This window comes from Rhabdothermincola sediminis (assembly GCF_014805525.1).
Classification (GTDB): Bacteria; Actinomycetota; Acidimicrobiia; order Acidimicrobiales; family Acidimicrobilacustridaceae; genus Rhabdothermincola; species Rhabdothermincola sediminis.
The window spans coordinates 57,035-112,287 of record NZ_JACFSZ010000003.1 but is presented as its reverse complement, the minus strand read 5'-3'; the positions used below and the strand labels follow the sequence as shown (position 1 = coordinate 112,287).

The window sequence follows — 55,253 nt, the reverse complement described above, 5'->3', positions numbered from 1 at the left end:
CCCACCCCGACGCCGAACAGCAGCCGCCCACCCGAGAGCACGTCGAGGGTGGCCACCTCCTTGGCCAGCACGAGCGGGTTGCGCTGGTTGGCGATCACGATCCCCGTGCCGAGCTTCAAGGTGGTGGTGTGGGCGGCCACGTACGCCAGCCACACGAGCGGGTCCGGGATGTCGGTGTGCTCACCGCCGGGCATCCGGCCGCTCTTGTCGTAGGGGTACTCGGATTGGTAGCCGACCGGTACGACGACGTGCTCGACGGTCCAGATCGAGTCGAACCCGGCCTGCTCCGCGGCTTGCGCGATGGCCGCCGCACCCTCAGGCGTGGCGAAGGGCCCGGTGTTGGCGAACATCACCCCGAACTTCATGGGTGCAGCGTAGGCCGTCGGGCTGCACCGGCCGCCCGGCGGCCGCGGTGTGCAGCGAGCGGGCGGGCGGATCACCTCGAGACCGGCACCGGCGCACCGCTGCCAGACCGAGTCCGGGTCGGCGGTGATCACCTACAGGGACTGCTCCCCGGGCTCCCCCGGGCGGAGGCTGTACACGTTGTCGGGGTCGTAGGTGCCGACCTGGACCACCCCTCCTTCCGGCCAGCGGAGCTGGCTGTGCACCACGCTGCGGCCGTCGGGGCGGCGGGCTGCGAGAGGATCCACCGATGACCGAACCGATCGGCGAGAGTGGCCCGCCGGCTCCCGTCGCGCGGATCGGCTGGTTCGGCCAGACCAGTGGCGCCGGCTGCCACCGCCCGGGCGTACAGCCCGTCGAGATCGGCGACGGTCACCTCCAGCGTGACGGCGGTGCTTCCGAGGCTCGCGGGCGCTCGCACGCCCATCCCGGGGAGTTCGCCGGGCGGGCGTGGGGCAGGCGGTCGGCCCCGGCACCAACAGGCGGAAGCAATGGCACCGTGGCTGATGCGGTCCGGTGGCGCTCACCACCCGTCCGATCGTTCGAGCGCCGTGAAGCCCTACGCCCTCACGGCGAGATCCACTCCGGCGGGAGGGGTGCGGCTCCGGTCAGCCGCCGAGGATCCCCCGGACGAAGGTCTCGTCCTGCTCGCCGACGGCCTGCTTGTTGGCGAGGTCTTCCATCCACTCCTTGCCCGCGTCGAACTGCGCCTCGTCGACCATCCGCTTGGGAATGGCCTTCATGACGTAGTCGTCGGGCATCGGGGGCGGCGGGGCGGGCCGGCGGGCCAGGGCTGCGTCGATGATCGGGGCGAGGCGTGCGGCCTTCTCGGCGCTGAGCCGCTCGTCGCGCTCGGCGAACTCGGGGAGGACGTCCCGCCCGAACAGCTCGATGCTCTCCATGATGTGCTCGTGGCGGTTGCGACCCGCCTGCAGCACGAAGATCACCTGGTCCACGCCGGCTTCCTCGTACCGGCGGAGGAAGTCGCGGATCTGATCGGGGGTCCCGACCGCCCCCCGCAGACCGGTGGTGTCGCCTGCCGCCACCTTGGCCCCGAGCGTCTCCTGTTTCTGGGCCAGCGCCGCTTCGGGGGAGTAGCCGTGCGCGTGGCGCCGCTCCTGGAACTCCTCCCACACGTTGGTCCTGCCCGGGACGTGTTCGCCGAAGACGTAGAAGTGGGCGAGGGAGTAGCCGAAGAAGTTGCCGCCCTCGAGCCCTCGGGCGATGGCGGTCTCCTCGTCGGGATGGCACATCATCGGGGTGACGCACGCGATGGCCGGGTTGACGGTCAGCCCGACGGGCACGCAGCGTTCGGCCAGCGTGGCCTCGTAGTCGCTCACCCAGTGCTTGGCGTCCTCAGGGTCGATGAAGGCGAAGGCCAGCGCACCCATCCCCTTCTCGGCGGCGAGCAGGATCGTGTCTCGCCGGGAGCACGCCAGCCAGAGCGGGGGATGTGGCTTCTGTACCGGCTTGGGGACCACGTTGCGCGGCGGCATCGAGACGTACCTGCCCTCCACCCCGGCGAACGGCATCTCGGTCATGCAGCGGATGGCGACCTCGAGGCCTTCGAGCCACTGGTCGCGCTTCTCGTCATAGGCGATGCCGAACCCGCCCAGCTCGGCTTCCGACGACGACTCGCCGGAGCCGAAGTCGACCCGTCCGTTGGAAACCAGGTCCAAGGTGGCCACCCGCTCGGCGGTGCGGGCGGGGTGGTTGTAGTAAGGCGCGGTCTGGATGATGCCGTGCCCCAAGCGGATCCGCGACGTGCGCTGGCTGGCCGCGGCGAGGAAGACCTCCGGGGCGCTCGAGTGCGAGTACTCCTCCAGGAAGTGGTGCTCGACCTCCCAGACGTAGTCGAAGCCCACCCGGTCCGCGAGCTCGACTTGGTCGAGAGCGTCCTGGATGAGCTGGCGCTCGGCGTCCTCCGCCCAGGGTCGGGGTAGCTGGTGCTCGTAGAACAGGCCGAACTTCACGCGACCGGCTCCTCGATGTCGATCACCGTGCCGTCGGGCAGCCGCCGTACCGTCCCCAGTGAGAGCATCTCGTCGAGCAGGTCCGCCGCGTCGGGACGGCCGGCGAGGGCGTGCTCGATCTCGTTCATGGTGATTCGCAGGTTGTCGGCACGCCGCAGCAGCAGGGAGTCCTGGAGTGCCTTGTCCCACAGCAACCCGATCATCTCCTCGCCCGCGTAGCGGTTGCCCCGCTGGCCGATCCAGGTGCGGTCACGCATCTCCGAGAGGGCGGTGCGCAGGTACGACACGTGGGGCGTCTCGTCGGCTCGGATGTAGGACACCAGCCGTGCTGCTTCGCCGTCCCCGGCCACCAGGTCGGTGTCGGCGAGCACGCTCTCCGCCCAGCGGAAGGTGTGGAACGCCGCGATCTCGATGAACAGCAGGTTGATCATCCGACCGACCAGGAACTCGAGCGTGGGGTCGATCTCCTCGGGGAGCACCCGGGCGACGTCGACCAGCGGCGCCGGCTTGCCGGGGCCGCCCCTGATGCCCATCCGCTCGAGCATGAGCTCGGTCTCGTCGGCGGTGACCGGGTTCTCGAAGGCGATGTCGCGGGCCACGAACCACATCACGTCGTGGCCGGCCTCCTCCTCGAAGCCGGCTTCGTCGCGGGCGTGGGCCTCGATGAGACCGCGGTCGAGGTGAGCGATCGCGGTGCCGCTGATGTCCTCCTCGAACAGTGGTCGCATGTCGGGTACCGGCACCAGCCGCAGCATCCCGCCGAATCCCTCGACGGTGCCGATGCGGGTGAGGGTGGCGATGATCGGCTCGGGCGCCCCCCGCCGGATCAGCAGCTTCGACTGCTCGACGTTGGGGAAGTGCTCGGGCCACGAGTCGATCGGCACGTCGAGCACCGGGGTGCCGAACTGCTCCGCGCGCTGGTGCTCCCAGGCCTCGATGGCCGGCCCTCGGAGGCGGGTACGGGGTGAGACGTACCGGCCCTCGTCGTCGAAGCCGCCGTGGCAGCGAACCCCACCGGCGACGAGCGGCTCCGCGTAGTCATGCGAGAGCAGGAGCTCGGACTCCGTGTACTCCACCTGTGCCGTGGTCATGGTTCGCTCCCCCCTGGGCCATCGGCATCGGGCGCCAGCGGCAATGCCAGCCGGCGCGACCGGGGATCGTCCCGGTACCTCAACTGTATACTCGTCTGTATACACCGGGCAAGATGGAAGCTGTGTGACATGGGCGACCGAGGCCAGGCCCGTCAACTCCTCCCGAAGCCCGAGCGTCAGGCGTCGATCCTGCGGGCGGCGGCGACGGCCTTCGCCAGAGGGGGCTTCGCCGACACCTCGATGGATGACGTGGCCGCCGAGGCGGGGGTGAGCCGCATCATCGTCTACCGGCACTTCGCCTCGAAGGAGGAGCTGTACCGGGCGGTGCTCGATCGGGTGAGCGATCGGCTGCGGGAGGAGTTCCTGGCCGGGGTGCAGGCCGCCGACCCGGAGGGGTTCACCACCCGGGCCCTGCTCACCGTGGCCCGCGAGGACCCCGACGGCTTCCGGCTCCTGGTGGTGCACGCCGCACGCGAGCCGCGGTTCGCGAGTGTGGCGGCCGAGCTGCGCGAGCAGGCGGTGCAGGCTGCCGACGAGCTGATCGGCAACACGATCCGCGACCCCGCCCTGCGCGGTTGGATCACCCACACCATCGTCGCCTACCTCTACGACAGCGTGCTGGCCTGGCTCGATCACGGCGACGAGGCCTACGACGGTGAGTTCCTCCGCCGGGCCACCGCCGGCCTCGTGGCGATGTACGGGGCGATGGTCCGGTAGCCGGCGAGGGTGCCGGTCAGCTCTGGAGGGGCAGCAGCCGTTCGGCCAGCCAGCCCAGCTCGTCGTGCCAGTCGGCGGGCTCCACGACGGGCAGCACGACGAACTTGGACGCCCCGATCTGCACGAACCGCTCGAGGTGCTCGGGCAGCTCGGCGCGCTCGGGGATCAGCTCCTCGGGGTTCGCCCCGGGTCGCCGCTGGCGCACGAAACGGGCCACGAGCTCGGGCAGCGGGCCGCGGCGATAGGCGACGAGCGCCCCGAAGTGCTCGGGGTCGACGGCCCGGCCATGGGCCGCGGCGTGCTCGGTGATGGCGGCGATGCCGGCCTGCACCTCCTCCACGGTGCAGAACGACGGCAGCCACCCGTCGCCGAGGCGGCCGACCCGCCGCAGCTCTGACGGAGCGATGCCTCCCATCCAAAGGTCGATCGGGTCCTGGATCGGTCGGGGGCGGACCGACACCCCCTCGCACGGATAGAACACGCCGTCGTGGTTGACGACCTCCTCGGTCCACAGCCGGCGCAGGAGCGGTAGCGCCTCGTCGAAGCGCCGGGCCCGCTCCTCCCGGCGGACCCCGAAGGCGGCCTGCTCGGTCGGCTCCGCCACCCCGAGCCCGAACGCCGGCAGCAGCCGACCGCCGGAGAGGCGATCCAAGCTGGCCAGCTCCTTGGCCAGCACCACGGGGTTGCGCCCGGGCACCACCAGGACACTCGTGCCCAGCTTCAGCCTGGTGCTGCGGCCCGCGGCGAACGCCAGCCCGGCGATCGGGTCGGGACCCTCGCCGGAGATCCGCTCGCTCAGCCACAGCGAGTCGAACCCGAGGCGCTCCAGCTCGTCCACCACCAGCCCGAACCGCTCGGCGTCGTTCGCCACGGTCCGGGTGCCAAGGCCGAAGCCGATGCGCACCTTCATCACCGGCGACCGTACCGGCTGCGGTCGCGCCCGTCCTAGGCTGCCCGGCCATGGCCGAGGTGCGGGTCGACGAGCTGTTCCGGCTCGACGGGCGTGTGGCCGTCGTGACCGGGGCGTCGAGCGGTCTCGGCGCCCGGTTCGCGCGGGTGCTCCACGCTGCTGGCGCGTCGGTCGTGCTCGCGGCTCGGCGCCGCGCCCGCATCGAGGATCTCGCGGCCGAGCTCCGGGGGGCGGTCGCGGTGCCGACGGACGTCAGCCGTCCGGCTGACCGCGAACGGTTGATGGCATGCACCATCGAGACCTTCGGGCGGGTCGACGTGCTCGTGAACAACGCGGGGATCGGCGCGCCGGTGCCGGCGGAGGACGAACCGGTCGAGCAGTTCGCGCAGGTCATGGACGTGAACGTCACCGCGGTGTTCGCCCTCAGCCAGCTCGCCGGCCGGCAGATGATCGAGCAGGGTCACGGCTCGATCGTCAACATCACGTCCATCCTCGGCCTCGTCGCTTCCGCACCCATCAAGCAGGCGAGCTACGCGGCCTCGAAGGGCGCGGTGGTGAACCTGACCCGGGAGCTCGCCGTGCAGTGGGCGCGGCGAGGGGTACGGGTGAACGCCATCGCGCCGGGATGGTTCCTGAGCGAGATGACGGCCGAGATGTTCACTGACGACGCGTCGATGGCGTACCTCCGTCGCAACGCGCCGATGGCCCGTGGCGGCGCGGAGCACGAGCTGGACGGGGCACTCCTGTATCTCGCCAGCGAGGCGTCCTCCTACGTGACCGGCCAGGTGCTGGTGGTCGACGGCGGGTGGACGGCCCGCTGATCGGGGCCCGGGCGAAGACCGGCGCTGAACACCGCTCGCTAGGCTCCTGCCTCCATGTCGATGGCGCGCCGGATGCACCTGTCGATGGTCGTGCTCGCCGCCCTGGTGGTGGTCGGCGTCGCCTGTGCCGACCCACCCGAACCACAGACCAACCCGCCCGAGCAGGCCGAGCAGCCCGCGGCGAGCGGCCCCCGGAACGGCGGTCGGCTGGTGATGGCCGTCGAGAGCGACCCCGGCGACCTGCGCCCCACGGCGGGTCCGTGGGATTCGAGCGCCCTGCAGGTGGGCCGGGCGGTGTTCGACCGGTTGGCCGACTACAGCGACACCTACCAGCTCGAGCCGGCACTGGCCGAGTCCTTCACCCCCAACGTGGACTTCACCGAGTGGGCCATCACCCTGCGAGCGGATCTCGTCTTCCACGACGGCACACCGCTGGATGCCGAAGCGCTGCGGGCCAACCTCGAGGCGCAGCGGACCAGTCCGGCGGCGGAAGCGCTGCTGCGACCGGTGCGAGCGGTGTTCGTCACCGGACCGCGGACCGTCAACGTGCGGCTCCGCGCTCCGTGGTCCACGTTCCCTCACGTGCTGACCACCCAGGTGGGCTTCGTCGCGTCGCCGGCGAGCCTGATGGCGGTCGACGGTGGGGCCCGGCCCGTGGGCAGCGGTCCGTTCCGGGTGCGCGCCCGGGGCACGGACGGGTCGTTCGTGCTCGGCAAGAGCCCCACCTACTGGAGGGACGGTCTACCCCGCCTCGACGAGATCGTTGTGCGGGTGTTCCCCGAGGGTGCCGCTCGGGTCCGGGCGGTGGAGGAGGGCAAGGTGGATGTCGCCCTCGTCGACGATCCGGTGCTGCTGGCACTCGCATCGGCGCGCCGTGCCGCGCGCCGGACGCAGGTCCTCGCCGACCTCGAAGGCGAGGCCCCGAAGCTCACCGTGGTGCTGAACGCCGGCCGGATGCCCTTCAGCGACTTCAGCGCCCGCCAGGCGCTGGGCTACGCCACGGATCGAGCCGAGATCGTCGGCGACGGGGACCGAGGCTTCGTCAAGTGGGCGAGGGGGCCGGTGGTCGACACCTCTCTGTGGTACAACGACCCGCCGGTCCTGCCCCACAGCCTGGCGGCCACCGAGACCGAGCTGGAGCGCTTCACCGACCGCTACGGGACGTCGCTGACGTTCGAGGTACTGGTGCCCGACGACCCGGTGATCCGCCGGTTCACCACCCGGTGGGGCCAGCAGCTGCGTGATGCGGGCATCAGCGCTCGCTTCCGGGTCGTGCCCCTCGCCGAGGTGCGGCAGGCCGCCGCCGTCGGAGGGTTCGACGCGGCCGTCCTGCCGCTGTTCGGATCCTGGCACCCGGACCTGTGGTACCCACAGCTGCACCTGTCGGAGCTGACCCCGGTGGGTGCGCCGGGTCCGAACCTGGCCCGCCTCGGGTCACCGGGGATCGACGGCTCGTTCGACAGCGCACGAGCCACCACCGAGCTGGCCCGGCAGGTGGACGCCTACCGGGCCATCCAGAACGACGTGGTCACCGGCGCTGCCTACCTCTTCCTGGTGCGCCTGCCGCAGGGCCTGGTGGCCGGCCCCGACGTGCGGGACCTGACGCAGCGGACCACCCCGCGGGGTTCACCCGGCCTGGGCATGGAGCAGGGGACGGTGTCGCTCACCCAGGTGTGGCTGGATCGCGAGGCGCGCGACACCGAGTAGGACCTGCACGGGAGCGCGCCGTTTGCTCTGCCGGGCGGACCGTGTGGGACGCTGGCGCCATGAGCGAGTTCGCGTACGAGGAGCTGTTCCAGCTCGGCCCTGACCCCACCCCGTACCGGCTGATCACCACCGAGGGGGTGTCGGAGGTCGAGGTGGAGGGTCACCGCTTCGTGCGGGTCGAGCCGTCCGTGCTCACCCGGCTGACCCGGGAGGCGATGTGGGACATCGCGCACTACCTCCGCCCCGGACACCTGGCGCAGCTCGTCGCGATCCTCGAGGACCCCGAGGCATCCGGCAATGACCGGTTCGTGGCCTTGGACCTGCTCAAGAACGCGTGCATCTCGGCGGGAGGCGTACTGCCCATGTGCCAGGACACGGGCACGGCCATCGTGAAGGCCCGCAAGGGGCAGTTCGTGCTCACCGGGGGCGGTGACGAGGCGGCCATCGCCCGAGGTGTCTACGAGACCTACCGGGACGCGAACCTCCGGTACTCACAGATGGCCCCGTTGAACATGTGGGAGGAGGTCAACACGAAGACCAACCTCCCCGCGGAGATCAAGATCGCCGCGGTCGACGGTGACACCTACAAGTTCCTGTTCATGGCCAAGGGTGGGGGTTCGGCCAACAAGAGCCTGCTGTTCCAGGAGACCAAGGCGCTGCTCAGCCCCTCGCGGCTCATGTCGTTCCTGGACGAGAAGCTGCGCGCCCTGGGTACTGCGGCCTGCCCTCCGTACCACCTGGCGGTCGTGGTCGGTGGGACGTCGGCGGAGATGGCGCTCGAGACCGCCAAGTTGGCCTCCGCCCGGTACCTGGACACCCTGCCCACCACGGGCAACGAGCAGGGTCGGGCGTTCCGCGATCTCGAGCTCGAAGCCCAGGTGCTCGCGCTCACCCAGAGCTTCGGCATCGGCGCGCAGTTCGGTGGCAAATACTTCTGCCACGACGTGCGGGTCGTCCGGCTTCCCCGTCACGGCGCGTCCTGCCCGGTGGCGCTGGCGGTGTCGTGCTCGGCGGACCGGCAGGCGCTGGGCAAGATCACCGCCGAGGGCGTGTTCCTCGAGCAGCTCGAGACCGACCCCGCCGCGTACCTGCCCGAGGTCGACGAGGACGAGCTGTCCGGGGAGGTGGTGCGCATCGACCTGACCCGGCCGATGGATGAGATCCGGGCCGAGCTGTCGAAGCTGCCGGTCAAGACCCGGGTGATGCTCACCGGCCCGATGGTGGTGGCCCGCGACATCGCCCACTCGAAGATCAAGGAACGCCTCGACTCGGGTGAGCCGTTGCCCGACTACCTGCGGGATCACCCCGTCTACTACGCCGGGCCGGCGAAGACCCCGGAGGGGTACGCATCGGGATCGTTCGGCCCCACCACCGCGGGCCGGATGGATGCCTACGTCGACGAGTTCATGGCCGCCGGTGGCAGCCACGTGATGGTGGCCAAGGGCAACCGCTCCAACCAGGTGACCGAGGCGTGCAAGCGCCATGGTGGGTTCTACCTGGGCTCCATCGGCGGCCCGGCAGCGCGCCTGGCCCAGGACTGCATCCGCAAGGTCGAGGTCCTCGAGTACCCCGAGCTCGGCATGGAGGCGGTGTGGATGATCGAGGTGGAGGACTTCCCGGCGTTCGTGGTGGTCGACGACAAGGGCAACGACTTCTTCGCGGAGGTCTCCCGGCCCGTCACCTTGCGCCGCTGACTGCGAGAATCGGGGGGTGAGCGAGTCCGAACACCTCCCTGCAGAGCTGCCGCACCGCGTCGAGCACGACTCGATGGGGGAGGTCCGGGTGCCCGCCGAGGCCAGGTGGGGCGCCCAGACCCAGCGGGCGGTGGAGAACTTCCCGATCTCCGGCCAGCGGCTCGAGCCCCGGCTGATACGCGCTCTCGCGCTGGTGAAGGGGCAGGCCGCGCTGGTCAACGCGTCGCTGAAGTCCGTCCCCCAGGTCGACCGCCGGATCGGCCGGGCGATCTTCGACGCCGCCGAGGAGGTGGCGGAGGGGTTCTGGGACGACCAGTTCCCGGTCGACGTGTTCCAGACCGGATCAGGAACCTCCTCCAACATGAACATGAACGAGGTGCTGGCGAACCTGGCCTCGGAGCGGCTCGGCGAGCCCAGGGCGGTCCACCCGAACGACCATGTCAACGCCTCGCAATCCTCCAACGACGTGTTCCCCAGCGCGATCCACATCGCGGTGGTCGAGGGGGTGCTGCGCGACCTGGTGCCCGCACTGGAGGTCCTCTACTTCGCGCTGCGACGGAAGGAGAAGGAGTTCCGCGACGTGGTCAAGGCCGGGCGGACCCATCTCATGGACGCCACCCCGGTCACGCTGGGCCAGGAGTTCGGTGGGTACGCCGCGCAGGTGCACGCGTCGATCGTGCGGCTGCAGGAGGCGTTGCCGCGCTGCGGTGAGCTGCCCCTGGGTGGCACCGCGGTGGGCACCGGCATCAACTCGCCGAAGCAGTTCGCCCCCAAGGTCATCGCCGCGTTGGCCGAGCGTCTCGCCCTTCCGCTGACCGAGGCCCGCAACCACTTCGCCGCCCAGGGATCCCGCGACCCGCTGGTGGAGATGTCAGGCGAGATGCGCACCCTGGCGGTCGCGCTGATCAAGATCGCCAACGACCTGCGCTGGATGGGCAGCGGCCCGCGTGCCGGGCTGGCGGAGATCTTCCTTCCCGATCTGCAGCCCGGCTCGTCGATCATGCCGGGCAAGGTCAACCCGGTGATCCCCGAGGCGGTGACCCAGGTGGCCGTGCAGGTGATCGGCAACGACGCCGCGGTGGCGTTCGCCGGTTCGCAGGGCAACTTCGAGCTGAACGTCTACATGCCGATGATGGCCCGCAACCTGATCGAGTCGATCCGCCTGCTCGCCAACGTGAGCGAGCTGTTCGCCAAGCGCTGCATCGAGGGCATCCGTGCCAACGGCGATCGGCTCCGGCAGTACGCGGAGGCCTCACCCTCCATCGGCACCGCGCTCAACCCCTACATCGGCTACGAGCGGGCCGCGGAGGTCATCAAGGAGTCGGTGCGCACGGGACGCAGCATCCGGGAGATCGTGCGTGAGCGAGGCTTGATGACCGACGAGGAGCTCGACCGGGCGCTCGATGTCATGGCCATGACCAGAGGGGGGATCATCTGACATGGCGCGGGCTGTACGTGCGCGAGGCGCCGGGTCGGTTCGAGCACGTCACTGGCGGCCTGGCCCGGGAGTTCGCCGGCGAGCTGGTCGCCCGGGGGGCCGGGCTGGGGCCGTACCCGTTCAAGGACACCGCGGTGCTGCTGTACGTGCCCTGGGCGGCGAAGCGCCTCGCCGACCACCTGGTCACCGAAGGACCGGGGTCGGAGCGCATCACCCTGCTGCTGCACGCGCTGGTCTCGGAGGTGGTGCACGCCCCCGGCACCGGCGCGCTGGAGGCGGTGGTGGTGGCGTCCAAGCAGGGCCCCCGGGCGATCGCGGGGCGGGTCTTCGTCGATGCCACCGGCGACGCCGACGTCGCCGTGGCCTCCGGTGTGCCCTGGGAGATGGGAGGCCCCGGGCAGCGGCAGTTCGGCTCCATGCAGTTCTTCCTGCAGCACGCGGACATCGAGGCGGCCATGTCCGGCGGCATGGCCGCCTGTTCGATCCCACCTGGGGGGAGCTGGAAGGCCGGCGCCGGGCGGAGGAAGCAGCCGCCTTCGTGCAGGCTCACGTGCCGGGCTTCGCGGGCGCGTTCCTCTCGGACACCGCCACCCAGCAGGGGGTGCGCGAGACCCGCCATGTGCTCGGGCAGCACACCCTCACCGGCGACGAGGTCATGGGTGGGGCTCGGTTCCCCGACGCGGTGCTCGCGGCGGCCTGGGCGCAGGAGTACCACGTGTCCGTACACGGCACCGAGTACCGGTTCCTGCCCGACGGCGTGGCCTACCAGCTCCCGTACCGGTCGCTGGTGCCGTCCGCCGGCCCCTCCAACCTGCTTGTTGCCGGCCGGTGCCTCTCCGCCGACCACCACGCGCTGGCTTCGTGCCGGGTGATGGCCCCGTGCTTCGCCTCGGGGGAGGCGACCGGCGCGACGGCCGCGATGCTGACCGCGGGCGACGCCGGTGCGGCGGCGATGCTCACCGCGGTCGACGTCTCCACCGTCGACATCACGGCGTTGCGCGACGAGCTGGTGGCCTCCGGCGCGATCCTCGACGTGCGACCGTGACGCTGTACCGTCAGCCCAGCGCCGGCGTGCCCGCGTAGGGCGCCGGATCGCCCGCCTCCGGGATCGTCGGGCGGCGCCAGCTCATGCGCTCGGCCAGGTTCTCGGCCACCGCCCGCCACTCGTCAGGGTGCCAGCCCTCGGCCTTCGCCTCGATCTGGTTGGCCTGGTTGATGTGCACGAAGGCCGGCAGGCGTTCGAGCCCGATGTTCTTGACCGCCAACCGGTCGGGGTCGGTGAACACCAGGAACTCCCTGCCCCACGGGCCGAGGAACGCCGACGCGTCGTCGTCGTCGCAGGTCACGACGAAGGCCGTGCGGCAGTCGGCCTCGGCGAAGTTCCGCAGGATCCGCCCGGCCGTGTCCAGCAGCCAGGCGCTCTCGTAGGTGTAAGGGTCGAGCACCACGAGGGCCAGGTGGAAGGTGGTGGTCCACTCCTCCAGCGGCCGGCTGTCTCCTCCGAGCCGCTTGAGCGGGGTGTCCGGCGGAACGTCGATGGGCACGGCGGAAGAACGTAGCGTTCGCGCCCCACGCCGACCACTCGGCTAGCGTCGCCGATCGGAGAGAGGAGCGTGGGCCATGGGCACCGGTTCGTTCGCGTATCAGTTGTTCTTCCTGCTGCACCTGCTGGCGGTGATCGTGGGCTTCGGCTCGTCGTTCGTCTGGCCGGTGCTGGCGGCCATGGCCCGCCAGCAGGAGCCACCGGTGGCGTACGCGATGAGCAATGCGGGGTTCCAGGCCGCCAAGGTGCTCACCACCCCGTTCATCTGGGCTGCGGGCGGGTTCGGTGTCGCGCTCATCGTGCTGTCGGACGAGGCCTGGAAGTTCTCCGACACCTGGATCTCGATCGCGTTCCTGTTGTTCTTCGCCGCCGCGCTGTTCTCGCTGTTCGTGCACGTCCCGAACCTCCGGGCGATGCTCGCGCTGCAGGAGAAGCTCGTGTCGGGTGAGGTCACCCCGGGCCCCGGCGGTCCTCCCGCCGAGGTGGCGGAGCTGCAGGCCCGGGGCAAGCGGGCCCGCATGTACGGCGGCATCCTGCACCTGCTGTTCCTGCTGCTGATGATCGACATGATCTGGAAGCCCGGGACGTAGGAACCGGTAGAAAGGGGCCGTGCACCCGATCGAGCGGCTCCGCTACGTGGCCCGGGCGTCGGGCGCGCCTGCCGAGGTGCTGGTGCAGGAGACGGCCCGGGCGCTGGCGTCGTTCGATGGCGACCCGCAGGGGTTGGTCACCGCCTGCCGCAGGATCGTGTCCCGCCAGCCCGCGTCGGGCCCCCTGGTGTGGTTCGCGGCGAGGGTGCTCACCGCCAGCGATCCACGGTCGGAGATCTGGGAAGCGGCCGGAGCGGTCGCGGCGGACCCGACGGCCGCGGAGCTGGCGCATGCCCTGCCCGACAGCGCCACGGTGGTGGTGCTGGGCTGGCCGAGCACAACAGACGACGCGCTGGCCCGCCGGGGGGACCTGGAGGTGTTGGTGGTCGACGCGCTTGGCGAGGGTTCGGGGCTCGTGCGTCGGTTGCTCAGCGCGGACGTCGAGGCGGTGGACGTGCCCCAAGCCGGCCTGGGCGCGGCGGTCGCGGTCGGTGATCTGGTCGTGCTGGAGGCCAGCGCGATCGGTCCGAGCGAAGCGCTGGCGGTCAGCGGCTCGCTGGCAGCCGCTGCTGTCGCCCACCACTTGGGTGTGCCGGTGTGGCTGGTCGGCGGCGTGGGCCGGTTGCTCCCCCAGCGGATGTGGGAGGGCCTGCGGGCCAGGGCGGTGAGCGCGGCCGAGCCCTGGGACGCGGACGACGAGGTGCTTCCCTTGGAGCTGGTCGATCGCCTCGTGGGACCCTGCGGGCCGGAGCCCGTCGAGCAGGGGCTGCGGCGCACCGACTGCCCGGTGGCACCTGAGCTGTTCAAGGGCGACGTGTTCTGACGGCGGCCGACCGCCGGGCGAGTGGATCGAGACGACGAGATGGGAGAAGCCGATGCCGAAGCGGCGTGACGCGATCAGGATGACCGACGAGGAGGTGCGAGCGTTCCTGCACGAGCGCCAGACGATGAACATCGCCACCATCGGTCCGGACGGCAACATCCACCTCGTGGCCATGTGGTACGGGTTCCTCGACGGGAACCCGGCGTTCGAGACCTTCGCCAAGAGCCAGAAGGTGCTCAACCTCCGGCGCGACCCGCGGATCACCGCGCTGGTGGAGGACGGCGACCAGTACGAGAACCTCCGCGGGGTGGAGATCGTCGGCAAGGCGGTCATCCACGACGATGCCGAGACCCTGATGCGGGTGGCCAAGGACGTGGTGATGCGCTACTGGACGCCAGCCACCGAAGAGGAGGCGGAGATGATGGCGCAGGCGCTGGCGAACAAGCGGGTGGCCGTCGAGATCGTGCCTGAGAAGATCGTCTCGTGGGACCACAGCAAGCTCGGCGGCACGTATTGAGCCTGAATCGGTGCGCGAACCCGGGAGGTCAGGCTTTGCCAGCTCCACGAGCGACAGGGTGCGCGGGGAACGCCAGCGCGTTCGGTGTCGGGTCAGGGGATGACGTCCTCACGGCTCCATCCGGCGCGACAGCATCGGCGGCCTCTGGTGTTTCGTGGCCAAGGGGGACCCCGAACTCCGGCGTTATCGGAACTCGCGAGGGCCGTGGCCGGAGCAGTCACGACGAGGAGATGATCTCGGCTCGGAATGAACCCTCGAGCAGCGAGGTGGCGATCGTCCCGCACACGAGCTTTCGATCCTGGTCCAGCGTGGTGATCTCGACCGTGTCCGCCTCCACGGGGGAGAAACCCGTGAAGAACAACCTCCCGCTGCGGTCGTAGGCCGATTCGGAGTTGAGCTGGAGCGGGCCGGTGGCGCTGGAGGTGGAGACGTAGGTCCCGGGCTCAAGCGTCGCTCCCTGGGACGCGCTCAAGTACAGGGAGGCAAAGAGCTGATCGCCGGTGAGGGTGGGGGCGGCGATGGCGCCGATCTGCTCGTCCGGCACATCGAAGTTGCCGAACCCGAGCTCCATGCTCGAGCCGAGGGTCACCGTTGCCTTCGCGCTCGTGGCAACGAGTGGCAGGTCCTTCGAGCCTGTGTGGATCACCAGCTCGGTCTCGCTGGGGCAGCCGCGTTCAGTCGCTCCCTCGTCGCCGTCGCCTCCCTGCGGACCGGGCGTGGCGGTCGTGGACCCTGCCATCTGCCGCGACGCGCCGTCCTCGGAGCCTGACGAGCTGCAGGCTGCTGAGAAGGCGAGCAGCGCGCCGGCGATGAGCGCGAGTGGGATGTGCCGGAGAGCCAGAGCGTTCATGGAGTGTCCTTTCGCTGGGGCCGTCGGTCGGTGAGACACGACCTGGGCGAGCGATCGAACTTCCACCCGCCGGCAACCAGCTTGCCGTTTGGCGAGGCCTCCCACGGCGATGGTCCGAAACCGGTGTCGCCGGACCGTTCCCGAGTGTTCCGGGAGGTAGGGTGCGCGCCCATGGGTGAGCTCATCGACTTCCCGAGCAACGGCCACACCTGTTCCGGCTACCTGGCGGTCCCCGCCAGCGGGAGTGGGCCGGGGGTGATCGTGATCCAGGAATGGTGGGGACTCGTGCCCCACATCACCGACGTGTGCGGCCGCTTCGCGGCCGAAGGCTTCGTGGCTCTGGCCCCCGACCTCTATCACGGCCGGCAGACCACCGAGCCCGACGAGGCCGGCAAGCTGATGATGGCCCTCAACCTCGAGCAGGCCGGCAGGGACCTCTCCGGGGCCATCGACCACCTGCGGTCGCTCGAGGCCGTCACCAGCGACGGGGTCGGGGTCATCGGGTTCTGCATGGGTGGTGGGCTCGCCATGCTGGTGGGCACCATGCGGCCCGACGCGGTGGTGGCCATCGCCCCGTTCTACGGGGTGATCCCCTGGGAGGCAGTCGAGCCGGACTGGTCCAAGCTCACCGCCAAGGTGCGGGGCCACTTCGCGGCCGAGGATGGCTTCTTCCCGCCGGACAAGGTGAAGGCCCTCGAAGAGCAGTTGATCGAGCTGGGCAAGGATGTCGAGCTGGTGGTGCATCCGGGCGTGGATCACGCGTTCTTCAACGACACTCGGCCTGAGGTGTACCACCCGGAGACCGCCGCCGAGGCGTGGCGGGCGACCATCTCGTTCTTCCGCGAGACGATCCGCTGAACCAGCCCGATCCCGTAACCGGCTACCTGGAGCTGGGCCTGCGGCTCGGCCGCCACGTGGACGGCCTCGTGGATGCCTACTACGGGCCAGCCGAGCTCTCGGCGCGCGTCGCCGCGGAACCCCTCCGCCCCCCGGCGGCACTGGCGGAGCGCGCCGGCACGCTCATCGCCGCCCTCGACGGTGGGGCGGGCGGCGAGGACCTCGACCCCACCCGGCGCCGCTGGTTGCGAGCCCAGCTCGAGGGCCTGCACACCACCGCCCGGAGGTTGGCCGGCGAGATCATCCCCTATGCCGAGGAGGTCGAACGCTGCTACGGCGTGCGACCCACCCCGCGACCCGAGGACGAGCTGGCTGCGGCCCACGCTCGCGTGGAGGAGTTGCTGCCCGGCACCGGTTCCCTCGCCGAGCGTTTCATCGCCTGGCGGGAGGGCCACGCCATCGACCCCGGGATGATCGAGCCCGCGGTGCGCTCCCTCGCTGAGGACTTCCGGGAGCGCACCGAGCGGCTGTTCGGCCTCCCCGAGGGTGAGCACGTCGACTGGGAGTTGGTGACCGACCGGCCCTGGTCCGGCTTCAACCACTACCTCGGTGGGCTGCGGAGCAGGGTGGCGATCAACACCGACTTGCCGGTGCTGTCGCTCTCGCTCGGGCAGCTCGTCGCCCACGAGGCCTATCCGGGGCATCACACCGAGCACACCCGCAAGGAGGTGGGGCTGGTACGTCGCCGTGGTCACCTGGAAGAGACGATCTTCCTGGTCGGGACCCCCCAGTGCTTGCTCGCCGAGGGCCTGGCGGACCTGGGTCTCGAGGTGCTGCTGGGGGAGCACCCCGAGCCGGTGCTGGCCGAGCACTTTCGGGTGCTCGGCATCCGCTACGACGCCGAGGTGGTCGCCGCCGTCGCGGAGGCCACCGAGGTCCTCGGGGCGGTCCGGGGCAACGCCGCCTGGTTGCTCCACGAGCTGCGTCGGGACCCCGAGGAGGTCGTCGCCTACCTCGAACGCTGGGCACTGCTGCCGCGGGCCCGGGCGGCCAAGGCGGTCGAGTTCCTCACGGACCCCACCTGGCGGGCCTACGTCTCCTGCTACGTGGAGGGCCTGCCCCGGTGCCGTGCCTTCGTCGGCGGGGACCCGGCCCGCTTCGAGCGCCTGCTGACCGAGCAGTTGCTCCCGTCCGACCTCGTCACGTGACGGTCCGGCGGGGGAGGGCGCAGGCCCCCTATGATCTCGTGGTCGAGCGGCCCGCTCGGGTCGTCAACCAACCCGAGGAGAAACAACTAGTGCGCAAGTTCTTGCTATTTGGCGGCGCGGCCTTCGTCGTCGCGAGTTCATTGGTCGTGAGCCCCGCCACGGCCGGCGCCCAGAGTGCCGTGCTCACCGTCGTGAAGGAGGTGCAGGGCACCGCCCCGGCCGACGCCGTGTTCGAGATCGTGGTCGACTGCACCTTGTTGGCCAACGGGCCGGCGGGCCGTCCGCAGGGCGAGGTCGATCCCATTGGCATCCTCTTTGAGTTCGGGCCGGAGGGTGGTGAGGGGGACCTGCCGATCCTGGGACCGGTGGAGTGCACGATCGTCGAGGTCGACGACGGCGGCGCCGACCAGGTGATCGGGGGGAACCAGACGATCGTGATCGACCAGCTCGTGGACCGGACGGTCACGGTCACGAACGTGTTCGGCGAGCAGCCCACGACGACCACGACGACGCTCGCCACCACCACCACCACGTCGGCTGCTGCCACCTGGGTCACCACTGCTCCCCGGTTCACCGGCTGATCCGGCCTGTCCCGACGATTTCGTCGCGTGCCGCCCACCCCTCTAGGGTCGGGCGGCACGCACCGTTTTCGCCCCGAGTCGTCCGGGAGGCAACCCGATGCGCAACCCCAAGGACTTCTTCCGGCCGCTGGCCGTCGGCGCCCCGGCCCCCCCGCGGGAGATCCCGTTCCGGCCGTCGCGGATGATCCACTTCTTCGACCCGAGCAACGACAAGATGGTCGCCAAGCTGCCCGACATGGTGGGCAAGGCCGACGTGCTGCTCGGCAACCTCGAGGACGCCATCGCCGCCGACCGCAAGGAAGCCGCCCGGGAGGGCCTGGTGCGGGTCGGAAAGGAGATCGACTTCGGCGAGACCCAGTTCTGGACCCGCATCAACAGCCTCGACTCGCCCTGGGTGCTCGACGACCTGCTCAGGATCGTGCCCGAGATCGGTGACCGCCTGGATGTCATCATGATCCCGAAGGTGGAGGGTGCCGAGGACATCCACTACGCCGATCGGCTCCTCGCCCAGCTCGAGGCGAAGGCGGGCCTCGACCGCCCGCTGCTGTTGCACGCCATCCTCGAGACCGCCCGGGGGGTGGCCAACGTCGAGGAGATCTGCGCCGCCAGCCCCCGGATGCAAGGGCTTTCGCTCGGGCCGGCCGACCTCGCCGCAGACCGGCGGATGAAGACCACCCGGGTGGGTGGCGGCCACCCCGGGTACCTGGTGCGCGAGGACCCGGACCCCGAGGACCCGGAGGCGCCACGGGCCACCTTCCAGCAGGACCTGTGGCACTACACCGTGGCCCGGATGGTGGACGCCTGCGTGACGAACGGGATCTACCCCTACTACGGCCCGTTCGGCGACATTCGCGACACCGTCGCCTGTGAGGACCAGTTCCGCAACGCTTTTCTGCTCGGCTGCGTGGGGGCCTGGAGCCTGCACCCGGTGCAGATCGACATCGCCAAGAGGGTGTTCTCCCCGGACCCGGCCGACGTGGCCTGGGCCAAGCGGGTCATCGAGGCGATGGGCGACGGCACGGGGGCGGTCATGATCGACGGCAAGATGCAGGACGATGCCACCGTCAAGCAGTGCCGGGTGATGGTCGACCTGGCGACCGCCCTCGCAGCACGGGACCCCGAGCTGGCCGCCGCCTACGAGCTCTGAGAGGTGACCGCGATGTCCGACGACCTGCGCCCCCGCCGTTCCGTGCTCTACATGCCCGGGGCCAACGAACGCGCCCTGGAGAAGGCCAAGACCCTTCCTGCCGACGCGTTGATCCTCGATCTGGAGGATGCGGTCGCGCCTGACGCGAAAGCCGAGGCCCGTGATCGGGTGTGCGCGGCGGCGGCTTCCGGCGAGTACGGCTCGCGCGAGATCACGATTCGGGTCAACGGGCTCGACACGCGCTGGCATGCCGACGACGTGCGGGCGGCTGCGCAGGCGGGCCCGGACGCGGTGGTGGTGCCGAAGATCAACTCCGCCGCCGACGTGGCCGCGGTCGAAAAGGCGCTCGAGGCCGCTGGTGCACCCGACCGCACCAGGATCTGGGCCATGGTTGAGACGCCCGTGGCCATGCTCCATGCGGAGGAGATCGCGACCGCCTCGGAGCGCTTGGCCGTGTTGGTGATGGGCACCAACGACCTAGCCAAGGAGCTGCACGCCGAGCACGTGCCCGGGCGTCAACCGTTGCTGACCGGCCTCGGGCTGTGCCTGCTCGCGGCCCGGGCGGCGGGCAAGGCCATCCTCGACGGTGTCTACAACGACATCGGCAACGAGGAGGGCTTCGCGGCCGAGTGCCGACAGGGGCGCCAGATGGGCTTCGACGGCAAGACCCTCATCCACCCGTCGCAGCTCGAGCCCTGCAACCGGATCTTCGCCCCGAGCGAGGACGAGATCGCCGCGGCTCGAGCGATCATCGCCGCGTTCGAGGAAGCCGAGCGTGAGGGGCGCGGGGTGGTGACCGTGAACGGTCGCATGGTGGAGAACCTCCACGTGGAGCAGGCCCGCCGGACCTTGGCGGTGGCGGACGCCATCGCCGCCATGGGCTGATCCCTCAGGCCGAGACCCCTCGGGTCCTGATCACGTCGACCCGGCAGTCGATGCCGGTGGCGCTTGCCAGTCGACGGTCGAGCGTGACCAGGGTGGCGCCGAGCACCTCGGCCAGCGCGACGTACATCGCGTCCCAGCCTCGCACGTTGGCTCGCAGGTCCCACGCCCGGTCCAGCAGGCTGCGGTGCCCGTAGCGCTCGCCCGGCCAGGTGCGCAGCGCGTCGACCGCCAGCGAGGCGGCAGTCGGGTCCAGCGCGCCGCGGAGGTGGTCACGGCGGATGATGCCGAGTACCTCCACGTCGATCACATGGGGCGCAGCATGCTCTTCGTCGGCTGCCAGCCGCGCTCGCACCGGCCCGGCCGCTGCGGTGGCGGCGACGACGGCGTAGAGGCAGGAGGCGTCAACGACGATCATCCGGCCAGGAGCCGCGCGTCTCGTCGAGAGCCTCGATGATGTCGTCTGCGGTCACCTCGTTCGGCCGGCGATGGCTGCGGGCCAACCACTCCGAGACCGTGGGGCGCGCTGCCAGCCTGGTGGCCTCCCGCCGGAGCAGCTCGGGCACGCTGGTACCCGCTTCGGCGGCCCGCCGGCTCAGCGCCGCATAGACCTCGTCGTCGAGGTCCCGTATCTGCACCGTTCGAGGCACCATCGCATCATAACATGCAAGTCTGCATGAACGATGGCCGGACCCGCCGGTCGTGGTTCAGGTGTGATCCCTCACGGGTGATCCCTCACGAGGCGGCATCGACCAGGCGGCGGGCGATGACCTTCAGGCAGAGCGTCTCGTCCGCCCCTTCGAAGATCGACAGCACCCGGGCATCGACGAAGTAGCGGCTCACGTCGTATTCCTCCGCGTAGCCGAACCCGCCGTGGATCTGCATCGCCTCCCGGGTCACCCACTCGGCGGCCTTGCACACGTAGGCCTTCACCATCGACGCCTCGAGCTGGCCCTCGCCCCGGGCCATCAGCCTGGCCACCTGGTAGGCGAACTGGCGGCCGGCTTGGATCATGAACGCCATGCGGCCGAGCTTGGCCCGGGTGAGCTGGTAGTCGACGATGGGCTGGCCGAAGACCACCCGGTCCTTCGCGTACTGCAAAGCGGCCTCATAGGCGGCTTGCATCACCCCGACGGCGCGGGCCGCGGTCTGCAGGCGCCCGTTCTCGAAGCCGGCCATCTGGTAGTAGAAGCCCTTGCCGAGCCCGGCCTCCAGCCCGACCTGGTTGCGGGCCTCGACGAACCAGCCGTCGAAAGCGATCTCGTAGGAGTGCATCCCTCGGTAGCCGATGGTGTCGATGGGGCGGCCCTCCATCTTGCCGCCGCCCTCCTGCTCGAACACGAAGCCGTGCCCGTCGCCGACCGGTTTGGGCACCACGAACATCGACAGGCCCCGGTGGGTCTTGGAGCGGTCCGGATCGGTGCGGGCCAGCAGCATCAGCACGTTGGCCCGGGCCCCGAACGTGCACCAGGTCTTCACCCCGTTGATGAGCCACCCGTCGCGATCGGGGCCATCGTTGACCCGGGTGGCGGTCACCTTGATGCCGGCCACGTCGGAGCCATAGTCGGGCTCGGTCACCGCCACCGCCGCCATCGCCTCGGCCGTGGCCAGCTTGGGCAGCCACTCGCGCTTCTGCTCCTCGGTGCCGCCGGCGAGCAGGGCGCGGGTGAGGATCTCCGGCCGGGTGATCAGCGACCCGCCGGCGCCAAGCGAACCGCGCGAGAGCTCCTCGGTCGCCACCACCATCCCGATGTACTCGCTCTCGCCGCCCATCGAGTAGCCGCCGTACTCCTCGGGGATCGACAGGCCGAAGCCGCCCATCTCGGCCAGGCCCTCGATGATCTCCTCGGGGATGTCCGCGTTCTGCCGGTGGATGTGCTCGGCGATGGGGCGCAGCTTGTCCTCCGCGAAGCGCCGGAACGTGTCCTGGACCAGCTCGAAGTCGGGATCGAGGTGGCGCGGCCCGGGCTCCTCCGCCAGGGACGCCACGAACGCCGGGTCCCGGTAGGCGCGCAGGAAGTCCCGGGTGTCGTCGAGGGCCGCCGGCGAGATCCCCCATTCGCCCTCCCGGCCGAGGACCTTCGCCCCGATCTCGGCCACCGCGTCGGCGATGTACGCGCAGGCCAGGCGGGCCTCCGCATCACCCCGGGCGCCGTAGTCGAGCATGGCCCGACCGGTCTCGACGGCCGCGGCGGCGTGCGCCAGGTCGTAGGCGACGACCTGGTGGTCGTCGATCGAGCTGATGGCCAGGTGGCGGGTGGCCTGCTCGACCAGGTCGCCAGCGGCGTCGATCACGGCCTTGGCCGCGGTGAGGTCAGCAGCTGCGGTCATGAGCGCAGGTTACCCGTGGGTAAGTCGGCCCTCCCATTCCGATCCCGGTACCCGGAGACCGGTGTCGGACGCGGGGCGCCGGGCGATAGCTCGAGCGGGGAGACGTTCCGAAGGCTGTCGGCGATCGAGGAGGGCAGGATGGGGGTGTGCCCTACCCACCCGGGGGCGTACAGCACCGGCACGTGCCGGTCGTGCCTGGGTGAGTTCTGCGGGGTCTGCCTGGTCTACAGCTACGGCGGATCCAAGGCCCCGTTCTGCGTCCGCTGCGCCCTGAGCGCGGCCGCCGCTGCGGATGGGTCCCCGCACGATCCCGGCCAGCCCAGCGCGCTCAGCGCTTGACGCCGCTCGGCGGCAGGTCGTCGGGCACGAGCGAGCTGCGTAGCTGGGCTTGCAGATCCCGGCGCGCCGCCGGATCACGCAGCCAACGCTCGAGCTCGTCGGCTGGGATCGGGCGGCTCACGACGTAGCCCTGAGCCCGATCGCAACCGAGATCGGCCAGCATCCTCAACGCGGTGCGGTCCTCCACCCCTTCGGCCACCACCATCAGGCCCAGGTTGTGGCTGAGGTCGATCGTCGAGCGGACGATGGTGAGATCGCTCTCGTCGCGAGCCATGGTGCCCACGAACGAGCGGTCGATCTTGAGCTGGTCGATCGGCAGGTTCTTCAGGTAGGCGAGCGATGAGTACCCCGTGCCGAAGTCGTCGATGCTGGTGGTGGAGCCGAGCGCCTTGATCCGCCCCAGCACCTCCATGGCCAACAGCGGATCGTCCATGAGCTCGCTCTCGGTGATCTCCAGCTGGAGTCGGTCGGCGGCGAGGCCGGAGGCGGTGAGCAGATCCGACAGCCACGGCACCAGATCGGGGTCGTAGAGGTTGCGCACCGACAGGTTGACCGCCACGGACAGCTCGAGACCCGCGCCGGCCCAGGACTGTGCCTGGCGCACGGCGTGCTCGAGCACCCAGCGGGTGAGTGCGTGGATGGTGCCTGACACCTCGGCCAGCTCGATGAACTCGCCGGGGGGCATGAGGCCGAACTCCGGGTGCTGCCAGCGCACGAGTGCCTCGGCACTGCGCACCTCTCCCGTGCACAGATCGACGACCGGTTGGTAGTGGAGGACCAGCTCGTCGTCGTCGATCGCCCGGCGCAGCTCGCCGAGCAGCGCGAGGCGCCGGATGCTCGACTGGTCGTGCTCGGGTGCGTACATGGCGATGCCACCGCCTCCCCGTTTGGCGGTGTACATCGCCACGTCGGCCCGCTGCGCGAGCGTCTCGGCGTCGGTGCCGTGGGCGGGCGCCAGCGCGATCCCGATGCTCGCGCTGGTCTGCACGCTGATCCCGCCGAGCCGGAAGGGGCGCTCGAGCGCCTCCCGGATGCGCTGCGCGACATCGACGGCGCCCTGCTCGCTGGCGCCGAACGTCATCAGCACCGCGAACTCGTCCCCGCCGAGCCGGGCGATCGTGTCGACGTCGCGCAGCACCCCTTGGAGTCGCCGGCTCATCTCGATGAGCAGCCGGTCCCCGTGGTCGTGCCCGAGGGCGTCGTTGACCTCCTTGAACTGGTCGAGGTCCATCATGAGCAGAGCGACGGGCTCACCACTCACCTCGGCGTGCTGGAGCGCCTGGCGGAGGCGGTCGTTGAGCAACGTGCGGTTCGGCAGCCCGGTCAGGCCGTCGTGGAGCGCCTGGCGGCGAAGCACCTCGGCGGCCATCGCCCGCTCGGTCACGTCCTGCAGGGTCAGACCGACCGCATGGCCCGGCAGGGGGAAGGCGTGGGCCGCGTACACCTTCTTGGAGGTGCCGAGCTTGAAGTCGTCCACCATCCAACCTTCGTCGAGGCGGATCACGTCGAGCAGGTTGTCCATCAGCACGTCGGCGTCCGGCAGCCGGATCACCTCGCGGAACCGCCGACCTACGGATGCTGTCGGGTGGACCCCGGTGATCATCGAGGCCTCGGGGTTCACGGCGATCAGGGTGAGCGACTCATCGTCATCAGGGTCCGCCAGCCGGAACACGAACAGCGCCAGCCGGATGCGCTCCACAAGGTTCATGAGCTGATCGACCTGCTCCTGGGCCTCCTTCCGATCGGTGACGTCCAGCAGCACCCCGCGCACGTGCACCGCGCGCCCCTCACCGTCGGTCTCGACCCGCATGCGGTCGTGGACGTGGACCACCCGGCCGTCGGCCGCGATCATCCGGTATTCCAGTTCGCGGTTCTGGCCCTTGCGGATGGCCTCCCGGTAGGCCTTGGCGGCCTCGAAGCGGTCGTCGGGATGGACCGTCCGGCCCCAGAACCCGGGGCGCCGCCAGTCGCTGACCGGGTAGCCGAAGATCTCCTCTGCCCGGCGGTTCACGTACAGCCTGGAGGGGTTCCGGCTGACCTGCTCCCAGACCACCGCGTCGATGCCCCCCATGAGCTCCGCGTACCGGTGGCGCACCCGTCGCTCGACCTCCGACACGCTGCCGACGACGATGATGATGAAGGCGCCGGCGACGAGGTAGATGAGGTAGACGGGCACCGCGTCCTCGGGCTGCGCGATGGTCATCACCACGCCGGTGCCGATGGCACCGACGAGCGCCGCCTGGGCGGCCACCCGCCGGCCGAAGGCCACGGCGCTGGTGGCGGCCACCGCCAGCATGACCACGAGCAGGGGGACCGTGAGCTCGGGGGCGAAGGCGATGATGCCGACGGCGACGACCTGGTCGGTGTAGGCGACGGTGTTCGGCAGCACACCGCGGCGCCGGAGGAGCACGTCGTACACGGCGTTGTACGGGATGACCAGGAAGATGGCGATGGCGGCCAGCCACCAGTGCTTGGGGCCCGCGGCCGGGGTGGTCGCCAGCAGCGCGGCGGCGGCGACCGCCGCGTAGCGGGCACGGATCACCATGCGCCACAGCTCGATCTGGCGGTCACGGGCCTCGAAGAAGGCCGTGTCGGACGACCATCCCTCCTCGCTCGCCGCTCCGCCCATCCTCCTTCTCATCGGCACGACCAGCAGGCTGCTGAACGAAATGGGAGAGGAGACGAGGGTCACGAGCCGCAATGGCCCGCGGCCGGAGACGTGCCTTACGCTCGGGCGTCCCGAACCGACCGTCCGATCCGCCGAGGTGACATCCGTGACCGTGCTCGATCGCCCATTCGGCCGCTACTTCGAGGAGTTCGAGGTCGGTGACGTCTACCGGCACTGGCCCGGCAAGACGATCACCGAGTACGACGACCACCTCTTCTGCATGCTCACGATGAACCACCACCCACTGCACACCAACGAGTGGTTCGCCGAGCACGAGACGGTGCACGGGCGCAACGTGGTGGTGGGCAACCTCGTCTACTCCCTGGTGCTCGGGATGAGCGTCCCGGACGTGAGCGGGTCAGCGGTGGCGAACCTCGAGATCGAGACCCTGAAGCATGCCAAGCCGACGTTCCACGGTGACACCATCTACGCGGTGACCCGGGTCCTCGAGAAGAAGGAGACCTCGGACGGCAAGCGTGGTGTGGTCAAGGTGGAGACCAAGGGCATCAACCAGCGTGGTGAAGAGGTCTGCTACTTCATCCGCAAGGTGATGGTCTGGAAGCAGGCATTCGCACCTCCCCGGAAGCTGCCCTACGACGACACCGTCTTCGAGTGACACCGCGCATCGGGTGGCGCACCCGGAGTTGACCGCGAGCCCGCTCCCCGCGCCGGCGCGCCGGCGCCTGCTGCGCTGGGGTGATCGGTGGCGCCGTGATCTGCCCTGGCGTCGCACCCGCGATCCGTGGGCGGTCCTGGTATCGGAGCTGATGCTGCAGCAGACGCAGGTGTCCCGTGTCATCCCCCGCTATGCGGCGTTCCTGTCTCGGTTCCCCACGGCTAAGGCGTGCGCGGCAGCCGAGGTGGGTGAGGTCGTGCGGGCGTGGGCCGGGCTCGGGTACAACCGCCGAGCGGTCAGCTTGCATCGCGCCGCCACCATCGTTGAGCACGAGCACGGCGGTGAGGTTCCCGACCGCGTCGAGGCCCTTCTCGGGCTGCCCGGTGTCGGCCCCTACACCGCCAGGGCGGTGATGGCGTTCGCGTTCGAACGTGACGTCGGCGTGGTGGACACGAACGTGGCCCGGGTCCTGGCCCGGCTGGCCGGTCGGCCGCTCGACCGAGCCGAGGTCCAGAACCTCGCGGACCGGGCGGTGCCGCGCGGGGCGGGGTGGCGATGGAACCAGGCGATGCTCGACCTCGGTGCCACCGTGTGCACCAGCCGCCGCCCTCGCTGCGACGCCTGCCCGGTTCGAGCCACCTGTTGCTGGCAGGGTCGTGGAGGCACTTCGCCCGACCCGGCGAGGGGGTCCGCCGGGGTTTCGGTGCCGCAGTCCCGCTTCGAGGGCTCGGATCGTCAAGGCCGCGGCCGGCTGGTCCACGCGCTGCGCGAGCAGGGGGTGGTGGAGCCGTCCGATATCGCCGCGGTCGCGGGGTGGCCCGGTGACCATCAGCGCGCGGCGCGGGTGGTGGCGTCGCTCGTGCGCGACGGGCTGGCGCTGGTGGACTCCGCGGGTCGCGTGCGGCTGCCGACCGTCCCGCCCGTGACCGGCAGGCCTACGCGGTGAGGAAGTCCACGATCGACCGGTTGACCCGCTGGGGCGCCTCGTACTGGAGGAAGTGGCCGGCGCCTTCCACCAGCTCCACCCGGGAACCCTCCCCGGGAAGCGCGGCGGCGAGGGTCGAGACGTCAGGGCAGGGCATGCAGCCGTCGTCGGTGCCGTGCAGGTACAGCACCGGGATGCTCGGGGTCTGGAAGCTGGCGGCCTGGACGTCGGCGATGGCCGGGTCCTGACCGATACCGCCGAGCGTCTGGCGGTAGTAGGAGAGCGCGGCGGTGAGATTGGCCGGATCTCGCAGCGCGTCCTTCACTCGTGTCAGGTGCGGCCCGGCGTCCAGTCCGGGCGACCAGTCCGCCCACAGGCGCTCGATGAAGGCCAGGTCGTTCATGGCCACCGCCACGTCCGACAGGGGGTTGCAGAAGAAGAACTGGTACCAGAACCGGTGCTTGAGGTTGTCGTAGTCGAGCAGGGCGGGGCCCATGACCGAGGCGGGCGGCACGCTCGCCGCGACGGCCCGCCGCCATCGGCCAGGCTCGTGAACGGTGGCCCCGTAGGTGGCCAGTGCCCCCCAGTCGTGCCCGATGAGCACGGCCGTGTCGTCACCGCCGAGGGCCTCGTGCAGGGCGATGGCGTCGAGGGCCAGCACACCCGTCTGGTAGCGGCCGTCGGCCGCGACGGAGCTGGGCGCGTACCCACGCATGAACGGCGCCACGGCCCGGAAGCCGGCCGCGGCCAGGTCCGTGAGCAGCGGCTCCCACCCCCAGGCGGTGTCCGGGAAGCCGTGCAGGCACAGGGCGAGCGGCCCATCCCCGGCTTCGAGATGGACGAAGTCGATGCCGTTGGCCCGGACCCGTCCCTGGATGATCTCGGTCATGACCTGGTGACCCTACCGGCCATTCAGACCGTGTTGAGAAACATGTCACTTTTCGGGACAGCCGGCGGGGTCGATGACTAGCGTGGATGGCACTTTCAGAGGGGTCTTCGCTGCGTCGGTACCGGGGGGTGAACCGTCGTTGAACGTGACGTTCCACGGCGTGCGTGGTTCGACACCGTGCTCGTGTGAGGCGAACAGGCGCCACGGGGGCAACACGGCGTGCGTCGCGCTGGAGACCGCCGACAGCGACCCCATCGTCTTCGACCTGGGTACCGGCTTCCGCTTTTTCGGTGAGACTCAGACGGATGACGGCTCGTTCCGAGCGCACGCCCTCGTCACCCACCTCCACTGGGACCACGTGCAGGGGCTGCCGTTCTGCGTCCCCCTCAACCGCTCCGGAGCCCGGCTCGACGTCTACGGTCCTCCGCAGGACGGTATCTCCGTCGCCGAGGCCTTCGAGGAGTTCATGCGGCCGCCGTACTTCCCCGTGCGGGTCGGGGACCTCATCGGCGACATCGAGTTCCACACCATCGACGCCGACGACCTGGCGATCGGCGACGCCAAGGTGCGGGCGCGCTACGTGCCGCACATCGGTCCCACGTTCGGTTACCGGGTGGAGCTGGCCGGAGCGACCGTCGCCTATCTCAGTGACCACCAGCAGCCGCTCGACGGCAGCTTCGAGGTCGCGCCGGAGGTGCTGGAGCTGGCCGACGGGGTCGACCTGCTCATCCACGATGCCCAGTACACCGACGAGGAGTGGGCGCTGAAGTCCCACTGGGGCCACTGCACCGTCGACTACGCGCTCCACGTGGCCCGCGAAGCGGGTGTGCGGCGCCTGGCCCTCTTCCACCACGACCCCGCGCACTCCGACGAGGTGATCGACGGGTTCATGCCCGTGGTGCGTGAACAGGCCGATCGCCTCGGGATCGAGGAGGTCCTCGCGGCCTGGGAGGGTCTCACCATCACGCTGGGGCGGGTCACCGCCGCCGCTCGGTGACCTGCTCGGTGTCGGAGCCCCCGAGCACCTTCGCCAACGAACCGTTCAGCCCGCCGCGGTCGTGGGCCGCGTATCGGTGAACAGTTCGCCGGGGGTGATGGGTGTGAGCGAACCGTTCAGCCCGGCGCGGTTCGTGACCGCGTGCCGGTGAACAGTTCGGGGGTAGTGTCCGCGGCCGTGAGCGACATCACCGACGACAGCACCACCTTCGACGCGGCCAAGTTCCGACAGGTCCTCGGCCACTTCCCGACCGGGGTCACCGTGATCACGGCGATGAGCGAGGGCACGGCGGTCGGCTTGGCCGTCGGCTCCTTCGCTTCGCTGTCGCTGGAACCGCCGCAAGTGCTGTTCTGCGCCGGGAAGCAGTCCTCGAGCTGGCCCAAGATCCGCGCCGCTGGTGCGTTCTGCGTGAACGTGCTCGCCGACGACCAAGAGGACGTGTGCCGGGTGTTCGCCAGCAAGGCTCCCGACAAGTTCGCCGAGATCGGCTGGAAGCGCTCGGGTAACGGGTCGCCCCTGCTGGAGGGAGCCCTGGCCTACATCGACTGCACGATCGGCGACGTCGTCGCATCCGGTGACCACGACATCGTGATCGGCGCCGTGCAGGACCTCGACGTGCTGCACGAGGGCGGTCCGCTGATCTTCTATCGCGGCGGGTACGGCCGGTTCACGGTCTGATGATCTACGCGCTGGGCGACCAGGTCCCCGAGATCCACCCCGAGGCCTACGTGCATCCCGATGCCGTGGTGATCGGCAACGTGGTGCTCGGCCCGGAGGCCTCGGTGTGGCCGGGTGCGGTGCTGCGCGGCGACGACGGGTGGATCCACATCGGGGCCCGCACCTCGGTGCAGGACGGCTCGGTGCTGCACTGCACGGCCGAGCTGCCCACGATCGTGGGCGACGACTGCGTGATCGGCCACATCGTCCACCTGGAGGGCTGCACGGTGGAGGACCGAGCCCTGGTGGGCAACGGCGCGGTGGTCCTGCATCGTGCCGTCGTGCGCTCCGGCGCCCTCGTGGGGTCCAACGCCGTGGTGCCGGCTGGCATGGAGGTGCCCTCGGGGGCGATGGCCCTCGGCGTCCCCGCCAGGATCCGGGAGAACTCGGTGACCCCGGAGATGATCTCCGGGCCCGCGTGGTCCTACGTGCAACGAGCAGCCCGCTACCGGCGGGAGCTGCGCCGCGTCGAGCAGTTGCCTTGATCGGCGGCCGGCGGCGCCGGAGTCACCGGGCTCCACGTCGCCGGGACCCCGGGAGCGAGCGACCGGCTCGGACCGGGTTCGTGTTCAGGCAGTCGCGATGCGGTGGGCGCGCATCAGGGCCAGGGCACCGGCCGCGGTGGTGGGTCCGAAGGTCTGGTTCCCGTCGGTGGACGCCTGACGCGCCTGCTCGATCTCGCCGCGGTCGATCCGGCAGCGGCTGGTGATCGGCTCCACCCCGTAGAGCCTGGCCGAGTTGAGTCCCAAGATCTTGGCCTTGATCTGTGGGGTCAACGCCGGGTAGCCGAACCGCTCCTGGAACTGCTCGCTGATCTGGAAGGCGCGGAAGGCCTGGATCTGGTCCTGCGGTGAGCCGTACCAGATGGAGTCCGTCCCCCACACCACGTTGTCCTCGCCGAAGGCCGCAAGCAGCTTGCCCAGCACGTGCGCTGCTTCGGTCGGTCGCCCCATCACCGACTTCCACGTCGAGCCCAGCTCGGCGTAGACGTTGCCCCCCGGTCCGATGTCGGCGGCTCGCACCGAGGCGATCAGGCGGTCGATGCCCTGAGGTGCGTCGGCGTCGTAGGGGCCCTCGGTGTGCTCGGCTTCGTAGCCCGAGTGATACACCACGAAGGAGAGCTCGGGGTGGTTCAGCGCCGCTGGGCCGACATCGACGGGGCTGGCGAAGGGGCTCCCGGAGGAGAACCCCTTGTGCACGGCCACGATCGGTGGACCGAGGGTCGCCACCTGGGACAGGAACCGCTCGCCCACCTGCGCCGCTCGGGGGTCGTGGTCGTCGAGGTACCAGCCCGGCCCACCGGCGTGCGTGTACACCTTCCACGCACCGATCCCGTAGCGGTCTCGCAGGTCGGCCATCGCCGCCAGCGCGACGTCGAGCGGGCCGTCGCTCGGGTGGGCCTCGCCCTGCATGAGGACCCGCTGGTCACCGCACACCTCGTCGGCCAGGGCGATGGTGCGGGCCATGACCTCCGGGCTGAGCGGGTTGCCCGCGAAGGGCAGCGCGGACAGCACGATCATGTTCGTGTCGCTCTTGTTGAAGATCAGGTCGAGGAACCGCTCGACCGAGTAGCACTCCTTCGGGTCGGCTGATCCGCAGTTCGATTGCGGGAACGCCGGCACCGGGCCTCCGTAGTCGTGGCTGTAGTCGAGGAAGTGCCCCTGCACGTCGAACACGAAGTCGTCGCCGCCCAGCGCGTCGCGGGCCGCGTCCGGGTCCCGCTCGGCTTCCGGCGAGGTGACGAAGGTGCCACCCGGCTCGCCCTCCTCGGCCTCCCTGCTGCAGGCCGCGAGCACGGTGAGCATCGTCGCCGCACCCATCGAGGAGAGCAGGAACTGCCGGCGTGACATGCCGACGGCGTGCGCGTTGCTCGCGGCCCGCTCCCGGGTGCGGCGGGCCACCTCGCGCACCAGCGGGGACGCCGGTGGGGGCAGGTACTCCCCGTTGGAGCAGGGGTGCAGCTTGATCGGCAGGCCCGGGTCGACGTCGTCGGCGGCCATCCACGGCATTCTCCCATGCCGGTTGGTAGCGTGCCTGGTCATGACTGCCGTGGTGATCATCCTGGTCGTGGTGCTGGCCGCCGGTGTGGTGGCGCTGCTGGCGCTCAACCCGGTCATCGCCCGCAAGAGCCAGGAGGCGGTCGACCAGTGCCGGGCCGAGCTGGGCGGCGCGGACCAGGTGCGGGTCCTGGACTCGAGAGCGGTGGGCTTCGCCAGCGACCCGGAGGAGGTCGGGGGCCTGCGCGGCCAGGGCTGTCTCGGCGCGAGCGCCACCGAGCTGGTGTTCGTCACCACCGCGGGTCACAAGATGCTCCGTATCCAGCGGTCCGCCATCACCAAGGTCGACACCTCGGGTGATCCCCGCTCGGAGGCCAAGGCGACGGTCATCGTCACGTTCACCCATCCCGAGCACGGCCAGGCCACGGCGTCGTGGCGGGTTCCCGACCCCCGGCCGTGGCTGGTGGAGCTGGGCTACGACTGGGGCCCGGAGGGTCCCCCCGCGCTCAGCGCGAACGAGAGCAGCTGATACCGGCTGGCCTCGCGGGGCTCGTCCGCGCCGGGGCCGTCACCAGCCACGGAAGGCCGGCGCGCGCCGCTCCACGAAGGCGGTCATCCCCTCGCGGGCGTCGTCGGTGCCGTTCACCAGCTCCTGGGCGAACGCCTCCTCGTCGAACGCGGTCCGGCGGTCGGACTCGAAGGAGCGGTTCAGGAGCCACTTGGTCATCGCCAGGGCGCGGGTGGGGGCTTCGGCCAGCCGCGACGCCAGCGCCTCCACCTCGGCGATGAGCTCGGCCGTGGGCACCACCCGGTTGGCGATGCCGATGCGCAGGGCCTCCCCGGCGGGCACGTCATCGCCGAGGAACATCAGCTCTTTGGCCTTGTGCAGCCCGACCAGCCGGGGGAGCAGGTAGGCGCCGCCGGCATCGGGCATGATCCCCCGCCGCACGAACACCTCGATGAACCGGGCCGTGTCGGCCATCACCACCAGGTCGCAGGCCAGCACGAGCTGCGCGCCGCCGCCGGCGGCGGTGCCGTTCACGGCAGCCACGACGGGCTTCTCACAGTCCAGGATCGAGCTCACGAGGCGCTGCCAGCCCTCCCGGATGAGCCGGGCCGCGTCGCCGACCGCCCGCTCGGGCGCGCCTTCGGGCCGATCGGGCGGGGCCGTGCGGGGGCCGCCGAGCGCCGCGCCGGTGCAGAAGTGCCGGTCGCCCGCGGCGGTGAGCACCACGGCCCGCACCGCCAACGACGCGGACGCCTGCTGGAACAGCTCGGTGAGCCGGTCCCGCCGGGGCATGGTCAGGGCGTTGCCCTGGTCCGGCGCGTTGATCGTGATCCACGCCACGCCGCCGGACTCGTCGTAGGTGACCTGCTCCTCGAGCGGTGCCTCGTCCGCCGCCATCTGCGCTCCCTCCGTTGCCGGGTTCCGGGGCGAGAGCGTAACGTGACATGAACGTCAGGAAACGGGGGACGCGGACATGGGGCTCTTCGACGGCAAGGTCGCGGTGGTCACCGGCGCAGGCCGGGGGATCGGCCGGGCCGAAGCGCTGCTGCTCGCAGCCGAGGGCGCGAAGGTGGTGGTCAACGACCTCGGGGGGGCGGCGTCGGGGGAGGGCCGCGACCAGACCCCGGCGCAGCAGGTGGTGGATGAGATCGTGGCCGCGGGCGGCACGGCGGTGGCCAACTATGACGATGTCGCGTCCTGGGCGGGGGCCGAGAACCTCATCGGTCAAGCGGTCGACGAGCTGGGCGGGCTCGACGTGCTCGTCAACAACGCGGGGATCCTGCGGGACAAGATGAGCTTCTCGATGAACGAGGACGAGTGGGATCTCGTCGTCAACGTCCACCTCAAGGGCCACTTCTGCACCTCGCACTTCGCGGGCGCCCACTGGCGGGAGCGCTCGAAGCAGACCGGTCAGCCGGTCGAGGCGACGATCGTCAACACCACCTCGGAGTCCGGGCTGTACGGCAACGCGGGGCAGGTGAACTACGCGGCCGCCAAGGCCGGTATCGCGTCGATGACCATCGTCGTGGCCCGCGAGCTCGAGCGCTACGGCGTGCGGGTGAACGCCATCGCCCCCGTGGCTCGCACTCGGCTCACCGAGGCGGTCGCGGGGGAGTACATGACGGTGCAGGAAGGCGACTTCGACCGCTTCGCGCCGGAGAACGTCGCCGCGGTCGCCTGCTGGCTGGCGAGCCCGCTGGCGCGGGGCGTCTCGGGTCAGGTGGTGAAGGTGCAAGGCGGGGTGGTGCAGCTCCTCGAGGGTTGGCGCCCACGCACCGAGGCCACGGCCGAGAAGCCCTGGACCATCGACGGGGTGGAAGCGGTGCGCGACGAGCTGTTCGCGGACAGCGACGGCAGCATCCCACCGTTCTTCTTCCCGAGCCCGGGTCGGTAGGCCGGGCAGCAGGCAGGAGCGCAACCGGTGCGCCTGGCATGGGATCCGACCGATGAGGCATTCCGTGAGGAGCTGCGAGCCTTCATCGACGCCCACTGCCCGCCGCAGGCGCGGGTCGGCAAGGACTTCCTCGGTGGGGACGACGAGATCATCCCCGATTGGGCCCGGGAGTGGCAGGCCACGTTGTTCGACCACGGCTGGATGATCCCCGGCTACCCACCCGAGCTCGGCGGCCGCAACGCCACCCCGGTCCAGACCCTCATCTACCTCGAGGAGCTGGCCCGCCAGGGCATCCCCCGCTCCGTGCACTTCGGCGGCTACGCCATCGTCGGTCCGAGCCTGCTCGAGTTCGGCAACGACGAGCAGAAGGCGATGGCCCCCGCGGCGATCAGGGGTGACACGGTGTGGTGCGTGGGCATGAGCGAGCCCGACGCCGGCTCGGACCTCGCCAACCTGCAGACCCGGGCCGTGCTCGACGGTGACTCGTTCATCGTGAACGGCCAGAAGGTCTGGACCTCCTACGCCACCGTGGCGCAGAAGTGCTTCTGCTACGTGCGCACCAACCCGAACGTGCCCAAGCACAAGGGCATCAGCGTGCTGATCATCGACCTCGACACGCCGGGTGTCGACGTCCGCCCGCTCCGCCAGATCAGCGGCGGGTCGGAGTTCGCGGAGGTGTTCTTCACCGACGTGGTGGTGCCGGCGTCGAACCTGGTGGGTGAGCTCGACAACGGCTGGCGCATCACCATGGGCTCGCTGGCGCACGAGCGCGGCGGCCTGTGGGTGGAGGGGGTGTTCGGCTGCCAGCGGGCGGTCGAGGGGCTGGTGGCGCTGGCCGAGCGGCGGGGGCTGGCGGGCGATCCGGCCGTGCGCCGTCGCCTGGCGGCCGCGTACGAGCGGGTGGCCACCCTGAAGGCCCTCGGCTACAAGGGCTTCGCCGGCTTCGCCCAGGGCAGCTCGGCGCCCGAGCACAGCTACATGAAGCTGGCCACCGCCGAGTTGCGGCGTGAGCTGTTCGAGCTGGGGATGGACCTGCAGGGTCCGTTCGGGGCGGTGGTCGAGCCGGCCTTCACCGAGGAGCGCGCTCGCTGGCAGCAGGGGTTTTTCGTAGGCCTGGCAGCCAACATCGGTGGCGGTACGTCGGAGATCCAGCGCAACACGGTCGCGACCCGGGTGCTCGGGCTGCCGAAGGGGTAGGCAGCCGATGGACTTCACCCTGACCGACGAGCAGGAGCTGCTGCGGGCCACCGCCCGATCGTTGCTCGGCAACGAGTGCCCTTCGACGCTGGTGCGTGCCCACTGGGAGGACCCGTCGGTGGTCGAGCCGCTGTGGGAGACGCACCTGCGGGAGTGGGTGGCGCTGGGAGACGGCCCCCTCGTGGACCACTGCCTCTTCCTCGAAGAAGCGGGTCACGTCCTGCTGCCCGGGCCCTACTTCGCCACCTCGGCGCTGTTCCTGCCACTCCTGCGAGCACTGGGGCACCCGAGCGCGGATGTGGTCGCCGCCGGTGGGCTCTCCGGCACCGTGGCCCTCGCCGGGCTCGACGGGCTGTGGACCACCGAGCCCTCGCCCGATCCCGTCCGGCGGTTCGTTCCGGAGGCCGATCGGGTCGATCAGGTGGCCCTCGTCCTGCCGGGACCGGCGGTGGCGGTGCTGCCCGCGTCGTCGCTCACCGCACGCCCCATGGAGACGCTGGACTCCACCCGACGGCTGTTCGAGGTCGAGGTCCCGGCGGATGTGGACCCGCAGCCCATCTCGCCTGAGGCGCTGGCCGCGGTGCTGGATCGGGCCACAGTCGCGCTGGCCGCGGAGATGGTGGGGACCACCCGGTGGCTGGTGAGCACCAGCGTGCAGTACTCGAAGGAGCGGGTGCAGTTCGACCGGCCCATCGGCTCCTTCCAGGGCCTGCAGTTCAAGATGGTCGACATGTCCCTCGATCACGAGCGGGCCGCGGCCGCGGTGTACTACGCGGCCATGACGTTCGACGCCGGGGACCCCGACCGCCAACGCGCCGCGCACGTGGCCAAGGCCGCGGCCGGCACAGCGGCCAAGAGGGCCGCCAAGGACGCGGTCCAGATCCACGGGGGCATCGGCTACACGTGGGAGTCCGACGTGCACCTGTTCCTGCGACGGGCCTACGCCAGCGAGTACCTCCTCGGCCCGTCGGACTGGCACCACGATCGCCTGGCGGATCTGCTCCTCGGCGGGTCCTCGCTGCGCTAGCGACGCCGCCCGACCGGTCGATGGCGGGGGTCGGTGGGCGACCCCCGCCATCGGGAACCTCAGAGCAGCCGGACCGGCGCCGCCACTGGCACTCCGTTCGACCAGGTGCCCATCTCGAACGGCACAGTGTCGTGTCCTGCGATGTTGGCGTCGAGCGCGGCGTAGTACACCCTCCAGTCGAGCGTGTCCTGCTCGCCCGTGCCGCCGAAGAGCTCGGCCAGGAAGCTCGGGAGCCAGCCGTCGTCCTGGATCGGGGCCATGTGATCGGCCTGGATGGCGGGCGAGCCGGTGCTGTCCGAGAGCGCCTGGTAGACGACCTTCTCAGGAGCGGCGGTCATCAGGCCCGCCAGGGTTAGTGACTCCGCAGGTTTGGCGATGGTGTCGCGGTCGCCGGTGATGATGATCGTGCGGACCGTGTGGGAGCGCGCAGTGCTCGCGATGTCGATCGGCGTGATCCGCACCAGGCTGCGGACGAACGACGGGATGGCTGCGCCGGCGTCGAGCGACGGGTTGGCCAGGGTCGCGCTCCGGATGGGCACTCCTCCTCGGGCCAGCCAGCTGGCCCCCATGAGCCCGCCCAGTGAGTGGCCGTAGAGATGGATCTTCGATCGGTCGGCTGCGCTCCCGAGTCGGGCGAGGGCCACGTTGGTGGCGTCGATGGCTCGCTTCAACATCTGGTTCTGATCGGTGTCGGTCATGAGCCCGAGCAGCCCACCCTTGTTGAACTGCGGGAAGATCACGATGTAGCCCTGGCGGGTCAGGTGGTCGATGTGGCCCTGGTAGATCTCGGGCGCGAGCAGCATGAACCCGTGAAGGAAGACGACCACGGGGGCGGAGGTCCCGTTGCGCAGCCGGTTGGGGACGTACCACCACACGCGGGTGCCGGCGCTCCCGCTGCCCGTTTCGTACTTGGTCGCACCGGTGGCGATGTAGCCCTGGCTCGATCCAAAGCCCGTGGCCGCCTGGCCGGGCTGGCTCGGTGCGCCGGCGCTCGCTGGTGATGCGACCGTCAGCATCGCTGCGGTCGCGACGAGGGCGAGCAGGGCTCGCCGGAACGATCGTGCTGACATCTTGATTGACTCCCTCCGAGATCCTGGTGGCGCCCGTTCGCCCGATTGGGTACGGGTCGTCACCGCTTCGCCCGCCGTGGGCTCATGCGAAAGGTAAACACTGTTTATCTGCCGAGTAAAGGGCTGCCGGCGCCCACAGGACGGTTGGCGCACGACGGCCGCGGAGCCGCTCCTCACCCACCGGGCGCCACATTGCCGCGGTCTCCGCACTCGCACAGGCCAGGGTGTCGCCGGCGGCCAGGACCTGCGCCCTCTGACGCTTGGCCAGCACCGTGAGCCGGGCAGCCACGTTCACCGGGTCGCCGATCACCGTGTACTCGAAGCGTTCCGGTGTGCCGATGTGGCCGGCGATGGCCCGCCCGCTCGCCACCCCGACGCCCACGCTCGGGTTCGCGGGCAGACGACCGACCACTTCCGGGAGCCGGGCCGCGGCCCGCAGCGCACGATCGGCATGGTCCGGTTGATCGGTCGGCGCGCCGAAGATGCACAGGGCGGCGTCGCCTTCGAACTTGTTCACGAAGCCACCCTCCGCCATCACCACCTCCACCACCACCGAGAAGAACGCGTTGAGCTCCTCGACCACCTCGGCGGGCTCGTGGGTCTCGCTGAAACCCGTGAAGTCGTCGAGGTCGACGAACAGCGCGGTGACCGATCGCTCCTCACCACCGAGTTGTGGGCCCTGGTCGAGCGCGGCACGGGCCACGTCGACGCCTACCTGGCGCCCGTAGAGGTCATGGAGGAGGCGCCGTTCCCGCAGGCCCTCCACCATGTCGTTGAAGCCGGCTTGCAGCCGCCCGATCTCCCCCGCGTGGTCGACCAGGACCTCGACGTCGAGATCACCCTCCTCGACCCGGGCCATCGCCCGGCGCACGGCTTCGATCGGATCCGCCACCCCGCGCGCCGCGGCTCGCATGATCAGCCCACCGGCCACCACGCTGGCCACCACCAGCACGCCGATGCGGGCGCTGAGCTCGCCCCGCTGCTCGGCCGGCACCCCGAGTGGAGCGAGGCCCAGGGCCACGATCGGGACCGCGGAGCCGAGCAGCCAGGCCATCATGATCCGCGGCAGGATCTCCCGGTGCGGTCGGGGGAGGTTCGCGTCCTGGAGGGCCAGCGCGAACACCGGGCGGAAGTGGCGCTCGAGCAGCAGGTACAGCAACGCGCAGGTCACCAGCCCCGCGAGCACGATCCCGAGGGAGACGCGGGTGGCGTCCTCGTTGAGGATGCCGAAGATCACCGCCGCGCCGACCCACCCCAGGAAGGCCGACGCGGTCTGCTGGAAGGGCTGGGTTAGGGTGGCCAGGCGCTCCTTGTCCGTCGGCTCGCGCCCGTCGCGCACCCAGGCCACCGCCCGGGAGAGGAAGTACCGGTTGAGCGGGAAGGCGACGAAGAGGGTGACGAGGAGGTAGGCGCCGAAGACGGTGAGATTGAGGCCGACCCGCTGGGACTGCTCCGGGGTGCGCACCGGGAAGAGGTACTGCAGGTACAGGAAGACCAGCAGCGCTCCGGCCCCGTTCGCAAGGACCTGCAGGACGATGACCCCCCGGACCGTGGCCAGGGCCTGGAGAGGTCGGCGGTAGCGCACCGAGGGCCGCCGGAGCATGCCCTCGAGTCTACGGACGGACCCGCCTCCGCCCGCGAAACTTGACACGCGTGTCAGCAAACGCGAAGAATCCCCCCGCCGAGCGATCCGGCCGAGTGATCCGGGAGGCAGCATCGATGGCCGAGCCCAAGCTGAGCTTCGACGACGTCAACGTCGGCGATCAGGCCCCGCCGTTGAGTCACGAGCTGACGCGAACCGACCTCGTCATGTATGCCGGCGCCTCCGGCGACTTCAATCCCATGCACCATGACGAGGTGGCCGCGCAGGCCGCGGGCCTGCCCAGTGTGTTCGGGCACGGCATGTTCTCGATGGGGCTGCTCGGCAAGGCGATCACCGACTACGTCGGCATCGGCAACCTGACTCGCTACAAGGTGCGCTTCACCAAGCAGACCTGGCCCGGCGAGACGCTCACGAGCAGCGTGGTCGTCACCGGCAAGCGTGAGGATGGCGGCCGGAAGCTGATCGACCTCGAGGTGACCCTCGCCAATCAGGACGGTGAGGTCAAGGTCGCCGGCGAGGCCGTCGCCCTGGCGGGCTGAGCCGCCGGTGAGCCGGTCGGGACGCACCGGCGGAGGCTCACGGCGGGGCTGACGACGGGTGGATGCCGCGGCGCGGACCGCGGCGCCGGGGCTGGACGAGCCGCGAGGTGCCGTAGAGGTAGGCGGGTACCGCGAGCACCAGCAGCCCCAGCCATGACGGCGAGTCCGTGGACATCATCAGCACGAGGGCCAGGATGGCCACCAACGCCAGGCAGATGGTTGCCAGCGCCAGCACCTGCGCGCTCTGCTCACGACGAGCGAGCCCGTCCGCCGCCGACCCGCCGGCGCGGCCGCTGGCCGCCAGGGTGATGCCGGACGCGAGCGACGGCACCCGTCGCGTGCCGCGGCGGGCCAGGATGGCGAGGAGCTGGTCGGTGTGCTTGCCCGCGTTCAGCGCCAGCGCGTCCCAGACCGGGGGCGGGCTCTCGTCGCCGGGTGCCGCGGCGTGATCCCACCTGGCGCCGGGGAGCACCTCGGGGAGCGCGGTGGGCTCGGTGAAGACCAGCCCGATCGTGGCCCGGTGCAGCGGAGATTGCGGCGAGGCGGTGCCCACACCGGCGACCGTGGCGGTGCGGCCGAGACTCAGCGGGGTCGGCAAGCGCCGGGCTCGACGATCCCGCAGGTCGACGACCGCGGTGAGCGCCTCGAGGCGGATCCGGATCGGTTGTGCGGTGTACGAGCGGGCGTGCACGACGATCCCGTCGTCGTCCACCTCGACCGATGCGCCGCGGGCTCCGAGCCCCGCGGCGCCCCGCAGCGTCACCCCGTCGTCCCCGCCGTACGTCATTCGTGGTCCGGCTCTTCCACCCTCGCGCCCCCGTGCGACGCTCAACCTAGGTCACCACGGTAGGTGCCGGCACGTTGACGCGCAGGGATACCGGCCCCCAGCGGGGGAGCAGTAGAACGTGTTCTCGGCCGGCAGTACGCTGAGCGGCCCGCGGACCGGCAGAGGGGGGACCATGGCGCTGTCAGTGTTGGCTCATCGGGACGAGCTCGGGGTGGGGCAGGGCCGGCTGTTCATCGACGGCTCCTGGCGCGAGGGCTCCGAGGGCGCTGTCTGGACCCACATCCACCCGGCGTCCAATGAAGAGGTCACCACCTTCGCCACCGCCTCGGGGGCCGACGTCGACGCCGCCGTGCAGGCCGCCCGTCGAGCCTTCGACGACGGCCGCTGGACGTCACTGAAGGCCAAGGACCGCAAGCGGCTGCTCCAGCGCGTCGCCCAGCTCATCGCCGATCACGCGGACGAGCTCGACCGCCTGCAGACCCTCGACAACGGCATGCCCGTGTCGTTCTCGTCCATCTACCAGGTGTCGAGCCACATCGCCGCCGACGTGTTCGACTACCACGCCGGGTGGGTGGACCGGATCGCCGGCGAGACCATCCCCCAGTACACGGGATCGGACATGTTCACCATGACCCTCCGCGAGCCGGTGGGGGTGGTGGCCGCCATCATCCCGTGGAACGCCCCGCTGCTGCTCTTCGCCCAGAAGGCCGCACCAGCGCTGGCTGCGGGATGCACGGTGGTGCTCAAGCCGTCGGAGTACGCGTCGCTCACCGCGTTCCGCCTCACCGAGCTGCTCGAGCAGGCCGGTCTCCCTCCGGGGGTGTTCAACCTGGTGGCGGGGGAGGGCTCGGTCACCGGGGAGGCGCTGATCACCCACCCGCTGATCGACAAGATCACCTTCACCGGCAGCCGGGCTGTCGGGCGGCGCATCCTCGCTGCCGCGGCCGACGGCATCAAGCGGGTGTCACTCGAGCTCGGGGGCAAGAGCCCCAACATCGTCTTCCCCGACATCGCGGACCCGGATCTCACCGCCGCGGCGATGATGGGTATGGTGTCGATGGGCCTGTCGGGCCAGGGCTGCGTCTGCCACACCCGGGCGCTGATCCACCAGGACATCTATGACGAGATGATCGACAAGCTGGCCACCATGGCGGGGATGTGCGTGCTCGGCGACCCCTTCGACCCGGCCACCACCTCCGGCCCGCTGATCAACACCCGCCAACTCGAGCGGGTGACCGGCTACATCGAGCAGGGCCGCGAGGAGGGGGCCCGGCTGGTGGTCGGTGGCGACCGTCCCGACGGTGAGTTGGCGCAGGGCAACTTCGTGAATCCGACCCTGTTCGCCGACGTCGACAACCGCATGACCATCGCCCGGGAGGAGATCTTCGGCCCGGTGCTGGCCGCCATCCCGTTCAAGGACGAGGAGGAGGCCATCCGCCTGGCCAACGACACCGACTACGGGCTCGGCGCGTCGGTGCAGACTTCCGACGTGAAGCGCGCGCTGCGGATCGCCAAGGCCGTGCGCAGCGGCACCTTCGGTATCAACGGCTTCACGGTCATGCCCAACGCGCCGTTCGGCGGCTACAAGACCTCCGGCCTGGGTCGCGAGGGCGGGCGAGAGGGCATCGACGCCTTCCTCGAGACGAAGACCGTCAACATCGGCCTGAGCGACGCGGCGTTCTGATCGCGACCGGCCGGCGCCGGCCCGAGCCCGTCCTCGCTAGAGCCGGGAAGCTCCGCCGCCTCCGGCCCCGGGTACCAGCAGGCCGATCCCGTCGGGGAACGCGAGCCCGCTGGCCATGGTCTCGGGTGGTTGCGGCTCGCCGGCCACGAACACGATCCGGCGCACGCTGCCGGTCTTGTCGCCCGGGCCGATGCCACCGTCGGGCTTGAGCACCAGGCCGATGTCCGCGTAGTAGAGCGTGCCGTCGGGTCCGGCCGCGATGCCGAGCGGGGTGCCGGTCGAGAACGGCTGCGCCCCGAACTGCTCGCCGGCGGGCGGGCGCAGGATCGTCCGCAGGTACACGCCGTTGGCGTCGTACTCGTTGATCACCCCGTTGATCACACTGGAGACGAACAGGTGACCGTCGGGCCCGCCGGTCACGCCGGTGGGAGCGATGAGGTCGTGCTCTCCGGAGGGGATGAACATCTCCTTGCGGACCTCGTCGGCCAGGGGCGCACCGGTGGCGTCGGTGCGCCCGCACCCGCCCGCCGCGTCGGGGCCGGTGGGCAGGTCGTGGTAGCGCCACACCCCCGAGGTCTGGCCACCGAACGACGGTGGCCGGGCCGAGGCCACCAGCACCCGGTCCTGGTCGTCGACCCAGATGCTCTGCGCGGTGGCGATCTCCACGTCGACCTTGCAGTAGGCCACCTCGTGGCTGTCGAAGGGCGGGAACCATACGATCAGCTGCCCGTCACCGGGGCCTGCCGCCTGGTTGCCGACGTCGGTGGTCACGATGCGGCCGTCGGAGAGGAAGCCGCACCCGTAGTTCTCCGCGTTGTCCGCGCTGCCCTGGAAGGTCGGCACCAGCTTGCCGATCTCCCGGGCCCGGAGGTCGCCGATGCGGTCGCCGGTCAGCTCGAAGATGCCCCATCCCTGGGTGTCACCGGCCGTCTGGCCCGTGTCCTCACCCGCGATGAACCGCCCCGATCCGTCGGGGAAGAAGCAGATCTGGCCGTTGATGTCGAGGCCCTCGGGGTCCTCCGAGCGGCTGGTGATCACCCGCTGGTGCTCGAAGGGTGGTTCGGCGGCGTAGGCGTCGAGGTGGTTGCCCTGCCCGTTGAACACGATCACCCCGGCCGGCTCCGAAGGTGGCGGGGCGGTGGTGGCGCTCGGTTGGCGGGCCGCGGTGGAGGTGGTCGTGGCGGTCTGACCGCCGCCCCCGGAGCTGCAGGCTGCCAGCAGGATCGGCACGGCCAGGACCGCCACGATCCCGAGCCCGCGTCTGCGCACGTTCGCCATCGGGTTGCCTCCCTGGGTCAGTTGACGGGGGTCAGCGGTGGATCGAACGACACCGTCACCAGCAGGCGGGCCGCTCCGTCGGCTGGGGTGGGCATCGTGTCGGCGCTCGCCAACGCGAGCAGGGTGATGCGGTTGTAGGACGTGCGTGCCGGCAGGGAGTCGGTGCTGCAGCGGTAGTCCTCGTCGAGGATGCACAGGACACCGCCGACCGGGTTGTCGTCGCGCTCGGAGATGAACAGGCCGAACATCGTCGCACCTGCCTGGGCGGCAGGGCTGCCCGGCTGCAACCACTCCTCGGGCCGTCCCAGCCCTTCACCCTGGAAGGTGACCCGGAACGGATCGGTCTGGACCTCGAGGGTGGCGGTGGGACTCAGCCCTGGCGGGCGCCGCAGGGTGATACCCGCCCGGAACATGTCGCAGGGGCTGCCCATGCAGGGCTGGACGTTGGGCGCCAGCACCACCCCGGTCGCTCGTTCTGCCGTGGTGGAGGTGGTCGGCGCCGGCTGGGTCATGCCAGGCGTGCGCCCCCGGAGCACGAAGCGGTACAGGCCGCTGGTCTCGCTGCGGGCGTCCAGGCCGGGCTCGCGGATGCCGGCCACCGCGTAGAGGCTGTCGCCGACCACGACTGGGCCACCCGCCACCACACCGCGCATCTCGTGGGACCAGAGCACCTCGCCGGTGCGCAGGTCGTAGGCCCGCAGGGTGAAGTCGTTTCCACCGATGAACAGCACGCCGTTGGCCACCGCAGCCGAGCCGTAGATCGCCTGCACCCCGGCGTCCTGCCAGAGGATCTTCCCGTTGGCCGCGTCGATGGCGTGCACGAAGGGCGGCGGACCGACCGCGGTGCCCCCGGCGATGATGCCTTCGGCGTAGGCGGTGCCACCGATGAACCCGCCGGTCGAGAAGTTGGCGCCGGGCTCCTCGATGCCGGGCTCGGTGGCCTTGGCCTTCCAGACCAGCTTCCCGGTGTCACGGTCGACGGCGTAGTAGGTGCCGTCCTTGTTGCCGAGGCCCACCAGGTCGCGCCCTCTCGCCCGGAAGAGGTTGGGTGCCCCGGCGAAGTCGAGGTCGTCGTTGTTCGGCTCGTGGGGTTGGAAGGCCCAGCGCGGCTCGCCGGTGTCGAGGTCGACGGCGACGAGGGCCTCGGTGTAAGGACCCCATCCGTCGGGCGAGCGGGGGCAGTTGGCGGTCCCGACGAACACCGTCCGGCGCTCCAGGTCCACGCTGGGGGACCCCCACACGTCGGCACAGCCTTGTGGTGGCTGGCCTTGGTCAGGGTCGAAGAACCACAGTCGCTGGCCCGTCCCGGCGTCGAGCGCCAGCAGCCCCGCCTGCTGGCCGGGCCGATTGTGCACGTCGGTGCCCACCAGAACCTTGCCGTCGGCGATCGCCGGTGAGGACTCGATCTCGGTGAAGTCCTGGGGGTCGTCGGTGCCCACCGCGTGGGACCAGCGTTCCTCACCGGTGTCGGCCCGCAATGCGTGCACCGTGCGGCCGCTCCCGAACACCACCGTACGCACCCCGTCGATGTCGGCCACCGCGGCGCTCGAGACGATCTGACCGGCGTACACGTTCGGCTCCGTGGCGGCCTGGAAGGTCCAGCGGGCCTCACCGGTGGTCACGTCGACCGCGTAGAAGCGCCCCGACCAGTCACCGACGTACGCGGTGCCGTCGACGATCGCGGGGGTCGCGGTCACCACGTCATAGGTGTTGAAGAACCAGGCCAGCTCGAGGTCGGCCACCGTGGCCGTCGACAGGGCGGTCTCGCAGGGGTAGGCGAAGGTGCGGGCGAGGTTGTGCCCCCACATCGGCCAGTCACACTCACCGGCCCCGGCGACCGGGCCCGGGTCGGCAGCCGGGAACGCCGGCGGGTCGGCCCGGCACGCCGCGAGCGCGAGGCTGGCGGCGAGCAGGCCGGCGATCGCTCTCCTCGACTGCACGGTGCCCCCTCGTCCCCCCGTTCCGGGTGGCCGGTGCCGGGCCGTTCGCCGCCCGCGCCGGCCACGCTGACCCCCGAGCACAAACCTGACGCGAGCGTCATGATAGTGAACGTGGATGGTCACGGGGTGTCGCTCGAGGGGCGGCGGGTCCTGGTCGTCGGGGCGTCCTCGGGCATCGGCCGGGCGATCGCCCTCGCGGCGGCCCACGCCGGCGCCAGGGTCGCGATCGCGGCCCGCCGGCTGGACCGCCTGCGGGAGGTGGCGGACGAAGCGAGCGAGGCTGTCTGGCCCGTCCAGTGTGACGTCCGGGTGCCCGTGGCGTGTGATCTGGTTGCCCGGGCGGTGGAGCAGGAGCTCGGTGGCCTCGACACCCTCGTATACTCCACTGGTGTCAACCGCCTGGCGCTGCTGGCGGAGACCGACGTCGACACCTGGCGCGAGCTGCTGGAGACCAACCTCGTGGGCGCCGCGCTGGTGACCAGGTCCGCGCTGCCCGCGCTGGTGGCGGCCGGAGGGCGGGTGGCGTTCCTGTCGTCGGACTCGGTCGACCGCCCCTTTCCCGGGCTCGGGGCCTATGCGGCCAGCAAGGCCGGGCTCGAGACCCTCGTCGCCGCCTGGCGCACGGAGGTCAGCGAGGTGACCTTCACCCGAGTGGTGGTCGGCCCCACCCTGACCGGCATGGCCGATGGCTGGGATCCCGATCTGGCAGCGACGATGTTCGAGTGGTGGCACTCGATCGGCTACCTCGACCGTGAGCCGGTGGAGCCCGAGTGGGTGGCGGAGCGGATGGTCCACTGGATGGCCGCCGAGGACCCGCCGGAGGATCTCGACCTGCTGGCGGCGTCGATCGTCGAACGGCACGGGTCGTCGGGGTGAGCCGGGCCCGCCTCCGGTGTGCGGGTGGGGGGCGCGGGCGATGGCGTCAGGTCTCCTCGGCGGTCGCCAACGCCTCGGCGGGCATGGGATCGGGTGCGGATCGCACGGCCCCGGCCACCCCGACGATGGTGAGCGCGCCCGCCATCACCTGCACCGTGGTCACGGCCTGGCCGAGCAGCACCCAGGCCATCGCACCGGAGAGCACCGGGATGGCCAGCATCAGCACCGGGGGGAGGTTGGCGGGCACCCATCGCAGTGACCAGGTGACCGAGAAGTGCCCCAGCGCCCCGGGGAACAGGGCCACCGCGGCGCACAGGAGGAGGTCGTGCAGGCCGATCATCCCCACAGGCTCGCCGGTGACCACGACGAACGCGGAGACCGTGACGGCGGCGGCGACCGACGCGCCGAACAGGAAAGGGACCGTGTCGATGTGGTCGCGGGCTTGCTTCGACCACACGAAGTACACGGAGTAACCGAGCACGTTCAGCGTGGCCAGCGCCATCCCGAGGGCGTCGCCCTCCGGGCCCGAGGCGCCCGCCAGCGCGACCAACGCCGCGCCGGCGATGGCCACCGCGGACCACAGGCGGAACGAGGGGCCCGGTCGCTCTCCGAACATCGGCACGGCGAGCACGGCCACCACCACCGGTGCGAGGGTGTTCATGAGCGTCACGTCGACCACCGAGGTCAGGCGCAGCGCGGTCATGAACGCGAGTTAGTGGGTCCCGAACAGCGCGCCGCACACCAGGGCCCGCCGCCACCCCTCACGCGAGGGCCAGCGGTCGACGACCCGGCCGTGCACCAGGGTCGCCACCGCCAGGGTCGCGACACCGATCCACAGCCGCCAGAAGGAGAACACCGGCCCGGAGACGGACGCCGCGCCGACCATGACCGGGCCGGTGCTGAACAGCACCACGCCGATCACGACCACCGCGACGGGGCTGCGCTGGGCGAGGGCGCCCACACCGGGGCGAGGGGTCAGCTCGATCGTGGTGGCGACCTCGGACATGCTCCGCGCAGGTTACGGCTTCACCAGACCGGCATGAGCGCTTTTCCGAGCCTCGCCGGCGCGACGGTCCGGGAGAAGACGCAGCCCGAAAGCTGACTACCATGTCAGGTTTCCGGAAGGGTCGTGAGCAGGGGGTCTCGCCGCAGATGCCGATCCACTACGAGAAGGGCGCGCGCCCGGGCGCCGAGCACGTGGTGCTCATCACCATCGACCGGCCGGAAGCCCGCAATGCGCTCGACATGTACCACTTCCGAGACCTGGCCCGGGCCTGGAAGGACTTCCGCTACGACGACGACGCGTGGGTGGCGATCGTGACCGGTGTGGGCCGCAACTTCATGGCCGGCGCGGACCTCAAGACCTACATCCCGCAGATCACGGAGCTCGCCGAAGAGATCAGCAAGGGCGAGGTCACCGAGGTCGACGGGTGCAAGCTGTCCGACGGCACCCGGGCGGTCCTGCGGGACACGAAGATCTACAAGCCGATCATCGCCGCCATCAACGGGCCGTGTGTGGCCGGCGGCATGGAGATGCTGGGTGGCATCGACATCCGCATCGCCACCTCCAATGCCAGCTTCGGGGTGATGGAGCCCAAGCGGGGCCTGTTCGCCGGTGGTGGCACCACCGCCCGCCTGCCCCGCCAGATCCCCTTCCCGGCGGCGATGGAGTTCCTTCTCACCGCCGAGAGGTTCCCGGCCGAGCGGGCGTTGCAGATGGGCCTGCTGAACGAGATCGTGCCCGAGGAGGAGCTGCTCGACCGGGCGTTCGAGTGGGCGGCTCGCATCACGGCCAACGCGCCGCTCGCGGTGCAGGCCACCAAGGAGAGCGTGCTGCGCGGCCTGTCGACCACCCTGGAGGAGGCCTACGCCATCGAGCAGCAGCTCTCCCAGGAGGTGTTCCAGACCGAGGACGCCAAGGAAGGACCGAGGGCGTTCGCCGAGAAGCGCGATCCCGTCTGGAAGGGCCGGTGAGCGTCGACCCCCGCGCCCCCTGCATCATCGGGGTCGGCCAGCAGGTCTGGCGACCGGGCGGCGGCGAGGCTCCGGAGCCGCTCGCCATGTGGGAGCAGGTGTGCCGCCAGGCCGCCGACGACGCCGGCGCGGCCCGCGGCGCCCCCGCGGTGCTCGCAGCCGTCGACTCCCTCGACGTCGTGTACTGCCAGAGCTGGGCCTACGACGACCCGCCGGGTCGGCTGGCGGAGGCCCTCGCGATCGACCCCCGCCGCCGGGCCTACTCGGGCATCGGCGGCACCGTGCCCCAGCAGCTCGTCGACGCCGCGGCCGAGGCGATCATCCGGGGCGAGCTCGATGTCGCCCTCGTCACCGGTGCCGAAGCACTCGACACCAGGCGCCGTCTCCGCAAGGACGGGCGCAAGCCGGCCTGGCGCTTCAAGGACCCGGAGCGCAAACCCTTCCCGTTCGAAGCGCCGTTCCACCCGGCGGAGGTGGCACACGAGGTCTTCCAGGCCTGGCTGACCTTCGCGGTGTTCGACATCGGTCGCCGGGCCCGCCTGGGCACGAGCCCCGAGGAGCATCGCCGCCGGCTGGGTGAGCTGCTCGCGCCGTTCACCCGGGTGGCGGCCCGGAACCCCTTCGCTTGGTTCCCGGTCGAGCGCTCGGTCGAGGAGCTGATCACGCCTTCCGCCCAGAACCGCATGGTCGGCTACCCGTACACGAAGTACATGGTCTCGGTGATGGACGTCGACATGGCCGCCGCGGTCATCGTCGCCAGCCACGCCCGGGCCGACTCGCTCGGGGTGCCCGCAGAGCGCCGGGTGTACCTGCGGGGGTGGTGCTACGCCACTGACCCGCTCTACGTCGCTGAGCACCGCGACCTGTCGCGCTCGCCCGCCATGGCCGCCGCCAGCGCCGAGGCCCTCCGGGTGGCGGGCGTCGGTGTCGACGACGTGGCCCACCTCGACCTCTACAGCTGCTTCGCCAGCTCGGTGGACTTCGCCCGTGACGCCCTCGGCCTCGCGCCCGACGACCCGAGGGGGCTCACGGTCACGGGTGGGTTGCCCTTCGCCGGTGGTGCCGGCAGCGGCTACCTGGCGCACTCGATCGCGAGCATGGCCGTTGTCCTGCGCGAGGACCCGGGCTCGTTCGGCCTGGTCAGCGGGGTCGGCATGCACATGACGAAGCACGCCTTCGGCCTCTACTCCACCAGTCCCGGGCCGGTCATGCTGCCGGAAGTGGAACGGGTCCAGCGGCGGCTCGACGCCGAGGGTCCGGCCCCGATCGTGGACACCCATCGCGGTCCGGCCACGGTCGCGGCGTACAGCGTGGCGCACGGTCGGGACGGCGAACCGGGCTGGGCGCTGCTGGTCTGCGAGTTCGACGGGGGAGCGCGCTGCTACGCCCGGGCCACCGATCCTGACCTGCTGGTGGCGCTCGAGGTGGAGGAGTGGGTGGGGAGGGTGGTCGAGCTCGAGACCACCGAGGGCGACGTCAACCTCGCCCGGGCCTAGACCGACGACCGGCGCTCAGCACAGGACGCCCTCCGCCGGCTGATAAAGCGCGGTGACGGTGTCGACCTCGCGATGCCCGTCGGTGAGGTAGGTGCGGGTGCGCTCGGTGGTGACCTTGGTGCACGCCCCCGCGGGCGTGCGGGTCTGGCCGGTCTGCTCGCCTCGCACCCACGGGGTCGAGTACAGGGTCACGGTGATGGAGCTGTTCGTGTACGTCGGCCAGATCAACACGCCGTAGGGGGTGTTGTTGCGGATCTTCAGATCCGGTTTCGGGTAGCTCAGCGTGGCCTCGCGGCCGTACGGGTAGCGGGAGATGTAGATCGTGTGGGCCTGGTACTCGACCAGGTCGAGCCCGGCGAAGAACGCGGCGTTGAACATGGTGGTGGCGAACTGCGACACCCCGCCGCCGATGTCGGTGGTGAACTTGCCGGCATAGATCACGCCGGCCTCGACGAAGCCCTTGGCTCGGGTGCGCTGCCCGACGTACTCGTTGACCGAGAACGTCTCGCCGGGCTCGATGACCACGCCGCGGATGAGATCGGCGATGCGGTGGATGTTGGTGACCCGGCTCTCGCCGGCGGCGTGGTTGGTGGTGAAGGTGCCCACCACGGTCGTGATCCCCATGCGGCGCGCCCAGGCGGCGTCGTGCTCGGGCTGCTCGGTCGCCAGGTCGAGGTCCACCTCGCCACGCCCGCTCCGGAGTGCGTCGACGACCCGCTGGGGCGAGTCCGCAGCGCAGCATCCGGTGCCAGGTGTGCCCTCGGTGAACGACACGTTGCCCGTGGCATCGACGTGCCAGGTCAGCTCGACGGGGGGTGTTCCGACGGTGCCCACCGCCGCGGCGACGTCGTGGTTGATCTGCTGCTCGTCCATGCCGAGTACGAGGGTGGAGCCGTCAGGCGCCGGGACGGCTCGCATCCAGGTCAGCAGGACGGCGGGTTGGACGGAGGTCGACCTGCCACCGACCCGGACGGTCAGCGGCCGGGCGGCGAGCCGGCGCCCTTCGTCAGCCACCGCTTCCGCGGCGCGGTCGGGATACGCCGGTGCCACCTCCACCGTCGCCAGCTCGACGGTGATGGGGCCGTCCGGCGCTGCGGCCTGCTCGATGAGCGCGCGCTCCAAGCTCGCCGTGTCGAGCGACATGCCCGGGACGCCGGCCACGGCCTCGAGCGCGCCGCCGGTCATCGAGACGGTCGGTTCCACGGGTGCGACCCGGTTGGCCTCCTCGAGCGCGGCGATCGCCTCCGCGGCCTGGGAGGAGTCGACGTGGTAGACGACGGGGACCCGATGGGGTGACAGGAGCGAGCCGAGCCACTCGAACGGCTGGGAGAGCAGGTTGCCCCGGCCGGCGTCGAGCACGGCTCGGAGGGTGGCTTCCCGGTCGACGGCCAGCCCCACGGAGGCGGCGGTGGTGTCGAGTGCGCCCGCGGGTGTCTGGATGTGGACCGGTCGCTCGGTGGTGCTCTCCGCGATGCGCTCGACCTCGGCGCGCACCTCGGTCTCGGACAGGCTGCCCACCGCCGTGCCGGCCAGGGAGACGTTTCGCATCGCTTGGCCGGAGTGCATCGCCGTGTCGACCGCCCAGGTTCCGAGCAGCGCGGCGAGGACCGCGATCAGCGAGACGAGCGCGGCCAAGCCGGCGCTGCGGGGGCTCCGAGGCACTCATTCACCTTGGCATGCCGCGTGGGGCGGCGGTAGTCGCCTGGATGCGCGGATTTCCCGCTCCGCCGCCACCCCTGCCATGATCCCGGGGTTGCAGTCAGGGGCGTGGGGGAAGTGCCGATGAGCAGGTTGTGCGAGGGCCGGGTCTGCATCGTCACCGGGGCCGGGCGCGGCATCGGGCGCGAGCACGCGCTGATGCTGGCGGAGCACGGCGCCAAGCTGGTGGTGAACGACCTGGGCGGGTCGATGTCGGGCGAGGGCGCGTCGAGCGGTCCGGCCCAGGAGGTCGTGGAGGAGATCCGCGCTGCTGGTGGCGAGGCGGTGGCCAACACCGACGACGTCTCGGACTGGGACGGCGCCGCCCGGCTCGTCGCGCAGGCGATCGACGAGTTCGGCCGGCTGGACGTCCTCGTCAACAACGCAGGCATCCTCCGCGATCGGATGCTGGTCAACATGACCGAAGCCGAGTGGGACGCGGTGATCAAGGTGCATCTCAAGGGCACGGCCGCGCCGTCACACCATGCGGCGGCCTACTGGCGCGACCGTTCCAAGGCCGGCGAGGACGTCGATGCCAGGATCATCAACACCAGCTCGCCGTCAGGCATCTACGGCAACCCGGGGCAGACCAACTATGGCGCGGCGAAGGCGGGTATCGCCGCCTTCACGGTGATCGCGTCGATGGAGCTCGCCCGCTACGGCGTGACGGTCAACGCGATCGCGCCCGCGGCGCTGACCCGCATGACCGAGAACCTGGGGATGGGGCAGGCGCCGGAGGAGGTCCGACAGCAGATGGCTCCCCGGTGGATCGCCCCCATCGTCACCTGGCTGGCCTCGAGCGAGTCCCGCCAGGTCACCGGCCGGGTCTTCGACGTGTCCGGCAGGCGGCTCGGGGTCGCCGAAGGCTGGCACATCGGTCCGTCGGAGACCCCCGTCGACGATCCGACCCGGATGGGACCCTTGGTCGCCGACCTGTTGGCTCGCGCCCGACCCAACGCGGACATGGCCGGCAACGACCGCACCGACTGATCCAGACAGCACGACGCAGCGTCACGGAGGCCCGAATGCCGATCAACCCCGATGCCGTCGGCTCCACCAGTGAGCCCCACGAGCACTCCTGGACCGAGAAGGACGTCATGCTCTATGCCCTCGGCGTGGGGGCGGGCACCGGTGAGCTGCAGTTCACCACCGAGAACACCATGGACACCCCGTTGCGGGTGCTGCCCACCATGGCCGTGGTGCTCGGGGTGGGCGGTTTCGGTGCCGTGGGCAAGATCGGCACGTTCAACCCGGCGATGCTCGTGCACGGCGAGCAGGCCATCGAGCTCTACGGTGAGATCCCCACGTCGGGCACGGTGAGCACGGTCGGGGAGATCACCGGCATCTGGGACAAGGGCAAGGGTGCGGTGATCGTCACCGAATCGGTCTCGACCGACGTGTCCACGGGCAAGCCGCTGTTCAAGAACACGATGTCGGCGTTCATCCGCGGCGAGGGCGGCTGGGGCGGCGATCGAGGCCCGTCCGGGCCGCGCAATGAGCCACCGGAGCGGGCCCCCGATCACGAGGTCACCTACCACACGCGCGACGACCAGGCGCTGATCTACCGCCTGTCCGGCGATCGCAACCCGCTGCACTCGGATCCCGCCTTCGCCAAGCTCGGCGGCTTCGACCGCCCGATCCTCCACGGCTTGTGCACCTACGGGTTCACCGGTCGAGCGCTGCTCCACACCCTCTGCGGATCGGACCCGGCCCGCTTTCGCTCGATGGAGGGCCGGTTCTCCTCCCCCGTGTACCCCGGTGAAGCCCTCACGGTGCGCATGTGGGTGGAGGGCTCGTCGGCCACCTTCCAGACCTGTGGCGAGGACGGCCGGGTGGTGATCGACAGCGGCCGGGTGACGTTCTCGTGAGCCTGCGCGCCGGCTATCGAGGCCGCCTCCGCCTCACGAAGATCTCGGGGATGGTCTCGGCGTAGGTCCAGTCAGGGCGTTTGCAGGGCTGTTGGGGATCCCACACCGCCCGGCCGTCGCGGATCTCCACGAGCTGGGTGATGGGGGCGATGGGGTCGGTGTGCACGCCGGTCAGCGCCAGCGCCGCGTCTGCCGGGAAGGCGCTGAGCAGGCTCGACACCACCACCTGCTCCTGGCGTCCGAGGTAGCAGCGGTTCGCGTCGGTGACGGTCCGCAGGCGGGCGGCGATCGTGTCGAGGTCCTCCGGTGAGCCACCCTCGAGGATCAGCTGCTCGAGCCGTGCCGTGACCTCACCGGTGCCGAACTTGCAGGCGGGGCACTGGCCGCAGGACTCGATGTACAGGAATCGGGATACGGCGTGGGCCACCCGGACCATGTCCCGCCGGTCGTCGAAGACCATGAACCCGGCGGCCCCGAGGCCGCTGCCGATGGCGTCGAATGCTTCGTAGCTGAGCGGGGTCGAGAGCTGGTCGGCGGTGAGCACGGGGTTCGCCACGCCCGACAGCACGCCCTTGATCGACCGGCCTACGGGCATCCCCCCGCCGATGTGCTCGATCGCCTCGATCAGCGGGGTGCCCATCGGGATCTCGGCGAAGCCGGCGCGGTTCGTGTCCCCGCAGACCGTGCAGATGATCGTCCCCGGCGAGCCGTCGGTGCCGAGCTCACGGAACCACTCCGCACCGTAGGCGACGATCGCGGCGGCGTGCGCGAGGGTCTCGACGTTGTTGACCAGCGTCGGGTTCGACGCCGGACCGCTGGCATCCGAGCCGGCCGTGGGGGCGGACCATCCGAACTGCGGCTGCTCGGCGAAGAGCCCGTAGAGGTACGGGGGGAAGAGGCGGGGGAGCGGGTCCTCGCCCTCGATCACCTCGAGCAGCCCCTTCTCCTCCCCGAACAGGTACTCGTCTGGGCCCTTCACGACGTAGATGCGCAACCCGTCGAGCCAGCCGGCGGCCGACATCTCCTCCAGGGCGCGCTCGACGGCGGCGATCTGTGGGGCGAACGAGGCCTTCATCGCCACGTAGGCCTCCTGCGCCCCGATGACCCGGGCCGCCACCGCCAGGCCCTCGATCACCTGGTAGGGGTTGCGATGCAGCAGCGGCCGGTCCTTGTAGGTGCCAGGCTCGCCTTCGGCTCCGTTCGCCACCGCGTACCGCTCGCCGGCCTCCGCGCCGCCTAGCAGCACCGAGCGCCACTTGGTCGCGGTGGGGAAGCCCGCACCACCCCGCCCGCGCAGCCCGCTGCGCTCGAGCTCGTCGAGCACCGCGTCGCGGCCGACGTCGGCCAGCCGGCCGATGGCTGCGCCGCCGCCCCGGCGCTCGTACCCACTGAGTGAGGTGATCGGTTCCGGTGGCAGGACTCGGTCGGCGAGCACCGCGCCACCGTACCCGTGACCCACCGCGGTCATCTGCCTCGGATGGTCAGAACAGGCGCAGCTCGTCGCGCTCGAGGCCTCTGAGCTCGTCGTAGTCGACCTCGACGCAGACGATGCCGCGGGCGGTCGCGAGCACCTTCGCCTGCTGCTTGATGGACTGGGCCACGAAGACACCCCGGACCGGGCGCAGGAGGGGGTCACGATCCAGGCGCTCCAGGTAACGAGCGAGTTGCTCGACGCCGTCGATCTCGCCCCGCCGCTTCACCTCGATGGCCACCGCGTTGCCCGCCGCGTCCCGGCACAGCAGGTCGACGGGCCCGATGTCGGTGGGGTATTCCCGTCGGACCAGCCGCAGCCCGTCGAGCACCACCTCCGGGTTCGCGGCCAGCAGCTCCTGCAGGTGTGCTTCCACGCCGTCCTTCTGCAGCCCGGGGTCGACGCCCAGCTCGTGCGTGCTGTCGCTGAGCACCTCATCGAGGATGATGGTGAGCGTCTCGCCCTTGGGATTGGTCACCACCCACCGCCCCGGCTCCTCGATCAAGCGGTTGGGGGCGTTCATCCAGTTGAGCGGCTTGTAGGCGCCGCCGTCGGCGTGGATGGCCACACACCCGTCCGCCTTCACCATGATCAGTCGGGTGGCGAGTGGGAGGTGTGCGGAGAGCCGGCCCACGTAGTCGACCGAGCAGCGGGCGATCACGATGCGCATCGGGGAGCGAGCGTACGTGCTGGCGGCTCAGTCGATCGCCCGCTCCCGGAAGCGACTGCGGATGACCTCCCGCCGTTTCTGGAGGTCTCGGTAGGTCAGGGACTCGGTGGTGGGATCGACCCCGAAGCTGCCCTTCACCCCGGACAAGTCGAGCTCGTAGGTACGGGGGTCGATGCCGATGTCGGCCGCGATGCGTTCGCCGTGGGTCTGTGCGAAGTAGGCGGAGATGTGTGCGATCTCGGCGAAGAGGTCCAGGTCCGGGGCGAGCGAGGCGATGGCTCCGTCGAGGAACACCATGTTCTTCACGAACAGCATGAGCTCCTTGGGCAACCGGGCGCCGTAGGCCAGGAGGCTCTTCACCGCTCGCTGGATCTCGTGCACCATCTCGTCCGCGGTCATCGTCGTCGGGTCGACAGGAGGGCGGTCCAGGCCGAGGTCACGGATCACCGCGTCGAGATCGGTG

At 70.7% G+C, this 55,253-nt stretch carries 55 protein-coding genes and 2 pseudogenes (2 of these 57 running past the window's edge); 31 read left to right on the top strand and 26 right to left on the bottom strand.

The features are described 5' to 3' along the window. The 5 genes and pseudogenes from HZF19_RS03380 to HZF19_RS03365 form a co-directional block, all read right to left on the bottom strand. Window positions 1-365 carry the beginning of an LLM class F420-dependent oxidoreductase gene (locus HZF19_RS03380; protein ID WP_208027336.1) on the bottom strand. 514 nt of this gene lie to the left of the window's left edge, so the window shows 365 of its 879 coding nt (coding positions 1-365); the start codon lies at window positions 363-365; its stop codon lies off the left edge, out of view. A 132-nt stretch (window positions 366-497) separates the two neighbouring features. Next, a complete protein-coding gene (locus tag HZF19_RS16210) occupies window positions 498-650 on the bottom strand; it encodes a hypothetical protein (protein ID WP_235979269.1) in 153 nt (50 codons plus the stop codon). A gap of 56 nt (window positions 651-706) precedes the next feature. Further along, window positions 707-829 (bottom strand): annotated as a pseudogene (locus tag HZF19_RS17375) (VOC family protein); the annotation flags it as partial. A 181-nt stretch (window positions 830-1,010) separates the two neighbouring features. Continuing rightward, window positions 1,011-2,375 (bottom strand): LLM class flavin-dependent oxidoreductase, encoded by a 1,365-nt coding sequence (locus HZF19_RS03370; RefSeq protein WP_208027334.1) that lies wholly within the window; start codon window positions 2,373-2,375, stop codon window positions 1,011-1,013. Then, complete coding sequence (locus HZF19_RS03365; RefSeq protein WP_208027333.1) at window positions 2,372-3,466, bottom strand: hypothetical protein; 1,095 nt, start codon at window positions 3,464-3,466, stop codon at window positions 2,372-2,374. The genes HZF19_RS03370 and HZF19_RS03365 overlap by 4 nt, the downstream gene beginning before the upstream one ends. A 129-nt stretch (window positions 3,467-3,595) precedes the next feature. Between HZF19_RS03365 and HZF19_RS03360 the strand changes: the two genes are divergently transcribed. Then, on the top strand, window positions 3,596-4,183 hold the full coding sequence (locus HZF19_RS03360; RefSeq protein WP_208027332.1) for a TetR/AcrR family transcriptional regulator: 588 nt from the start codon (window positions 3,596-3,598) through the stop codon (window positions 4,181-4,183). Between the two features lie 16 nt (window positions 4,184-4,199). On the opposite strand, the gene HZF19_RS03355 is transcribed toward HZF19_RS03360, so the two are convergent. Beyond that, on the bottom strand, window positions 4,200-5,093 hold the full coding sequence (locus tag HZF19_RS03355) for an LLM class flavin-dependent oxidoreductase (RefSeq protein ID WP_208027331.1): 894 nt from the start codon (window positions 5,091-5,093) through the stop codon (window positions 4,200-4,202). Between the two features lie 59 nt (window positions 5,094-5,152). Here HZF19_RS03355 and HZF19_RS03350 point away from each other — a divergent pair, with 59 nt between their 5' ends. From HZF19_RS03350 to HZF19_RS17365, 6 genes and pseudogenes are all read left to right on the top strand, one after another. Next, window positions 5,153-5,914 (top strand): SDR family NAD(P)-dependent oxidoreductase, encoded by a 762-nt coding sequence (locus HZF19_RS03350; protein ID WP_372443430.1) that lies wholly within the window; start codon window positions 5,153-5,155, stop codon window positions 5,912-5,914. Window positions 5,915-5,968: 54 nt separating this feature from the next. After that, the gene (locus HZF19_RS03345; protein WP_208027330.1) at window positions 5,969-7,621 is read left to right on the top strand and encodes an ABC transporter substrate-binding protein; all 1,653 of its coding nucleotides are present in this window, start codon (window positions 5,969-5,971) and stop codon (window positions 7,619-7,621) included. 59 nt (window positions 7,622-7,680) lie between these two features. Then, the gene (locus HZF19_RS03340; RefSeq protein WP_208027329.1) at window positions 7,681-9,315 is read left to right on the top strand and encodes a fumarate hydratase; all 1,635 of its coding nucleotides are present in this window, start codon (window positions 7,681-7,683) and stop codon (window positions 9,313-9,315) included. A 16-nt stretch (window positions 9,316-9,331) separates the two neighbouring features. Further along, window positions 9,332-10,753 (top strand): class II fumarate hydratase, encoded by a 1,422-nt coding sequence (locus HZF19_RS03335; RefSeq protein WP_307781126.1) that lies wholly within the window; start codon window positions 9,332-9,334, stop codon window positions 10,751-10,753. A 17-nt stretch (window positions 10,754-10,770) separates the two neighbouring features. Next, window positions 10,771-11,184, top strand: a pseudogene (locus tag HZF19_RS17370) (FAD-dependent oxidoreductase); the annotation flags it as partial. Next, the gene (locus tag HZF19_RS17365) at window positions 11,130-11,798 is read left to right on the top strand and encodes an FAD-dependent oxidoreductase (protein ID WP_372443429.1); all 669 of its coding nucleotides are present in this window, start codon (window positions 11,130-11,132) and stop codon (window positions 11,796-11,798) included. The pseudogene HZF19_RS17370 and the gene HZF19_RS17365, both read left to right, overlap by 55 nt. A gap of 10 nt (window positions 11,799-11,808) precedes the next feature. Here HZF19_RS17365 and HZF19_RS03325 read toward each other — a convergent pair whose 3' ends face one another. Next, complete coding sequence (locus HZF19_RS03325; RefSeq protein WP_208027327.1) at window positions 11,809-12,297, bottom strand: hypothetical protein; 489 nt, start codon at window positions 12,295-12,297, stop codon at window positions 11,809-11,811. A gap of 76 nt (window positions 12,298-12,373) precedes the next feature. Here HZF19_RS03325 and HZF19_RS03320 point away from each other — a divergent pair, with 76 nt between their 5' ends. Genes HZF19_RS03320 through HZF19_RS03310 form a run of 3 tightly spaced genes read left to right on the top strand, consistent with a single transcriptional unit; the run spans window position 12,374 to window position 14,226 of the window. After that, window positions 12,374-12,886 carry a hypothetical protein gene (locus HZF19_RS03320; protein WP_208027326.1) on the top strand — a complete coding sequence of 171 codons (513 nt, stop codon included), beginning with the start codon at window positions 12,374-12,376 and terminating at the stop codon, window positions 12,884-12,886. A 19-nt stretch (window positions 12,887-12,905) separates the two neighbouring features. Then, window positions 12,906-13,709, top strand: a complete 804-nt coding sequence (locus tag HZF19_RS03315) for a hypothetical protein (RefSeq protein ID WP_208027325.1) — start codon at window positions 12,906-12,908, stop codon at window positions 13,707-13,709. Window positions 13,710-13,761: 52 nt separating this feature from the next. Next, window positions 13,762-14,226 carry a PPOX class F420-dependent oxidoreductase gene (locus HZF19_RS03310; protein WP_208027324.1) on the top strand — a complete coding sequence of 155 codons (465 nt, stop codon included), beginning with the start codon at window positions 13,762-13,764 and terminating at the stop codon, window positions 14,224-14,226. A 217-nt stretch (window positions 14,227-14,443) separates the two neighbouring features. On the opposite strand, the gene HZF19_RS03305 is transcribed toward HZF19_RS03310, so the two are convergent. Next, window positions 14,444-15,076, bottom strand: coding sequence for a hypothetical protein (locus tag HZF19_RS03305; protein WP_208027323.1), 633 nt, complete (start codon window positions 15,074-15,076; stop codon window positions 14,444-14,446). A gap of 171 nt (window positions 15,077-15,247) precedes the next feature. Between HZF19_RS03305 and HZF19_RS03300 the strand changes: the two genes are divergently transcribed. From HZF19_RS03300 to HZF19_RS03280, 5 genes are all read left to right on the top strand, one after another. Next, window positions 15,248-15,934, top strand: coding sequence for a dienelactone hydrolase family protein (locus tag HZF19_RS03300; RefSeq protein WP_208027322.1), 687 nt, complete (start codon window positions 15,248-15,250; stop codon window positions 15,932-15,934). After that, entirely contained in the window at window positions 15,892-17,121 is a 1,230-nt protein-coding gene (locus tag HZF19_RS03295) for a hypothetical protein (RefSeq protein ID WP_208027321.1), read from the top strand. Before HZF19_RS03300 ends, HZF19_RS03295 begins: the two co-directional genes overlap by 43 nt. An 89-nt stretch (window positions 17,122-17,210) precedes the next feature. Next, the gene (locus HZF19_RS03290; RefSeq protein ID WP_208027320.1) at window positions 17,211-17,702 is read left to right on the top strand and encodes a hypothetical protein; all 492 of its coding nucleotides are present in this window, start codon (window positions 17,211-17,213) and stop codon (window positions 17,700-17,702) included. A 97-nt stretch (window positions 17,703-17,799) separates the two neighbouring features. Further along, entirely contained in the window at window positions 17,800-18,849 is a 1,050-nt protein-coding gene (locus tag HZF19_RS03285; protein ID WP_208027319.1) for an HpcH/HpaI aldolase/citrate lyase family protein, read from the top strand. A 12-nt stretch (window positions 18,850-18,861) separates the two neighbouring features. Beyond that, entirely contained in the window at window positions 18,862-19,734 is an 873-nt protein-coding gene (locus HZF19_RS03280) for an HpcH/HpaI aldolase/citrate lyase family protein (RefSeq protein WP_208027318.1), read from the top strand. Window positions 19,735-19,738: 4 nt separating this feature from the next. Here the strand turns inward: HZF19_RS03280 and HZF19_RS03275 are convergent, their stop codons facing one another. From HZF19_RS03275 to HZF19_RS03260, 4 genes are all read right to left on the bottom strand, one after another. Further along, window positions 19,739-20,149 (bottom strand): type II toxin-antitoxin system VapC family toxin, encoded by a 411-nt coding sequence (locus tag HZF19_RS03275; protein WP_208027317.1) that lies wholly within the window; start codon window positions 20,147-20,149, stop codon window positions 19,739-19,741. Next, window positions 20,136-20,369, bottom strand: coding sequence for a FitA-like ribbon-helix-helix domain-containing protein (locus HZF19_RS03270; protein WP_208027316.1), 234 nt, complete (start codon window positions 20,367-20,369; stop codon window positions 20,136-20,138). Before HZF19_RS03270 ends, HZF19_RS03275 begins: the two co-directional genes overlap by 14 nt. Window positions 20,370-20,466: 97 nt before the next feature. After that, a complete protein-coding gene (locus tag HZF19_RS03265; RefSeq protein WP_208027315.1) occupies window positions 20,467-22,062 on the bottom strand; it encodes an acyl-CoA dehydrogenase family protein in 1,596 nt (531 codons plus the stop codon). Between the two features lie 328 nt (window positions 22,063-22,390). Beyond that, window positions 22,391-25,042, bottom strand: a complete 2,652-nt coding sequence (locus HZF19_RS03260; protein ID WP_208027314.1) for a putative bifunctional diguanylate cyclase/phosphodiesterase — start codon at window positions 25,040-25,042, stop codon at window positions 22,391-22,393. Between the two features lie 133 nt (window positions 25,043-25,175). Between HZF19_RS03260 and HZF19_RS03255 the strand changes: the two genes are divergently transcribed. Together HZF19_RS03255 and HZF19_RS03250 are read left to right on the top strand one after the other, a co-directional pair. After that, window positions 25,176-25,685, top strand: a complete 510-nt coding sequence (locus HZF19_RS03255) for a MaoC family dehydratase (protein WP_208027313.1) — start codon at window positions 25,176-25,178, stop codon at window positions 25,683-25,685. A 28-nt stretch (window positions 25,686-25,713) separates the two neighbouring features. After that, entirely contained in the window at window positions 25,714-26,631 is a 918-nt protein-coding gene (locus tag HZF19_RS03250) for an HhH-GPD family protein (RefSeq protein ID WP_235979264.1), read from the top strand. Here the strand turns inward: HZF19_RS03250 and HZF19_RS03245 are convergent. Continuing rightward, on the bottom strand, window positions 26,621-27,499 hold the full coding sequence (locus HZF19_RS03245; protein WP_208027312.1) for an alpha/beta fold hydrolase: 879 nt from the start codon (window positions 27,497-27,499) through the stop codon (window positions 26,621-26,623). The two genes, HZF19_RS03250 and HZF19_RS03245, sit on opposite strands and share 11 nt — an antisense overlap. 145 nt (window positions 27,500-27,644) lie before the next feature. Between HZF19_RS03245 and HZF19_RS03240 the strand changes: the two genes are divergently transcribed. The 3 genes from HZF19_RS03240 (at window position 27,645) to HZF19_RS03230 (ending at window position 29,698) form a co-directional block, all read left to right on the top strand. Beyond that, complete coding sequence (locus tag HZF19_RS03240; RefSeq protein ID WP_208027311.1) at window positions 27,645-28,496, top strand: MBL fold metallo-hydrolase; 852 nt, start codon at window positions 27,645-27,647, stop codon at window positions 28,494-28,496. Window positions 28,497-28,673: 177 nt separating this feature from the next. Then, window positions 28,674-29,174 carry a flavin reductase family protein gene (locus HZF19_RS03235; RefSeq protein ID WP_208027310.1) on the top strand — a complete coding sequence of 167 codons (501 nt, stop codon included), beginning with the start codon at window positions 28,674-28,676 and terminating at the stop codon, window positions 29,172-29,174. Further along, a complete protein-coding gene (locus tag HZF19_RS03230; RefSeq protein WP_208027454.1) occupies window positions 29,171-29,698 on the top strand; it encodes a gamma carbonic anhydrase family protein in 528 nt (175 codons plus the stop codon). Before HZF19_RS03235 ends, HZF19_RS03230 begins: the two co-directional genes overlap by 4 nt. Before the next feature lie 84 nt (window positions 29,699-29,782). On the opposite strand, the gene HZF19_RS03225 is transcribed toward HZF19_RS03230, so the two are convergent. Beyond that, entirely contained in the window at window positions 29,783-31,213 is a 1,431-nt protein-coding gene (locus HZF19_RS03225) for an amidohydrolase family protein (RefSeq protein WP_208027309.1), read from the bottom strand. A gap of 40 nt (window positions 31,214-31,253) precedes the next feature. On the opposite strand from HZF19_RS03225, the gene HZF19_RS03220 reads away from it, so the two are divergent. Beyond that, the gene (locus HZF19_RS03220) at window positions 31,254-31,739 is read left to right on the top strand and encodes a hypothetical protein (RefSeq protein ID WP_208027308.1); all 486 of its coding nucleotides are present in this window, start codon (window positions 31,254-31,256) and stop codon (window positions 31,737-31,739) included. Between the two features lie 39 nt (window positions 31,740-31,778). On the opposite strand, the gene HZF19_RS03215 is transcribed toward HZF19_RS03220, so the two are convergent. Next, window positions 31,779-32,615, bottom strand: a complete 837-nt coding sequence (locus tag HZF19_RS03215) for an enoyl-CoA hydratase/isomerase family protein (RefSeq protein ID WP_208027307.1) — start codon at window positions 32,613-32,615, stop codon at window positions 31,779-31,781. A gap of 76 nt (window positions 32,616-32,691) precedes the next feature. On the opposite strand from HZF19_RS03215, the gene HZF19_RS03210 reads away from it, so the two are divergent. From HZF19_RS03210 to HZF19_RS03200, 3 genes are read left to right on the top strand one after another with little or no spacing between them, the layout of a single operon-like run. Beyond that, complete coding sequence (locus HZF19_RS03210; RefSeq protein ID WP_208027306.1) at window positions 32,692-33,612, top strand: SDR family oxidoreductase; 921 nt, start codon at window positions 32,692-32,694, stop codon at window positions 33,610-33,612. A 27-nt stretch (window positions 33,613-33,639) separates the two neighbouring features. Continuing rightward, window positions 33,640-34,809, top strand: coding sequence for an acyl-CoA dehydrogenase family protein (locus tag HZF19_RS03205; protein WP_208027305.1), 1,170 nt, complete (start codon window positions 33,640-33,642; stop codon window positions 34,807-34,809). Window positions 34,810-34,816: 7 nt separating this feature from the next. Further along, window positions 34,817-35,836, top strand: a complete 1,020-nt coding sequence (locus tag HZF19_RS03200; protein ID WP_208027304.1) for an acyl-CoA dehydrogenase family protein — start codon at window positions 34,817-34,819, stop codon at window positions 35,834-35,836. Window positions 35,837-35,895: 59 nt separating this feature from the next. Here the strand turns inward: HZF19_RS03200 and HZF19_RS03195 are convergent, their stop codons facing one another. Both HZF19_RS03195 and HZF19_RS03190 read right to left on the bottom strand, forming a co-directional pair. Next, entirely contained in the window at window positions 35,896-36,906 is a 1,011-nt protein-coding gene (locus HZF19_RS03195) for an alpha/beta hydrolase (protein ID WP_208027303.1), read from the bottom strand. An 82-nt stretch (window positions 36,907-36,988) separates the two neighbouring features. Next, window positions 36,989-38,509 (bottom strand): adenylate/guanylate cyclase domain-containing protein, encoded by a 1,521-nt coding sequence (locus tag HZF19_RS03190; RefSeq protein WP_208027302.1) that lies wholly within the window; start codon window positions 38,507-38,509, stop codon window positions 36,989-36,991. A 116-nt stretch (window positions 38,510-38,625) separates the two neighbouring features. Between HZF19_RS03190 and HZF19_RS03185 the strand changes: the two genes are divergently transcribed. Further along, window positions 38,626-39,048: a MaoC/PaaZ C-terminal domain-containing protein gene (locus HZF19_RS03185; RefSeq protein WP_208027301.1), complete on the top strand. Its 423-nt coding sequence runs from the start codon at window positions 38,626-38,628 to the stop codon at window positions 39,046-39,048. 37 nt (window positions 39,049-39,085) lie between these two features. On the opposite strand, the gene HZF19_RS03180 is transcribed toward HZF19_RS03185, so the two are convergent. Then, entirely contained in the window at window positions 39,086-39,835 is a 750-nt protein-coding gene (locus HZF19_RS03180) for a hypothetical protein (RefSeq protein WP_208027300.1), read from the bottom strand. Between the two features lie 172 nt (window positions 39,836-40,007). Here HZF19_RS03180 and HZF19_RS03175 point away from each other — a divergent pair, with 172 nt between their 5' ends. Further along, on the top strand, window positions 40,008-41,519 hold the full coding sequence (locus HZF19_RS03175; RefSeq protein WP_208027299.1) for an aldehyde dehydrogenase family protein: 1,512 nt from the start codon (window positions 40,008-40,010) through the stop codon (window positions 41,517-41,519). A gap of 36 nt (window positions 41,520-41,555) precedes the next feature. Here the strand turns inward: HZF19_RS03175 and HZF19_RS03170 are convergent, their stop codons facing one another. After that, a complete protein-coding gene (locus tag HZF19_RS03170) occupies window positions 41,556-42,797 on the bottom strand; it encodes an NHL repeat-containing protein (protein WP_208027298.1) in 1,242 nt (413 codons plus the stop codon). A 17-nt stretch (window positions 42,798-42,814) separates the two neighbouring features. Further along, window positions 42,815-44,737, bottom strand: a complete 1,923-nt coding sequence (locus HZF19_RS03165) for an outer membrane protein assembly factor BamB family protein (protein WP_208027297.1) — start codon at window positions 44,735-44,737, stop codon at window positions 42,815-42,817. Between the two features lie 105 nt (window positions 44,738-44,842). Between HZF19_RS03165 and HZF19_RS03160 the strand changes: the two genes are divergently transcribed. Beyond that, complete coding sequence (locus HZF19_RS03160; protein ID WP_208027296.1) at window positions 44,843-45,613, top strand: SDR family oxidoreductase; 771 nt, start codon at window positions 44,843-44,845, stop codon at window positions 45,611-45,613. A 46-nt stretch (window positions 45,614-45,659) separates the two neighbouring features. On the opposite strand, the gene HZF19_RS03155 is transcribed toward HZF19_RS03160, so the two are convergent. Further along, a complete protein-coding gene (locus tag HZF19_RS03155) occupies window positions 45,660-46,316 on the bottom strand; it encodes a DMT family transporter (RefSeq protein WP_208027295.1) in 657 nt (218 codons plus the stop codon). 9 nt (window positions 46,317-46,325) lie between these two features. Next, entirely contained in the window at window positions 46,326-46,619 is a 294-nt protein-coding gene (locus tag HZF19_RS03150; protein ID WP_208027294.1) for a hypothetical protein, read from the bottom strand. 101 nt (window positions 46,620-46,720) lie between these two features. Between HZF19_RS03150 and HZF19_RS03145 the strand changes: the two genes are divergently transcribed. Beyond that, window positions 46,721-47,587 (top strand): enoyl-CoA hydratase/isomerase family protein, encoded by an 867-nt coding sequence (locus tag HZF19_RS03145; RefSeq protein WP_208027293.1) that lies wholly within the window; start codon window positions 46,721-46,723, stop codon window positions 47,585-47,587. Next, window positions 47,584-49,083: an acetyl-CoA acetyltransferase gene (locus HZF19_RS03140; RefSeq protein WP_208027292.1), complete on the top strand. Its 1,500-nt coding sequence runs from the start codon at window positions 47,584-47,586 to the stop codon at window positions 49,081-49,083. The genes HZF19_RS03145 and HZF19_RS03140 overlap by 4 nt, the downstream gene beginning before the upstream one ends. Window positions 49,084-49,098: 15 nt before the next feature. Here HZF19_RS03140 and HZF19_RS03135 read toward each other — a convergent pair whose 3' ends face one another. Further along, on the bottom strand, window positions 49,099-50,745 hold the full coding sequence (locus HZF19_RS03135) for a VanW family protein (RefSeq protein WP_208027291.1): 1,647 nt from the start codon (window positions 50,743-50,745) through the stop codon (window positions 49,099-49,101). Between the two features lie 120 nt (window positions 50,746-50,865). On the opposite strand from HZF19_RS03135, the gene HZF19_RS03130 reads away from it, so the two are divergent. Further along, window positions 50,866-51,771: an SDR family oxidoreductase gene (locus tag HZF19_RS03130; RefSeq protein WP_208027290.1), complete on the top strand. Its 906-nt coding sequence runs from the start codon at window positions 50,866-50,868 to the stop codon at window positions 51,769-51,771. A 35-nt stretch (window positions 51,772-51,806) separates the two neighbouring features. Beyond that, on the top strand, window positions 51,807-52,649 hold the full coding sequence (locus HZF19_RS03125) for a MaoC/PaaZ C-terminal domain-containing protein (RefSeq protein ID WP_208027289.1): 843 nt from the start codon (window positions 51,807-51,809) through the stop codon (window positions 52,647-52,649). Between the two features lie 13 nt (window positions 52,650-52,662). Here the strand turns inward: HZF19_RS03125 and HZF19_RS03120 are convergent, their stop codons facing one another. The 3 genes in view from HZF19_RS03120 to HZF19_RS03110 are tightly spaced (at most 27 nt apart) and all read right to left on the bottom strand, a layout consistent with a single transcriptional unit that may run on beyond the window. Further along, window positions 52,663-54,117: an NADH-ubiquinone oxidoreductase-F iron-sulfur binding region domain-containing protein gene (locus HZF19_RS03120; protein WP_208027288.1), complete on the bottom strand. Its 1,455-nt coding sequence runs from the start codon at window positions 54,115-54,117 to the stop codon at window positions 52,663-52,665. 13 nt (window positions 54,118-54,130) lie between these two features. Further along, window positions 54,131-54,790 carry an endonuclease NucS gene (gene nucS / locus HZF19_RS03115; protein ID WP_208027287.1) on the bottom strand — a complete coding sequence of 220 codons (660 nt, stop codon included), beginning with the start codon at window positions 54,788-54,790 and terminating at the stop codon, window positions 54,131-54,133. 27 nt (window positions 54,791-54,817) lie between these two features. Continuing rightward, window positions 54,818-55,253, bottom strand: partial view of an ABC1 kinase family protein gene (locus HZF19_RS03110; protein WP_208027286.1) — the final stretch only. It continues 1,196 nt past the right edge of the window; the window shows 436 of its 1,632 coding nt (coding positions 1,197-1,632); its start codon lies off the right edge, out of view; it ends in the stop codon at window positions 54,818-54,820.

What these genes read in the sequence shown, in the direction of transcription:
- HZF19_RS03365 (WP_208027333.1), bottom strand. Translation starts at nt 3,466, where the DNA reads ATGACCACGGCACAGGTGGAGTACACGGAGTCCGAGCTCCTGCTCTCG.
- HZF19_RS03360 (WP_208027332.1), top strand. Translation starts at nt 3,596, where the DNA reads ATGGGCGACCGAGGCCAGGCCCGTCAACTCCTCCCGAAGCCCGAGCGT.
- HZF19_RS03355 (WP_208027331.1), bottom strand. Translation starts at nt 5,093, where the DNA reads ATGAAGGTGCGCATCGGCTTCGGCCTTGGCACCCGGACCGTGGCGAAC.
- HZF19_RS03345 (WP_208027330.1), top strand. Translation starts at nt 5,969, where the DNA reads ATGTCGATGGCGCGCCGGATGCACCTGTCGATGGTCGTGCTCGCCGCC.
- HZF19_RS03340 (WP_208027329.1), top strand. Translation starts at nt 7,681, where the DNA reads ATGAGCGAGTTCGCGTACGAGGAGCTGTTCCAGCTCGGCCCTGACCCC.
- HZF19_RS03320 (WP_208027326.1), top strand. Translation starts at nt 12,374, where the DNA reads ATGGGCACCGGTTCGTTCGCGTATCAGTTGTTCTTCCTGCTGCACCTG.
- HZF19_RS03310 (WP_208027324.1), top strand. Translation starts at nt 13,762, where the DNA reads ATGCCGAAGCGGCGTGACGCGATCAGGATGACCGACGAGGAGGTGCGA.
- HZF19_RS03305 (WP_208027323.1), bottom strand. Translation starts at nt 15,076, where the DNA reads ATGAACGCTCTGGCTCTCCGGCACATCCCACTCGCGCTCATCGCCGGC.
- HZF19_RS03300 (WP_208027322.1), top strand. Translation starts at nt 15,248, where the DNA reads ATGGGTGAGCTCATCGACTTCCCGAGCAACGGCCACACCTGTTCCGGC.
- HZF19_RS03285 (WP_208027319.1), top strand. Translation starts at nt 17,800, where the DNA reads ATGCGCAACCCCAAGGACTTCTTCCGGCCGCTGGCCGTCGGCGCCCCG.
- HZF19_RS03280 (WP_208027318.1), top strand. Translation starts at nt 18,862, where the DNA reads ATGTCCGACGACCTGCGCCCCCGCCGTTCCGTGCTCTACATGCCCGGG.
- HZF19_RS03275 (WP_208027317.1), bottom strand. Translation starts at nt 20,149, where the DNA reads ATGATCGTCGTTGACGCCTCCTGCCTCTACGCCGTCGTCGCCGCCACC.
- HZF19_RS03265 (WP_208027315.1), bottom strand. Translation starts at nt 22,062, where the DNA reads ATGACCGCAGCTGCTGACCTCACCGCGGCCAAGGCCGTGATCGACGCC.
- HZF19_RS03260 (WP_208027314.1), bottom strand. Translation starts at nt 25,042, where the DNA reads ATGAGAAGGAGGATGGGCGGAGCGGCGAGCGAGGAGGGATGGTCGTCC.
- HZF19_RS03245 (WP_208027312.1), bottom strand. Translation starts at nt 27,499, where the DNA reads ATGACCGAGATCATCCAGGGACGGGTCCGGGCCAACGGCATCGACTTC.
- HZF19_RS03225 (WP_208027309.1), bottom strand. Translation starts at nt 31,213, where the DNA reads ATGGCCGCCGACGACGTCGACCCGGGCCTGCCGATCAAGCTGCACCCC.
- HZF19_RS03220 (WP_208027308.1), top strand. Translation starts at nt 31,254, where the DNA reads ATGACTGCCGTGGTGATCATCCTGGTCGTGGTGCTGGCCGCCGGTGTG.
- HZF19_RS03215 (WP_208027307.1), bottom strand. Translation starts at nt 32,615, where the DNA reads ATGGCGGCGGACGAGGCACCGCTCGAGGAGCAGGTCACCTACGACGAG.
- HZF19_RS03210 (WP_208027306.1), top strand. Translation starts at nt 32,692, where the DNA reads ATGGGGCTCTTCGACGGCAAGGTCGCGGTGGTCACCGGCGCAGGCCGG.
- HZF19_RS03200 (WP_208027304.1), top strand. Translation starts at nt 34,817, where the DNA reads ATGGACTTCACCCTGACCGACGAGCAGGAGCTGCTGCGGGCCACCGCC.
- HZF19_RS03195 (WP_208027303.1), bottom strand. Translation starts at nt 36,906, where the DNA reads ATGTCAGCACGATCGTTCCGGCGAGCCCTGCTCGCCCTCGTCGCGACC.
- HZF19_RS03190 (WP_208027302.1), bottom strand. Translation starts at nt 38,509, where the DNA reads ATGCTCCGGCGGCCCTCGGTGCGCTACCGCCGACCTCTCCAGGCCCTG.
- HZF19_RS03185 (WP_208027301.1), top strand. Translation starts at nt 38,626, where the DNA reads ATGGCCGAGCCCAAGCTGAGCTTCGACGACGTCAACGTCGGCGATCAG.
- HZF19_RS03180 (WP_208027300.1), bottom strand. Translation starts at nt 39,835, where the DNA reads ATGACGTACGGCGGGGACGACGGGGTGACGCTGCGGGGCGCCGCGGGG.
- HZF19_RS03175 (WP_208027299.1), top strand. Translation starts at nt 40,008, where the DNA reads ATGGCGCTGTCAGTGTTGGCTCATCGGGACGAGCTCGGGGTGGGGCAG.
- HZF19_RS03170 (WP_208027298.1), bottom strand. Translation starts at nt 42,797, where the DNA reads ATGGCGAACGTGCGCAGACGCGGGCTCGGGATCGTGGCGGTCCTGGCC.
- HZF19_RS03155 (WP_208027295.1), bottom strand. Translation starts at nt 46,316, where the DNA reads ATGACCGCGCTGCGCCTGACCTCGGTGGTCGACGTGACGCTCATGAAC.
- HZF19_RS03150 (WP_208027294.1), bottom strand. Translation starts at nt 46,619, where the DNA reads ATGTCCGAGGTCGCCACCACGATCGAGCTGACCCCTCGCCCCGGTGTG.
- HZF19_RS03145 (WP_208027293.1), top strand. Translation starts at nt 46,721, where the DNA reads ATGTCAGGTTTCCGGAAGGGTCGTGAGCAGGGGGTCTCGCCGCAGATG.
- HZF19_RS03130 (WP_208027290.1), top strand. Translation starts at nt 50,866, where the DNA reads ATGAGCAGGTTGTGCGAGGGCCGGGTCTGCATCGTCACCGGGGCCGGG.
- HZF19_RS03125 (WP_208027289.1), top strand. Translation starts at nt 51,807, where the DNA reads ATGCCGATCAACCCCGATGCCGTCGGCTCCACCAGTGAGCCCCACGAG.
- HZF19_RS03120 (WP_208027288.1), bottom strand. Translation starts at nt 54,117, where the DNA reads ATGACCGCGGTGGGTCACGGGTACGGTGGCGCGGTGCTCGCCGACCGA.
- nucS (WP_208027287.1), bottom strand. Translation starts at nt 54,790, where the DNA reads ATGCGCATCGTGATCGCCCGCTGCTCGGTCGACTACGTGGGCCGGCTC.